General features: G+C 62.5%; 43 protein-coding genes and 1 pseudogene. 21 read left to right on the plus strand and 23 right to left on the minus strand.

What is annotated here, in order from left to right; genetic code table 11:
* Positions 1 to 1,998: restriction endonuclease subunit R (locus Q0330_RS00570; RefSeq protein WP_299472912.1), on the plus strand; the 1,998-nt coding region annotated here is incomplete at its 5' end.
* A gap of 24 nt (positions 1,999 to 2,022) precedes the next feature.
* On the plus strand, positions 2,023 to 5,550 hold the full coding sequence (locus Q0330_RS00575) for an SIR2 family protein (RefSeq protein WP_299472914.1): 3,528 nt from the start codon (positions 2,023 to 2,025) through the stop codon (positions 5,548 to 5,550).
* A gap of 71 nt (positions 5,551 to 5,621) precedes the next feature.
* Here Q0330_RS00575 and Q0330_RS00580 read toward each other — a convergent pair whose 3' ends face one another.
* Positions 5,622 to 5,873, minus strand: a complete 252-nt coding sequence (locus Q0330_RS00580; protein WP_299472916.1) for a helix-turn-helix transcriptional regulator — start codon at positions 5,871 to 5,873, stop codon at positions 5,622 to 5,624.
* Positions 5,874 to 6,000: 127 nt separating this feature from the next.
* On the opposite strand from Q0330_RS00580, the gene Q0330_RS00585 reads away from it, so the two are divergent.
* From Q0330_RS00585 to Q0330_RS00625, 9 genes are all read left to right on the plus strand, one after another.
* A complete protein-coding gene (locus tag Q0330_RS00585; RefSeq protein WP_299472918.1) occupies positions 6,001 to 6,270 on the plus strand; it encodes a hypothetical protein in 270 nt (89 codons plus the stop codon).
* Positions 6,258 to 6,671, plus strand: a complete 414-nt coding sequence (locus tag Q0330_RS00590; protein WP_299472920.1) for a hypothetical protein — start codon at positions 6,258 to 6,260, stop codon at positions 6,669 to 6,671. Before Q0330_RS00585 ends, Q0330_RS00590 begins: the two co-directional genes overlap by 13 nt.
* Positions 6,668 to 6,826, plus strand: coding sequence for a hypothetical protein (locus Q0330_RS00595; RefSeq protein ID WP_250042147.1), 159 nt, complete (start codon positions 6,668 to 6,670; stop codon positions 6,824 to 6,826). Before Q0330_RS00590 ends, Q0330_RS00595 begins: the two co-directional genes overlap by 4 nt.
* A complete protein-coding gene (locus Q0330_RS00600; RefSeq protein WP_299472925.1) occupies positions 6,823 to 7,650 on the plus strand; it encodes a hypothetical protein in 828 nt (275 codons plus the stop codon). The genes Q0330_RS00595 and Q0330_RS00600 overlap by 4 nt, the downstream gene beginning before the upstream one ends.
* Positions 7,651 to 7,654: 4 nt before the next feature.
* Positions 7,655 to 7,951: a hypothetical protein gene (locus Q0330_RS00605; protein ID WP_299472927.1), complete on the plus strand. Its 297-nt coding sequence runs from the start codon at positions 7,655 to 7,657 to the stop codon at positions 7,949 to 7,951.
* Between the two features lie 10 nt (positions 7,952 to 7,961).
* The gene (locus Q0330_RS00610; protein WP_299472929.1) at positions 7,962 to 8,141 is read left to right on the plus strand and encodes a hypothetical protein; all 180 of its coding nucleotides are present in this window, start codon (positions 7,962 to 7,964) and stop codon (positions 8,139 to 8,141) included.
* A gap of 183 nt (positions 8,142 to 8,324) precedes the next feature.
* Complete coding sequence (locus Q0330_RS00615; protein WP_299472931.1) at positions 8,325 to 8,891, plus strand: metallophosphoesterase; 567 nt, start codon at positions 8,325 to 8,327, stop codon at positions 8,889 to 8,891.
* 1 nt (position 8,892) lies between these two features.
* Complete coding sequence (locus Q0330_RS00620) at positions 8,893 to 9,120, plus strand: hypothetical protein (RefSeq protein WP_299472933.1); 228 nt, start codon at positions 8,893 to 8,895, stop codon at positions 9,118 to 9,120.
* Complete coding sequence (locus Q0330_RS00625) at positions 9,051 to 9,929, plus strand: metallophosphoesterase (RefSeq protein WP_299472935.1); 879 nt, start codon at positions 9,051 to 9,053, stop codon at positions 9,927 to 9,929. Before Q0330_RS00620 ends, Q0330_RS00625 begins: the two co-directional genes overlap by 70 nt.
* A gap of 171 nt (positions 9,930 to 10,100) precedes the next feature.
* Here the strand turns inward: Q0330_RS00625 and Q0330_RS00630 are convergent, their stop codons facing one another.
* The 5 genes from Q0330_RS00630 to Q0330_RS00650 form a co-directional block, all read right to left on the minus strand.
* Positions 10,101 to 11,540 carry an ATP-binding protein gene (locus Q0330_RS00630; RefSeq protein WP_299472937.1) on the minus strand — a complete coding sequence of 480 codons (1,440 nt, stop codon included), beginning with the start codon at positions 11,538 to 11,540 and terminating at the stop codon, positions 10,101 to 10,103.
* 131 nt (positions 11,541 to 11,671) lie between these two features.
* Entirely contained in the window at positions 11,672 to 12,328 is a 657-nt protein-coding gene (locus Q0330_RS00635; protein WP_299472939.1) for a hypothetical protein, read from the minus strand.
* Positions 12,325 to 13,731 (minus strand): plasmid recombination protein, encoded by a 1,407-nt coding sequence (locus tag Q0330_RS00640; RefSeq protein WP_299472941.1) that lies wholly within the window; start codon positions 13,729 to 13,731, stop codon positions 12,325 to 12,327. The genes Q0330_RS00635 and Q0330_RS00640 overlap by 4 nt, the downstream gene beginning before the upstream one ends.
* Positions 13,732 to 13,960: 229 nt before the next feature.
* A complete protein-coding gene (locus tag Q0330_RS00645) occupies positions 13,961 to 14,833 on the minus strand; it encodes a hypothetical protein (RefSeq protein WP_299472943.1) in 873 nt (290 codons plus the stop codon).
* 433 nt (positions 14,834 to 15,266) lie between these two features.
* The gene (locus tag Q0330_RS00650; protein WP_299472945.1) at positions 15,267 to 16,856 is read right to left on the minus strand and encodes a VCBS domain-containing protein; all 1,590 of its coding nucleotides are present in this window, start codon (positions 16,854 to 16,856) and stop codon (positions 15,267 to 15,269) included.
* A 415-nt stretch (positions 16,857 to 17,271) separates the two neighbouring features.
* Between Q0330_RS00650 and Q0330_RS00655 the strand changes: the two genes are divergently transcribed.
* Positions 17,272 to 18,054 carry a division plane positioning ATPase MipZ gene (locus Q0330_RS00655; RefSeq protein ID WP_299472947.1) on the plus strand — a complete coding sequence of 261 codons (783 nt, stop codon included), beginning with the start codon at positions 17,272 to 17,274 and terminating at the stop codon, positions 18,052 to 18,054.
* Positions 18,055 to 18,069: 15 nt separating this feature from the next.
* Here the strand turns inward: Q0330_RS00655 and purD are convergent, their stop codons facing one another.
* Complete coding sequence (gene purD / locus Q0330_RS00660; protein WP_299472949.1) at positions 18,070 to 19,332, minus strand: phosphoribosylamine--glycine ligase; 1,263 nt, start codon at positions 19,330 to 19,332, stop codon at positions 18,070 to 18,072.
* Positions 19,333 to 19,399: 67 nt separating this feature from the next.
* On the opposite strand from purD, the gene Q0330_RS00665 reads away from it, so the two are divergent.
* A complete protein-coding gene (locus Q0330_RS00665) occupies positions 19,400 to 20,098 on the plus strand; it encodes a hypothetical protein (protein ID WP_299472951.1) in 699 nt (232 codons plus the stop codon).
* A 64-nt stretch (positions 20,099 to 20,162) separates the two neighbouring features.
* Complete coding sequence (gene xseA, locus Q0330_RS00670) at positions 20,163 to 21,701, plus strand: exodeoxyribonuclease VII large subunit (RefSeq protein WP_299472953.1); 1,539 nt, start codon at positions 20,163 to 20,165, stop codon at positions 21,699 to 21,701.
* Here the strand turns inward: xseA and ccoS are convergent.
* The 8 genes from ccoS to ccoN form a co-directional block, all read right to left on the minus strand.
* Positions 21,683 to 21,862 (minus strand): cbb3-type cytochrome oxidase assembly protein CcoS, encoded by a 180-nt coding sequence (gene ccoS, locus Q0330_RS00675; protein ID WP_299472955.1) that lies wholly within the window; start codon positions 21,860 to 21,862, stop codon positions 21,683 to 21,685. The genes xseA and ccoS overlap by 19 nt on opposite strands.
* Complete coding sequence (locus Q0330_RS00680; RefSeq protein ID WP_299472957.1) at positions 21,862 to 24,063, minus strand: heavy metal translocating P-type ATPase; 2,202 nt, start codon at positions 24,061 to 24,063, stop codon at positions 21,862 to 21,864. Before Q0330_RS00680 ends, ccoS begins: the two co-directional genes overlap by 1 nt.
* A 1-nt stretch (position 24,064) precedes the next feature.
* The gene (locus Q0330_RS00685; protein ID WP_299472959.1) at positions 24,065 to 24,625 is read right to left on the minus strand and encodes a FixH family protein; all 561 of its coding nucleotides are present in this window, start codon (positions 24,623 to 24,625) and stop codon (positions 24,065 to 24,067) included.
* 4 nt (positions 24,626 to 24,629) lie between these two features.
* A complete protein-coding gene (gene ccoG, locus Q0330_RS00690; RefSeq protein WP_299472961.1) occupies positions 24,630 to 26,087 on the minus strand; it encodes a cytochrome c oxidase accessory protein CcoG in 1,458 nt (485 codons plus the stop codon).
* Between the two features lie 265 nt (positions 26,088 to 26,352).
* Positions 26,353 to 27,360 carry a cytochrome-c oxidase, cbb3-type subunit III gene (gene ccoP / locus Q0330_RS00695; RefSeq protein ID WP_299472963.1) on the minus strand — a complete coding sequence of 336 codons (1,008 nt, stop codon included), beginning with the start codon at positions 27,358 to 27,360 and terminating at the stop codon, positions 26,353 to 26,355.
* Positions 27,360 to 27,551 carry a cbb3-type cytochrome c oxidase subunit 3 gene (locus Q0330_RS00700; protein WP_299472965.1) on the minus strand — a complete coding sequence of 64 codons (192 nt, stop codon included), beginning with the start codon at positions 27,549 to 27,551 and terminating at the stop codon, positions 27,360 to 27,362. The genes ccoP and Q0330_RS00700 overlap by 1 nt, the downstream gene beginning before the upstream one ends.
* Before the next feature lie 9 nt (positions 27,552 to 27,560).
* Entirely contained in the window at positions 27,561 to 28,286 is a 726-nt protein-coding gene (gene ccoO, locus Q0330_RS00705) for a cytochrome-c oxidase, cbb3-type subunit II (protein WP_299472967.1), read from the minus strand.
* An 11-nt stretch (positions 28,287 to 28,297) separates the two neighbouring features.
* Positions 28,298 to 29,902: a cytochrome-c oxidase, cbb3-type subunit I gene (gene ccoN, locus Q0330_RS00710; protein WP_299472969.1), complete on the minus strand. Its 1,605-nt coding sequence runs from the start codon at positions 29,900 to 29,902 to the stop codon at positions 28,298 to 28,300.
* 234 nt (positions 29,903 to 30,136) lie between these two features.
* On the opposite strand from ccoN, the gene Q0330_RS00715 reads away from it, so the two are divergent.
* Positions 30,137 to 30,973, plus strand: a complete 837-nt coding sequence (locus Q0330_RS00715) for a universal stress protein (protein ID WP_299472971.1) — start codon at positions 30,137 to 30,139, stop codon at positions 30,971 to 30,973.
* 61 nt (positions 30,974 to 31,034) lie between these two features.
* Here the strand turns inward: Q0330_RS00715 and Q0330_RS00720 are convergent, their stop codons facing one another.
* Positions 31,035 to 31,784: an NAD kinase gene (locus tag Q0330_RS00720; protein WP_299472973.1), complete on the minus strand. Its 750-nt coding sequence runs from the start codon at positions 31,782 to 31,784 to the stop codon at positions 31,035 to 31,037.
* Positions 31,785 to 31,900: 116 nt separating this feature from the next.
* Here Q0330_RS00720 and glyA point away from each other — a divergent pair, with 116 nt between their 5' ends.
* The 3 genes from glyA (at position 31,901) to Q0330_RS00735 (ending at position 35,473) form a co-directional block, all read left to right on the plus strand.
* Entirely contained in the window at positions 31,901 to 33,184 is a 1,284-nt protein-coding gene (glyA, locus tag Q0330_RS00725) for a serine hydroxymethyltransferase (protein WP_299472975.1), read from the plus strand.
* Between the two features lie 67 nt (positions 33,185 to 33,251).
* Positions 33,252 to 34,076, plus strand: a complete 825-nt coding sequence (locus Q0330_RS00730; protein ID WP_299472977.1) for a DUF817 domain-containing protein — start codon at positions 33,252 to 33,254, stop codon at positions 34,074 to 34,076.
* A 32-nt stretch (positions 34,077 to 34,108) separates the two neighbouring features.
* Positions 34,109 to 35,473, plus strand: a complete 1,365-nt coding sequence (locus tag Q0330_RS00735; RefSeq protein ID WP_299472979.1) for an aminotransferase — start codon at positions 34,109 to 34,111, stop codon at positions 35,471 to 35,473.
* Positions 35,474 to 35,476: 3 nt separating this feature from the next.
* Here Q0330_RS00735 and Q0330_RS00740 read toward each other — a convergent pair whose 3' ends face one another.
* A complete protein-coding gene (locus Q0330_RS00740; RefSeq protein WP_299472981.1) occupies positions 35,477 to 37,519 on the minus strand; it encodes a ComEC/Rec2 family competence protein in 2,043 nt (680 codons plus the stop codon).
* Between the two features lie 205 nt (positions 37,520 to 37,724).
* On the opposite strand from Q0330_RS00740, the gene gltX reads away from it, so the two are divergent.
* Positions 37,725 to 39,116 (plus strand): glutamate--tRNA ligase, encoded by a 1,392-nt coding sequence (gene gltX, locus Q0330_RS00745; protein WP_299472983.1) that lies wholly within the window; start codon positions 37,725 to 37,727, stop codon positions 39,114 to 39,116.
* A gap of 54 nt (positions 39,117 to 39,170) precedes the next feature.
* A complete protein-coding gene (gltA, locus tag Q0330_RS00750; RefSeq protein ID WP_299472985.1) occupies positions 39,171 to 40,463 on the plus strand; it encodes a citrate synthase in 1,293 nt (430 codons plus the stop codon).
* A 123-nt stretch (positions 40,464 to 40,586) separates the two neighbouring features.
* Here the strand turns inward: gltA and Q0330_RS00755 are convergent, their stop codons facing one another.
* On the minus strand, positions 40,587 to 41,144 hold the full coding sequence (locus Q0330_RS00755) for a biotin transporter BioY (protein WP_299472986.1): 558 nt from the start codon (positions 41,142 to 41,144) through the stop codon (positions 40,587 to 40,589).
* A 113-nt stretch (positions 41,145 to 41,257) separates the two neighbouring features.
* Here Q0330_RS00755 and Q0330_RS00760 point away from each other — a divergent pair, with 113 nt between their 5' ends.
* Entirely contained in the window at positions 41,258 to 41,920 is a 663-nt protein-coding gene (locus Q0330_RS00760) for an SDR family NAD(P)-dependent oxidoreductase (protein ID WP_299472989.1), read from the plus strand.
* Here the strand turns inward: Q0330_RS00760 and Q0330_RS00765 are convergent, their stop codons facing one another.
* From Q0330_RS00765 to Q0330_RS00785, 5 genes and pseudogenes are all read right to left on the minus strand, one after another.
* Complete coding sequence (locus Q0330_RS00765) at positions 41,921 to 42,268, minus strand: H-type lectin domain-containing protein (protein ID WP_299472991.1); 348 nt, start codon at positions 42,266 to 42,268, stop codon at positions 41,921 to 41,923.
* 93 nt (positions 42,269 to 42,361) lie between these two features.
* Positions 42,362 to 42,817 carry an ATP synthase F1 subunit epsilon gene (gene atpC, locus Q0330_RS00770; RefSeq protein WP_299472993.1) on the minus strand — a complete coding sequence of 152 codons (456 nt, stop codon included), beginning with the start codon at positions 42,815 to 42,817 and terminating at the stop codon, positions 42,362 to 42,364.
* A 9-nt stretch (positions 42,818 to 42,826) separates the two neighbouring features.
* Complete coding sequence (gene atpD / locus Q0330_RS00775; RefSeq protein ID WP_299472995.1) at positions 42,827 to 44,257, minus strand: F0F1 ATP synthase subunit beta; 1,431 nt, start codon at positions 44,255 to 44,257, stop codon at positions 42,827 to 42,829.
* 18 nt (positions 44,258 to 44,275) lie between these two features.
* On the minus strand, positions 44,276 to 45,154 hold the full coding sequence (locus Q0330_RS00780; RefSeq protein ID WP_299472997.1) for a F0F1 ATP synthase subunit gamma: 879 nt from the start codon (positions 45,152 to 45,154) through the stop codon (positions 44,276 to 44,278).
* Between the two features lie 12 nt (positions 45,155 to 45,166).
* Positions 45,167 to 45,861, minus strand: a pseudogene (locus tag Q0330_RS00785) (F0F1 ATP synthase subunit alpha); the annotation flags it as partial.

Genomic DNA, 45,861 nt, shown 5'->3' on the forward strand with positions numbered 1-45,861 from the left:
GACGAGGCGCACAAGGCCGGGTCGAAGCTGAGCCAGGATGTCTATGAGCGGATCAACCCGAGCGCCCTGATCGAATTCACCGCCACGCCCAAGGGCTTCAACAACATCCTTCATTCCGTGACAGCGCAGGAGCTGAAGGATGAAGAGATGATCAAGATGCCCGTGGTGCTGGACGAGGCTGAAACGTGGCAAGGCGCGGTGAACTCGGCCATCCTGAAACGCGCCGAGTTGCAGGAACATGCGGATCGCGACCGAGAGGGCTATATCCGGCCCATCGTGCTGTTCCAAGCGCAGAAGAAGGGTGAAGACGTTACCGTAGACGTGCTGCGCAACCACCTGATCGAGAATGAGAATATCGACCCGGCCAAGATCGCCGTGGCGACCGGCGCGCAACGTGATCTGGACGGGATCGACCTGTTCAAGCCCGATTGCCCGATTGAATACGTGATCACCATCGAGGCGCTGAAGGAAGGCTGGGATTGCTCCTTTGCCTATGTATTCTGTTCGCTGGCCAATATCCGGAGTTCGACCGACGCCGAGCAGTTGTTGGGGCGCGTGTTGCGGATGCCCTATGCGAAGAAGCGTAAGGAACCGGCGCTGAACAAATCCTACGCCAAGCTGGTGTCGAAGCATTTTTCCGAGGCCGCTGTCAGTCTGCGCGATAAGTTGGTCGATATGGGGTTCGAGGAAAGCGAGGCCGAGGCCAATATCGAGGCCGAGCAGCCGGGGCTGGATGATGGCCTCTTCGGGCGGCAGGTGCGCCCGCGCCCCACGATGACGGTCGAGCTGGACGCCTCTGAGGACGAGCGCCGCGACATCAACATCGTAGCACCTGGCAAGATCAAGGTTTCGGCGGGCGATGACGGCAAGACCCGGATCGAATTCACCGGCGTGCCCAAGCCCAAAGACGAAGAGCGCCTTTTCCAGATGGCCCCCGAGCGTCTGCATGGCGTGCTGCGAGAGAAGCTGCAAGAGTTCAAGGCCAAGCACGCCGACGATCTGGCACCCGCCCATCTGGGCGAAGAATTCACCGTGCCGCGCCTGATGGCGCATGTGCAGGGTGAGCTGGTCTTTGGCGATACCGACATCCTGATGGAATATCACGATTGGTCACTGGCCGATCATCCGGCGCGGCTGACCAAGGCCGAGTTCGATATTGTCGAGACGACCAACACCTTCGAGATCGACCTCGACGGCAACCGTCTGTCGATCTCGGCTGCGGACAGTTCCGAACAGCTTTCGCTGGATATCGACGTGGACGACTGGACCCCGAATTCGCTGGTGCGCTGGCTGGATGGGAAGGTTCGCGATCAATGGATCGGGCAGGCGGAATTGCTGGCTTGGTTGAATGATGTCGTCACCCATCAGATCCGCGACCGGGATATCCCCTTGTCGCAACTGATGCGCTGCAAGTTCATCCTGGCACGCAAGCTGAACGAGAAGATCCGGGGCTTCCGCCAGATGGAGCGCGACAAGGTTTACCAGATGAACCTCTTCGGCCCCGAGGCCCGCGTCGTGGTGTCGTTCGATGACGGCATCCGGTTCTTCGACGAGATGTATTTCGACGTTCCCAAGTATCGGGGCATGTACAAGTTCAAGCACCACTTCATGGGGCCGGACGAGGTGCCGACATTCGACAGCAAGGATGGCGGCGAAGAGGTCAAATGTGCCCTCGCGCTCGATGCCTTGCCGGGCCTGAAATACTGGACCCGCAACGTCAGCAGGCATCCGAATTCCTTCTCCCTGCCCACCTCGACCGACAAGTTCTACCCGGACTTCGTGGCCGTCATGGAGGATGGCCGCCTGCTGGTTGTCGAATACAAGGGCAAGCAGTTGTCACCCGAGGAAAGCCGAGACAGCCGCGAGAAAGAGCTGATCGGTCAGCAATGGGCCAAAGCGTCAGAGGGCAAGACAGTTTTCGTCATGGCGACGATGGAACGCGGCGATCCGAAGGAAGTGCGACAGCAGGTGATGGATGCCCTTCAAAGGAAAATGTAGAAAATCAAGTTCTTGGGGCTGGCCATGAAAAGAACAGTCGATTCATCAGCGCTAGAGAGGCTGCGCAAACTTCCGGACTTCCCTGCTTTTGAGGCTTTTGCAAAAGCGCTTTGGCAGGAGGAAGCCGCCGTAATGGTTGGCGCAGGCTTTAGTCGGGTTTGCGCCCGCGAAAACACCAGCCCGGCTCCACCGCTCTGGAGTGACTTCAAATCAGAGATGGCCACTGCTTTGGGTTACAAATCTGGCGATGGACTAGATGCGCTCAGACTGGCTCAGGAATATCAAACGCTTCATGGTGACAGCGGGCTAGATCAACTCATCCGTCGTTTGGTCGTTGATGACCAGTGGGAACCGGGACCACTCCATACGCAGCTATTGGAACTTCCATGGCGCGACGTGCTGACGACAAATTGGGACACTTTGCTCGAACGCACTCAGCCTCAAACACCGGACAGAATTTACAGTTGCGTGCGCACGGTCCAAGAAATTTCCCATCGCGCGAAGCCTCGGATCGTCAAATTGCACGGCTCGCTGCCTGCCCATAAGCCATTCATTTTCACTGAAGATGACTATCGCACCTATCCAGCGCGATTTGCACCATTCGTGAATCTTGCGCAGCAAGTCATGCTTGAACATGACCTTTGCTTAGTCGGTTTCTCCGGTATCGACCCAAACTTTCTGGCATGGAGCGGTTGGGTTCGCGATACGCTAAGCGTATCGGCCCGTCGTATCCGCCTCGTTGGCGTTCTGAAGTTGTCGCCAGTCTCGCGAACCCTACTAGAGGCAAGAAATGTTACGCCGATCGACCTAGAGCCTCTCGTAAGGGATTTGCATCGGGAAGAGCAGCATGAGAAGGCGCTTGAGCTTTTCTTCGCTGCGTTGCTGGCTGCAAAGCCGCCTTCCCCCTTTTCTTGGAATATAGGCTCGGATGCTTTCTCCCAGTCTTCCGTTGCACCGGAGGAAGACCGTCCGACGCGGAGGGATGTCGTAAGGGCTTGGGCTATAGACAAGAAAAATTATCCTGGTTGGCTAGTTGCCCCATTTCGAGAAACGCAACAACTTCGCTATTGCCATCCTACAGTCAAAAAAGCGGCAGAGTCAGCGGAGGATCACTTGCGCTTCGCGATGGAGCGGATCTGGCGCCACCGCACCGCAGCAATTTGGCTCAACGTCCACGACATGGAAGAAGCAGATGCTCACTTCGATGCAGTCAAGGACAGCTTAAAACCAGACGAAAAGGTCGAGCTTTGCTCCGCGATTGCGCGTGAATGGCGGCGATACCGAAAATGGGAAGAGTGGTCGCGTTGGACCAATAGATTGAAGCTGATTGGCAGCAGAGAAGCCAACCTGCATCACGCATTTGAAACTGGGCACCGCGCTCTTCTGGATTGGGATGACGACGCGGTTCTGAAGGCTGCAAATGATCTCAAAGATGATGAACCGCTCTGGATGATGCGTCGTGCAGGACTGTTGGCTACGCTATTTCAGCACCGAGAGGCGGCGGAGCTGTATCAGGCGGCACTGCTCAGCATTCGACGAAAACTATTAGCGGCACCGAAATCTACTTGGCTGATTTCGTTGGAGTCATGGGCCGCCTTTTTTCATCGCGTTTCCTATTCGGCATTGACCGACGACCTTGTTTCATTCCCGGAGGATGAAAGCGATGAAACGCGAATGCGCTACGTTGCCGCAAAAACCGACCCGTGGGACACGATTTCACGCCTGGAGCGGTTATCTTCGGAAAGGATAGACCGGAATCGCGCTGACGCTGAGCAATGGAAGCTATTGTTCAAGTCTGGACGATATCGCCCAGGCGGTACAACCCGTATCGGTGGAGACGAAGAATGTCCGTTCTATAGCCTACTCGAACTAATCGAGCGAACGGGTGCCCCAGAGCAAATCGCCAATTTTAATGTATTTTCGTCACGACTTGAGACAGCATATCGCGCGATCACCAGACACGATGAAGGCGATCTTCTGAACTTCTTTGCGCGGTATCGCGGATCAGAAAAGAAGATGCTTGATTGGGCTATGCCACGGATGCAAGTCGCTCAGCTCAGTGACACAGCGGTTGACCATTTTGTATCTGTGATCCCGCGGCGCATAGATAGACTTGCGAGATTGAAGGATCGTCGCGGGGGAGAAAACCGCCTTGTTTTCCTTCTTGAACTCTTGGCGCGTGTCGTTGTTCGCGCGCCATCAACCAAAGCGATGGGGGTCTTTGAGTGGGTTCTAGGCCTACTTGATTCCACATTGCTTTGGTGGGGTAGCTACTCAGCTTGCGAAGCGGTCTTGGGAGGTGCCCTTGAAGCTATGGAGGGGACAGAGCGCAAAAAGGCGATGGAACTCGCCCTTCACATGAAAACGCCCGGTGAAGCCGGCGCACAGGCCATCGAACGAGATTGGCCCGAAATTTTTGACACCTTTGCCGACCAGGAAGTGCAGAGTCTTGCTGGCTCGGCTGGTAATGCTGCTCGAATCCAAGAACTGATAGGATTGGTCAAAGACGGCGCTGAGCTGGACCGTGGTAGAGCCTTACGGCGTCTTCATTTGCTCAACACCGCCCAAAAGCTGTCAAAAGAGCAATCAGCGTCTCTGGAGGAAGCCATTTGGGGGCGCAGCAATGACGGTGAGTGGCCGTCCGATACCCAATTGCATCCTTGGGTTTTTCTTGAATTGCCTGGAAAAGATCGTGCTAACGCCCTCTTTCTTGAGCGGATTGTCGGCACAGTTTCAAAAGGGCAAGTCTCGCACGAGTTGCTAATGAATCTTCGGGCAGGCATGGAGCGATCAGAGGTTCTGGTTTCGAAGGAGAAAATTGTTGACTGCGTTACAAGCTGCCTTTCGTGGCAGCCCGCAGAAGCACATGAGCAGAGTTCAATTTCCCGTGCATTGTCAGGAGATGAAGGACGTGATCAGGCAACGAGACGGGAGATCGGTGAAGTCTTGGCGCGAAGCCTGCTGCCTCGTTTGGAGACACATGACTTTCCGGACGAAATTTCAGCACAAATACAGTTGCCAGAAAACTCTAATCACATTGAGTCTATGGCAGCGATCTCATTCCAAATAGCAAGGCTCTGGCCAAGCCATAAGTCTAAAGCGATTTCCCAGATTCGTTCCGCGATGGCCAGCAGGGAGCCGGCGCGGGTGTATCCGGCGTTCATTGCAATATCGCAGTTTGTTCAATCCACGGAAAATGAAGGTAGCATCCCCCGCGAGATCATCGAACTCCTGCTCCATGCGGCTGAACAAAGGACTCAGCCTGGCTTGAGTTCTTCTCTCGAATTGTTGTGTGACATGGCCGAGATGAAGCAACTTCAGGCTGATGACCTAGACCGCCTTTCAGTCGCGTTACCGCATGTGCTCAGGGAATATCGTTATGACCAAACGAACCTAGAGGTTCCCTCGATGGCAGAATTACCGAGGGTTCGCAGAAAAGTTCATAAGCTTGCACACCTCCTTGCAGAGCATTGCAACGAATTGAGTGAATTGGTGTCTGAACTCGACCAGGACCCTCTTCCGGAGGTTCGTCGCTGGGACCGGGTTAAGTAGCCAACTGATTACGGAATTGCCAAGGTCTTTTCGCTCCTTGCGTTCAGGAAAAAATGTGCCGACCTCGCGCCTTAATCTGTCTCGCCCTCAGCAAGCACGATACCGCGCAAAATTGCGTTGCCATCGCAGCCGATAGCTCTCACAATCTGAACGAACTCGACGACTTCCACCCTTCGCTCACCATTCTCGTATTTCGCGACGAATGACTGAGGCCGTTCGAGGCGATCTGCCAGCTCGGTCTGCGTCAGCCCCGCATCCAACCGCGCCTGCTTCAATGCCGCCATGAGGGCCAGATGCCCCGGACTGCGTAGGGTTCTTCCCATGGTTTCGAACTCCGAATAAATCCGGAATTCGGATAATCCCGCTTGAGGATTATCCCATTTCGGGTTATTGCTTTGGCGTTTTCACACCAAAGTGCCGAGTAGCCCCATGCCCCAATGCCCCCACTGCATGACCGAGATCCACGAAGAGGCGAGGGTCTGCCCGTCCTGCGGCGCGAAGAAGGGCGTTTTGGGCGCGGGCTTTACCGGGCGCGACCTGAAGGCGCGGGCGGGCATCGTAGCGGCGATTGGTTTGCTGCCGCTCCTCGTCGGGCTTGGCTTTCTTGTCACAGGCGACGTCATTGGCTTCATGCTGTTGGCTGGCCTTGCCGCAATCCCCTTCGCCATCGCAGCCGGGATCTTTGTCGCATCTGAGGGGCGCAAAAAATGGTATCGCTGAACCTTCATGATCCTGACGGCGTGCAGCGCCGTTTGCAGGCCTTTCTCGTCCAGTTCACCGCGCCGCAATGGGTCACGCAGACCCAGACCGACGCGACGATTGAGGATCTGGAACGCGCCGCCGAGGTGCTGGACCTCGTTCTGGACATCCTGCTCGATGCGCAGCTCGGGCTGGTGGCCGATCTGGTTCCTGCCGATGACGAGCAATTTTGGCACAGCCCTCGCCGTCTGCACGCGCCGGAAACGGGGGCGCAATTCGACATCCGTGTGGGCGCGCGCGGCGGCTATGATCTTCGCGTCACGGTGGGCAACACCGTTTTTGCCGATCACGCGATGAGCTTTGAAGCCCTGACCATGGCGCTGCGCAGTTTCGCCGCCCTGCACCGCGAGGCCGCCGCATGAGCGAGCAGAAACATACGTCGTTCTACATTAGCGCCGAGGGCCACAAGGCCCTGCGGCTGGAGGCGATCAAACGCGGCCTGTCGATGAGCCAACTCATCGCCCGTGCACTGGCCGATGCGGGCGTCGATATACCAGCAGAGGATTTGAAGAAATGACGAGTTTACTGGTTGCGGCTATCACCGCCTTCCTGCCTATTGCCGCCCACGCCCAAGACAGCCTGACCGAAACGCTGACGCCGGAGCCGCGCCCTTACCCCTACGCGATCCTCGACATTCAGCCGGGGGCGGAGGCGATGGATGCGGCCAGCATGTTCGGCGAGCGGATGATGCTGATCCTCGTGCCCGAGCAGGTCGCTCTGCGGGTCGAGAATGGCGAGGGGCGCGCCTTTGCGCTGACCTTCGATCAGAAGCTGGTGACGCAGGGCGTGGGGCCGCACACCCGCATGGGCCGCGATCCCTATGCCGAGATCAACGCCACGCTGGCGACCGAGGCCATGGGCGGGCGGGTGCTGCAAATCCGGCGCACGATCCGCGAGCCGAACGAGAACCTGCCCGAACCCGCCGCGCTGATCGCGCAGCTGGAAGAGCGCTATGGTCCGCCTTCGAAGCGGGACGGGAGCAGCGCGACTTGGGCGTGGGGCGAGGATGGCTTCATCCCCAATCTCGACGGCCAGCCGCTGCATGAAATCACCACCGTCAGCCAGTTCGGGTCGCGCAAGACGATCCAGTACCGGCCTTGTTCGACCGGCTTCAGTGCCGATGCCGAGTACCGTTTCCGCCAGCACCGTGAAACCCCGATCATGCCAGGTTGCACGGCGCTTTTAACGGTTGGATTCAATGGCGGCGCGCAGATCTCGACCGTCAGCTTTTCGCTGACCGATTTCGACCTGATCCGTCAGCATGTGGCCGAGGTGGATCGTCAGATACTCGAAGCCTTGACCTCCGACGCGCCGGTCGCGCCCGCCGACATGGACCTGTGATGCAATGACAGACACCACATCTGATATCCAGACCTGCCCATTCTGCTACACGGAGATGGACGCGCGCGCAGATGTTTGCCCCAGTTGCCAGGCGATCAAGGACACGACACCCGAATGGGCCAAGCGCCTGAAAATATACAAGATCGGCGCATTCGCTCTGATCATCGGTCTGGGCCTGATGTTTATCGACGGCAAAGGCATCTGGTGGTGGGGGTCCCCTTTCGTCTTGATCGGAGGCTTCTTCCTGTTCAGGGCGCATAAATTCGATGTCTCCGAAGTGCTTTGGCACCACAAGGAATAGGAAGGCCGCCATGGAAACTCATTGGATCGACAGCCCCGAGCACCAAGCCGACCGCAAGGAACTGGCCGACCTCTGTGGGCGCATCCGTACCCCGACAGAAGACGCACGACTTGCCGAACTGAAGGCACGGGTGCGCGACTGGGCGCGGCTCAATCAGGCAGCCGAGGATTTCGTGAACGGCGCGCCATAGGCGACTGGCCAAAACGGTGCAAATCGGCTAAGAGGCCCGCATGATCACAGTACGCGCACATATCACCCTGATTTAGCGCCCGCGAGACAAGGCGGGCGGCTTCGAGCTGTTCGCCGATTGATGATCCTCCATCACCGCAACACTTCCGACGCCGCCGCCATCTGGCATGACGGAGGCAAGGACATGACCAACTGGTATACGGCAGACACCCATTTCGGGCATGAGAACGTCATCGCGCTGTGCGGGCGGCCCTTCCGCAATGCCGGTCACATGGACACGGTGTTGATCGAGAACCTGTGGTCCAGGGTGCGGCCCGAGGATGATCTCTGGATCATCGGTGATTTTGCCTTTGGGCCGAAAGCCAAAGAGGCCAGCTATCTCGAAGCCATCTTCGGGCAGCTTCCGGGTGCGCGTAAGCACCTGGTGATCGGCAATCACGATCTGGAACCGACTCTGGCCTTGCCGTGGGACAGCATTTCGCAGCTGGTGGAGGTCAAGGATGGCCCCGACTACCAGGCTCATACGCTATGCCACTATCCCATGATCACCTGGAACCGCGCCCGGCGCGGCGCGCTTCAGATCTTCGGGCATGTCCACAATAACTGGAAAGGGTCGCGCAACAGCGTCAACGCGGGCGTCGATGTCTGGGATTTCATGCCGGTTCGCTTTGAGGATATTGCCCGCCGCGCCAAAACCCTGCCCGTGAACAGGCACTGGGCGGATGTCGAGCACAAGGCGAAGGAGTTCTGATATGTCCCGTTCCTACCGAAAAACCCCGATCTGCGGGATGACCACTGCCGCGAGCGACAAGGTATTCAAAAAGGCCGAGCACAAACGCGCCCGCCGCGCCGTGAACGCGCGCGACCTGACGCTGGATGATGCCCCGATGGGCAAAGAGTTTGGCAACCCATGGGGCGCACCCAAAGACGGGAAGCAATGGATCGACGCCAGACGCTTCCCCGAGATCATGAGGAAGTAAGAGAGATGGCGAGGTTTCTGGTCTGGAGTGACCTGCACGACGAATTCTGGGAAGGTTTCGATTTGCCCGACCTGTCCGCGCCAGTGGACGGGGTGCTGATCGCGGGCGACACCCACACAATGGGCCGCCATCTGGATATCCCAGCACGCGCCGCGCGCAAGTATGGCTGCCCGGTCGTGGTGATCTGGGGCAACCACGAATCCTACGGCTCGATCTGGTCGGAACTGTTGGCCGAAGAAGAGCGCCAGCTGGCCGATCTGCATAGCGACGGCCTCGACATTCGCATGCTGCATGGTGCAACCACCAAGATCGCGGGTGTGCGCATCATCGGCGCGCCGCTCTGGACGGATTTGAAGCTCTTCTCGGAACTGAAGGGCCTCGCATGGGGAATGGTCGGGGAATGTCTGATGGATTATCGGCGGATCGGCGTCACGCCCAAGCGCATGTTTTGCGTGCGCACGATGCTGGACCATCATGCGATGGACAAAGCTGCAATTTGGGACGCGCTGCGCCAGCCCTATGCCGGGCCGACCATCGTTATGACACACCACATCCCAGTGCGCCAACTCGTCCACCCCGCCCGCGAAGTCGGCAATGACAACAAGCGTGCCCTCTGTGCCGGATTCGCCAGTGACCTGTGGGCCGAGATCAGGGGCTTCGACATCCACACCTGGATCTGCGGCCACAGCCACGACAACGAGACCTGGACCGGCAAAGGCAAGCACGGCCCGATCCGTTTCGTCATGAACGGGCGCGGATATCCGGGCGAAGAAGTTGCGTTCGATCCGGCTTTCGTGCTGGAGGTCTGAGCATGGCGGCATAGGGCGATAGCGCCATATCGCTATCACTCTATCGCTCTACCGAAGCCGCCGGAAACCCCACAATCGCTCGATACTTGGCGTCTCGCTCATGTGGACTTTCCGGCTCCCGTTGCGAACTGGGAGCGTTCTGGCAAGATAGCCGGGCGACCACCGCATCGTTCAGGGTGCCCGGCCCTCCGCGACATTCTTGCCGACCTGATAGCAGTGCAACGCACAGGGAAAGTGCCGGATAAGCACCCCGTCGATTTCGCTCTCGGCGGTGATCGTCTTCGTTGTCGCCCCTGCCGGCACGCTGTTGGCAAAGTTGCGTTTGGCGAACTCGACAAGCCCGCGCAATTCGCCTGGTTGATCGCTGGCGTAGCGGTCGGACCATTTGATTTCATAGGCCCAAGTCGGCTTGAGGCGCGCCGGATCGACACGGACCAGATCAACTTCCAGATCGGTCCTGCCCTGCTTCCACCGCGCATAGTGCAGGTTTTTCATCAGATCGGAGTGGAACCACTGCGAAAAAATCGCCGTTTCAGCCATCGCACCCATCGCATCGTCACCATCGTCGATGGGCGCAAAGAGGGCCGCGCGCATGGACGGGTTGGTCAGGTAGACCTTGAAGTTTCGCATCCGCTGAAATGTCTTGCCGGTATCATCCACGCGGCGCACACGCACGATCAGGAAGGCTGCTTCCAGATAGTCTAGATACTTCGTGATCGTATTCTTGGCCACGCCTGAGCTTTGGGCCAGACCGTCTAGGCTGATCTCCTGCCCCGTATGGTAGGCTATGGTCGTGAAAAGCCGGTTGAGTTCCTGAATGTCCTGAATGCCGTAGAGGCTGGGGAGGTCGCGCAACAGAACCTTGTCGATGATATCACGGCCAAGGAAACGCTGCACGTCGGCCTGAATCGTGGGATTGAGAACCGCTTCCGGGTACCCCCCGAAATTCAGGTAGTTGATGAACTCCTCGTTCAGCCGCTCGATATCCGGCGTAGAAAATCGTAGGGTCGCACCAAGCGGGGCGGATTTGATCAGATCGGCCTCCATCTCCCGGAACGCAAGAAATTCAGCAAACGTTAAGGGCGGAAGGAAAAAGTCGGTAAAGCGGCCCGCACCCGACTCCTGGCTTTTCAGGCGCAGCGCCGCCGCCGCCGAGCCGGATGCGATGAACCTTGTGTTCGGGTGCTGATCAGTCAGCACCTTGAGGTGGACTTCCCAGTCTTTCAGATACTGGATCTCGTCAAAGACGATGATCCGCCTTGCCTGCGCATCGTGCTCTGTCTCCTCCTCGAACAGGTCAATCAGGCGCGCGAGCGGCATTCCGCTGTAAAGTGGTGTATCGATGGAGACAAACAGCACATGCTGCCTGCTGAACCCCTCGTTTATCGCTTGTTCGATCAACTGGCGCAGCATGACTGTCTTGCCAACACGGCGAGGCCCCATCAGGATTGTTGAGCGGCGCACCGACCAGTCCAGAGCGAGCGTCGAGAAGGGGCCAAAATAAGCGCGCTTCTTCTCGGTCGGACTTTGGTGCATCTTATACGAGGCATCCCACCATGGGTTATCACGGCGGAGGCTCTTTAGAACGTCTGATTTCGCAATCTCAAGCATGTACTCTTAGTATCAAGACGTTGATACTATGTCAACGCAACCACCCATGCCGCTGATAAAACGACGAATTCCTTGTAGCATTAGCGGCACCTACCGACGAATTTAGGCGCTTCTGGCGCTTAACTGCACGCTCAGTCGGCGCGCACGACACGAAACATCCGCCCATTGTAGCGGGCCAGATTCGACAGGCCGGGAGCACTCCAGCGGGTGATCGTTTCACCCTGAGGCACCACGATCACCACGCTGTTGCGGTAGGGGACCAATTCCAGGCCAATTTGTCGTTTCAGCTCGGCGAAGCGTTCAAGATCAGCGCGCGCGGCGTCGCGATCAACCCCCATTTGTGCCAGCTCCGCCCCCATTGCCTCGATATCAGCTGAAAGCGCAGCCTCACGGCTTACCAGACGCTGTGCGAGGGCTTCCAAGGCGGCTTCGCCTTCGGCCCGCGCCTCGGCGATCTGCCGGGCGTTTTCCGAACGGATGCGGCTGGTCTCGGTTCGTGCATCGGACATCATTCGGCTGGCCATGCCCGCGATCAATGTCAGCGCCAGAAGCGCGCCAAGGGCCAGCAGAACGACGCCGAGGGTGACTCTACGACGTAGCCCCACGATCCGTTTACCTTCTGCCTCGATGGCCTTGGCCAGGGTTGCACGAGATGCCTCCAAATCTAAAAGTTCTGATCGCGCCTTGGCCAATCCCTCTGTCAACTTGTTCAGATCATCGGCAACTGCGCCGTGGGCATCCTCCTTTCTCTGCCGAAACTTTGCGAGACGCGCATCCAGTTCATTCATGGTTGCAAACCGCGATCATGATTCAATGCGGCGTTCACCGGCTTCGCCGCTTCTTCCTTGGCGATATCCTTTTCCGGCTGCGAAAGTCGCGAGGCTATGTTCGCCCAAGCGTTATGCAAAACCTGCATCGTGTCTCTGATCAAATCGATCAGGTTGAGGTCCGAGGCCCGTTTGCGCAGATCGTCGTCTTTGATGATCCAGACTTTAGTTTCTTCGGGGTGCGGGCGCACTGATCCATCGAGTACACCGAGAAACAGCTCCAACACGACCCGGCCCGCCTCGCGCGCGGAATCGCGGAGGTTTTGGGTGCGCTCCTTCTCGATCTTGGCAAGCGTGTCACGCAGACGGCGCGCTTCGTCTTCCGTCGCGGTTTGAGCCTGCCGGAGGGATGCCCTGTCCTCTGCAAGAAGCCCTTGTTGACGTGCCTCAAGCGCAGCTTGCTGGCGTTCGATCTCTTGTTTTACGCGTGTCTCAGCGGCACGGGCGGTCTCTTCGGCCTGCTTCCGGATACGTTTGGCCTCCACCCGGTCAAGATCAGCCTCCTCCAGCGCCGCTTCAGCAAGATCCAGCTTTTCGGCGATTTCCTCGACCTTGGCCGCGAGTGATGCTTCCAGCCCATCTTCGGCATCGACCAGAACACCCAAGCGCTCCTCCATGTCGCGGATGACTTTAGCTTCGCGCCGAGCGGCCTCCTTTTCAGCTTTCCATTGCTGGCGGCTTAACCTCCGGCGCTTCGGGCCGGTGCGTGTGAGGCCACAGGGTAAACTGACGTGCTCAAAGTAATCATCCTGAATCTCGCGGGCCTTGGCGCGATAGGCGGCGTTACCCATTCTCAACGCCGCCTTGTCGTCGTGGCCAGCGGCACGCGCCACCTCCATCGCCTCCTCCTTGGAGCGCCAGGCAGGATTCAAGTCGCGCGCCGAACAGTTCGCGTCATCCAAAGGCAAGACGAATGCATGAACATGGGGGTGCTTTTCGTCCCAATGGGCAATGACACTGACAAGCTTTTCACCAAAAGTCGCCTTGAGCCATGCCACGTTATGGTCGCGCCACCGCTCATACTCTGCGCGGGCCTCGGGGGTGGCTTTCACCAGTTCGGTTGGAACCGGGTAAGACGCGACCGCCGTCAGCAGCGTGTGCCGATCCTGCCTAATACCGCGACGCGCCATCCTTCCATCCTTCAGCGTCACCTCGACACTGCCAGCCGTAACCATCTCGTCATGCAGACGTGGCACTTCATCGATTGGAACCCCGAAAATGGTTTCGGGCGGAACGGGATTTTCAACATGCGCACTGAAAGCAGGTGCTCGAGCGGCCTCTTCAAGCACCTGCTCGACTGACTGCCCACCAGGATTTTTCTTGCGAGAGAAGCTCTGCAAATGCACGAATTGGGGACCGGACATCACAGCGCCACAGTTGCGTGGCAAACACAATATTGACCGACTATTATGTTGGCGAGCAACATGTCGGGCAAGGCGCTGCGCCCCTGCACCCAGCCAGCGGCTGCGCCGCCGGTCCCACCGGGACCGAAGCCGCCAGCGGCGGCTGTACACCTGTTCCTCCGCCAGCCTTGTGGTGGACGCTGCGGAACATGTGTGCGTAGAAGGCTCAATGAGCAAGGAAGCTGTTTCATTACAGGCACCCTGCAGCTTGTGCTTCACCAAGCGTGATGAGATTGCGGTCCACTGCGTCTTGCACCTGGGCCTTCGTCAGGTGCTGGCACATCCCGTGGCGCGCCCTGATCCAGCCTGCAATCTGTTCGGCACGTTTGACCGCCGCCGCTTCCGCCTCCGCCCGAGCGAGCCGCAGATCATCAACATGCCGCTGCCACTTTCGGCCCCGCAGCCAGTTGTCGATGAAAGCGACCTTGCTCCTGGTGAATTCCGCGCTCTCTGCCGAATAGGCGCGGGCGGCTGCCACCAGCTCATCCCGGGAAACCTGCCGCAGGATGTCCTTCACGAGTTGGCGGCAAGCCTGTCGGTCCCGCCTGCGGTCCTCAGGGTAAGCCGCCCAGACAATTTCCAGGTCAGCATCCGCCTCCTCCGCGATGGAAGGATATGGTTTAGAATATGGTTCTGATCTGTTCCTATAACATTTGCCCTCAGGGGCCGATGCGCTGCCCTCAGGGGCAAATGCATCATCTGCCGTTTCGGGCTGCTCCATTTGCCGTTCTGGGCAAATCGGTTCGCCCAACGCGTACCAGTTCGCGCGCTTGAACCGATCCTCGGCGAAATTTCCCTTTAGGATCAGCCCTGCCTCGACCAGCTTGTCGAGCGCAGTCCTGATCTGCTTGGCGGTTAGATAGGGGAACTGCTCGTCGAAGGCTGCCAGCGAGTTGTAGGTCCAATAACGGCCATCATGAAAGTTTCGCCGGTTCGCTTCGTTGTGGCGCACCCAGAACACGAGGTTGCGATGGACGACCGCCGCATTAATGCCCACCAACATGGCGATTCCCGGGTCGAAAGCATGAAAAGCAGCATCGGCCTTGATCTCCGAGCGGCTCATCCGAACGCCCCAAAACGGTTGGACAAAACCCGTTTTTTCCAAATGAAATCAATGCGGGGAATACACCCTGTTGGACAAATTATGTCATTGATTTCATTGAATAGTGCCCCCACCCTACGGGCTGCCATTTATCTTTCAAATCCAGATAAATCAGGGCGGTAAGTGCCTCTTCGTCCCTTCTGTGCAAAAAAAGGGGAAAAGCCGGGCCGCCCCGCCTGTCTCGATCCCGGCACAGCTTGAGATCTGCGCTGGCTGGGCCTCTGCCTGCTGTCAGGTCTCGACCGACGACAGATTGGTATCCGTAACGATCCGGGCAGCCGTTTGACTGGCGCAGCCGATCTTTTCATGCGGGCGGCCTCAGGTCGTGTCGCGGTTTGGCCACGCCGGACGCCGCCCCAGGAAGGGGCGGCGTCTTTTGTCTCAATTTACCCGTTCAGGCGACGAGGAACTCGAAATTGTCCATGAGAAGCCAAGAACCGTTCTCCGAAATCTCGAGCCGGTCAATTTCTCCCCAACCCGATGCATCGAACGTCGCAAGTGAAGTCGAGATATCAAACTGTTCTTCATGAACCAAGACATCATCAAGATAGCCCTTCAGCGTCGCCGTAGCCGACAGGCCCCTCAGATCGCCAAGGTCGACCGAAAGGAGCTTGAACGCATCGCCATCGTCTCGGGTTAAGGACAGTGCTTCAGCAGGATAGTTGACGACCGCAGCGAGAGAAGCGAGGGCAGCAATGCCTGGATAAAAGGAATATCTATCCTGGTTGACGATGACAATCTCAATACCATAGTCGATACCCGACACATAGTCCCAGTTGAACCCCATGTATCCGTCCTGAACAACGGTGTAATTCTCCCCAGGATCCAGATCCTCGAAGTCGACCGTCAAATTACCATCAGCGCCATTGACGAAAATATCGATCTGTTCCTGGTCTGATCCGTCCAGCGACGATACGATGAAGGTGTCATACTTCATCTCGCCATCGATGAGGCCCTGCACCGCCGCGCTGTCATTATCCAGCGTATAGGTCCAGTTGCCATCCTCGTCGATGTCCAGCGTGCCATAGGTTCCGGTGAAGCTGTCGGCCTGGATAAAGGCCTCTCCCTCATCGACATCGGCCACGTCCAGCTTGCCGGTCGCGGTCAGGACATCGTCTTCGGTCACGGTGCCATCGGTGTCGCCGGAAATCACCGCCTCGTCATTCACGCCGGTGATGGTGATCGTGGCCGTGGCGGTTTCGGTGTCGCCGTCCGCATCCACCACCTGATATTCGAAGGTTTCGGTCGCCGTCACACCTTCGGGCAGGTAATCGAAATCCGCATTGGCCTCGAACTCGAAGGTGTCGTCCGCCGTCTGGGTCAAGACACCGTTCGCCACATTGCTGACCAGCGTCAGTTCCTTCACCAGATCCGGCACGTCGTCATTGGCCAGAACGTCGATGATGACAGAGCTGTTTTCAGCCACATCCGCGGTGTCGTCCATCAGCGTGACGGCTTCGTCCACCGGGTTGAGGGACACACCGTCGACAGTCACTTCCAGCGCCTCGAAATCATGGGCGAGCAGCTTGAAGGCCGAGAAGGTATAGCCGGGTTGAAGCAGCTTGCCCGCGTAACGATCCAGATGCAGCAGGTAATCGGCGATATCGTTCTGAACGTCGGCCTGGAACCATTCGTCCTTGGTGAATTCCAGCCGCAGCATATCGGTGCCGAACCCGCCGAAATAGCGGTCCAGACTGGTATTCCCGCTATTGGCCGCCATCTCGAAAATGCCGAGATCATTGCCGGCACCCAAGGTGAGTATATCCCAACCGGCGCCGCCCCGGACCTCATCATTGCCCCAGCCGGCATTGATATTGTCATTGCCGGCACCGCCGTCGATGCTGTCGTGACCGGCGAGACCGTAGATCAGGTCATTCGCATCGGTTCCGTTGAGGATGTCACCACCCATCGTCCCGTATTTCATATTGCCCAAAAGCGAACCAAGCAGCATCACGCACTCCCTGAAATTGAGAAATCCCTCCAAAGGGAAGGATAAAGGTTGATCACAAGTTATAAGAGATAAATCTATTGGGTTGAGTCAAACCCAAACGGTTCAGTTTATCATACTTCCTGCTCATTTCACGATTTTTTCACGGTAGCGTTACCTGCCAGAACGATAAATGCAGCCAGATCGCTGCGGCGTCACGCCGGCTGTCGCATTCGGGCGTGGCGCGGTGATGCCGGTCACCTCGGCACGAACATGCCAGCGGTCCGACGGAGCATAGAAAAAATGTCGTGGCGGATTTCGGCGGTCCGGGCATCACAGGTCCAGGATATTTCCCGAGTCCATGTGCCAGACAGGACATCGCCGCTACTTGTCCACAGTTTTTGTGGCTGGCTCGCTTTTCATCACCAGATGTAGCGTCTACTCTCCGCGCCGTTGAGCGTGGAGGCCGAGCGTGGCGCATATCATCGTCGTCGGGAATGAAAAGGGCGGGTCGGGGAAATCCACGACCTCGATGCATGTGGCGACGGCGCTGGCACGGATGGGGCATCGCGTGGCGGCACTGGATCTGGATATCCGCCAACGCAGCTTCGGCCGCTATCTGGAAAACCGTGCCTTCTATATCCAGAAGGAGGGGCTGGACCTGCCGACCCCGACCCTGGGCCAGATCGACGCGAAGAACCCCAACGACACCGATCCGCTGTCGAGCGCGATGGAGGCGCTGGAGGCGGATCACGACTTCATCCTGATCGACTGCCCCGGCTCGCATACGCGGCTGGCGCAGATGGCGCATATGCTGGCCGATACGTTGATCACGCCGCTGAACGACAGTTTCATAGATTTCGACCTGCTGGCCCGCATGTCGCCCGAGGGCAAGGTGCTCGGCCCCTCGATCTATGCCGAGATGGTCTGGGGCGCGCGTCAGGGCCGGCAGGCGGCGGGTGCCGGTCCCATCGACTGGATCGTGCTGCGCAACCGCCTTGGCACCCAGGCCATGCATAACAAGCGCCGCGTCGGCACCGCCCTTGGCCAGTTGTCGAAGCGGATCGGTTTTCGCGTGGCCCCGGGCTTCGCCGAGCGTGTCGTCTTCCGAGAGCTGTTTCCGCGCGGCCTGACCCTGCTGGACCTCAAGGATATCGGGACCGAGCAACTGAACATGTCCAATATCGCCGCAAGGCAGGAATTGCGCGAACTGATCCAGACCCTGAACCTGCCCGGCGTGAAGGTCGATTTCTGACGCGCTGTCAGGCGCTTACAGCGCCCGCCAGCCGATATCGCGACGGTAGAAACCCTCGGGCCAGTCGATCCCGCCCACCAGTTCATAGGCACGGTCGCGGGCCTCGGCCAGGCTCGCCCCCCGGCCCGTCGCCGCCAGCACCCGCCCGCCAGAGGCGACAAGCGCGCCGTCCTTCTCGGCCGTGCCGGCATGGAAGACCATGTGGAAACTGTCCTCGGGCAGCGCCTCCAGCCCCCTGATCCGGCTGCCCTTCGCGTAATCGCCGGGATAGCCTTCGGTCGCCAGAACCACGGTCAGCGCGTGATCCTCGGCCCAGGTGACGGCGGTCTGGTCCAGCCGCCCCTCGGCGCAGGCATGGATCAGGTCGAGCGCCTGCGCGCCGAGCCGGATCATCAGCACCTGGCATTCCGGGTCGCCGAAACGGGCGTTGTATTCCACCAGCCGCGCAGCGCCGTCCCTGATCATCAGCCCGGCATAAAGCACCCCCTGAAACGGCGTGCCGCGCCGCGCCATCTCGGCCACGGTCGGGCGGATGATCTGATCCATGACCTGTTCCTGTAGCACAGGCGTCAGCACCGGCGCGGGCGAATAGGCGCCCATGCCGCCGGTATTCGGGCCGGTATCGCCCTCGCCCACGCGCTTGTGGTCCTGCGCCGTGCCGATGGGCAGGCAGTTCACCCCGTCGGAGAGGACGAAGAAACTGGCCTCCTCGCCCGCCATGAATTCCTCGATCACCACTTCCGCCCCGGCGGCGCCGAAGGCACCGTCGAAGATCATGTCGATGGCGTCCAAAGCCTGATCCAGCGTCTCGGCCACGACCACGCCTTTGCCTGCCGCCAGCCCGTCGGCCTTGACGACGATCGGCGCGCCCTGCGCGGTCACATAGGCCTTGGCCGATGCCGCATCCGAGAACCGCGCCCAGGCGGCGGTCGGCGCGCCGCAGGCATCGCAGACCTCCTTGGTGAAGGCCTTCGAGGCCTCAAGCTGCGCCGCCGCCTGGCTTGGGCCGAAGACCAGCAGACCGGCGGCGCGCAGCGCATCGGCAACGCCGGCGGCCAGCGGTGCCTCGGGGCCGATCACCACCAGGTCGATGGCGTTTTCCTGCGCGAAATCGCAAACCTCCGAGCGCGAGAGGATATCCAGATCCGCACATTCCGCCAGTGCCGCGATGCCGGGATTGCCCGGCGCGACGATCAGGCGGTCGCATTTCGGGTTCTGCCGGATCGCCCAGGCAAGCGCGTGTTCCCGCCCGCCGCTGCCGAGGATGAGGATATTCATGCGCTGACCTTCCGTCTTCTGCCCAACCGCGATAGTGCTGGTCCCGGAACTAGAGACAGGCCCCCCGGTGCGCAATCCCGAACTTTGGCACAGGCTGCAATCGACGCCGATCACCCTGTCGGACGGCGCGGATCTGGGCGTCCTGATTGCGGATCGCTTCGACATCCGCCCCGCCATGGTGGCCGACCTGATGACCGACTATCGGCGTTTCCTTTATCTGGCGGCGATCTCGGATGGGCTGCTTGTCCCGTCGAGTGCGGTGGATCAGGTCTGGGCGCTGCATATGGCCGACCAGCCGGCCTGGGCCGACTATTCGCGCCGGATGTTCGGCGAGGTTCTGGACGGCATCCCGGCCAGGGCGCGACCGGCCCGGAACCCGGCCTATCGGCAGACGCTGAACCTTCTGGAAGCGGAATTTGGCATTACCCCAAAGCCGCCCATCTGGCCGGGAGAGCGCAATTTTGCCGCGCGCGCCGGTCAAAGCGCCGTTGTTGGGATCATCGGTTTCGCGGTCTCGGTCCCGATTGCGCTCAGCGTCAATTTCGGGGTTGGGGCAGCGGCATTTGCCTTCAGCCTCGCCGCGATGGTGTTCGGCGTCTCCGGCGAAAAGCAGTTCGCCCTTACCGCGCGCAACCGCGACAGCGAATATGGCGGCGATTTCAACGCACCCGATGGCAAGGAAGATCGCAGGCCCCCGCCCGATGACAGCCGGCCCGGCTTCACGGATTACCACGAAGGCCCCTCGGACGGGGCCCGCGACGATTAACCATTGCGGCACAGCCCGGCATTCGCCGGTGGCGAAGCGGTGCATTGTGATCTAAATCGGACCCATGGACATGTTCGAAGACGACGCCCCCGACAGTTCCGGCGACAACAATCCGCCGCTTTCCGTCTCCGAAATCTCGGGGGCGGTCAAACGCGTGATCGAGGGCGAATTCGGTCGGGTCCGCGTGCGTGGCGAGATCGGGCGGGTCTCCGTGCCGCGCTCGGGCCATGTCTATTTGGACCTCAAGGACGACCGCGCGGTGATCGCCGCCGTCAGCTGGAAGGGTCAGGCCGCACGGCTGACGCAGGCCCCCGAGGAAGGGCTGGAGGTCATCGCCACCGGCCGGCTGACCACCTTTCCCGGCCAGTCGAAATACCAGCTGATCGTCGAGGAGCTGGAGCCTGCAGGTGCCGGCGCGCTGATGGCGATGCTGGAAAAGCGGCGCAAGGCACTGGCGGCGGAGGGGCTGTTCGACGCGGATCGCAAGAAGCCGCTGCCCTATCTGCCGCGGGTGATCGGCGTCGTCACCTCGCCCTCGGGCGCGGTGATCCGCGACATCCTGCACCGGCTGCGCGACCGCTTTCCGACCCATGTGCTGATCTGGCCGGTGGCCGTGCAGGGCGCGGCCTCGGCGGGCGAGGTCGCGGCGGGGATTCGTGGCTTCAACGCCCTGCCCCCGGACGGGCCGATCCCGCGCCCGGATCTGATCATCGTCGCGCGCGGCGGCGGCAGTCTGGAGGATCTTTGGGGCTTCAACGAGGAAGTGGTCGTCCGCACTGCCGCCGAAAGCGCCATTCCCCTGATCTCGGCAGTTGGGCACGAAACCGACACCACCCTGATCGACTTCGCCGCCGACCGCCGGGCGCCGACCCCGACCGCCGCCGCCGAAATGGCAGTGCCGGTGCGGCGCGAATTGGGACTGCAATTGCAGCAGGCCCGGCTGCGCATGACACAGGCCATGGGCCAGCGGCAGGAACGCATGGCGCAGCGGCTGGTCGATCTGGGCCGCGCGCTCGGCCGGCCGCAGGCGCTGACCGAAGCGGCGCGGCAGCGGCTGGATTATCGCGGCGGCGCGTTGGAGCCGGCGCTGCGCAATCTGACCCATCGCCGACGCGACCAGTTGAACGGGCTGCGCCTGACGCCGGTCATGCTGTCGCGCCTGACCGAGCGCGCCGGCGAAAGGCTTGCCACCACCACGCAGCGCCTGCGCCAATCCGCCGAGGCCCCCAATGCCCGCCGCCGCGACCGCTTCACCGCGCTGTCGCAACGGCTGGACAATGGCCGCGCCCGGGTGCTGGGCGATGCCCGGCGCGACGTGGCGAAGGGGCGCGAACGGCTTCAGCCCCTGACCGACCGCCTGAGCGCCGCCTTCAAGCGCAGCCTCGCCCGGCGCGAGGAAGCGTTGGAGCGGCTGGACCGGATGCGCATCTCGCTTGGCTATACGCAGACGCTGGCGCGCGGCTTTGCCGTGGTGCGCGACGACAAGGGGCATGTGCTGACCTCGGCAGAAGCCGCCGGCAAGTCACGGAAACTGCTGATCGAATTCGGCGACGGTGAATTGCCCGCGCGGCCTGACAGCGACCCTCAAGGATCCTTGTTCTGAACCGGCGGCCGTGGGTGGTCGTCCCATTCATCCGACAGGATGCGTTCTGCATCGCCCTTCGGATCGTCATATTGCCGCGTCTTCAAGGACCACAGGAAGGCCACCAGCCCGCCCCCACCAAGCAGCAGCGAGACCGGGATCAGGATGAACAGGATTTCCATCAGCGCAGCCTCAGCGCGTTCAGCGTCACGCTGATCGAGCTTGCCGACATCGCCAGCGCCGCCATCAGCGGGGTCGCGAAGCCGGCCATGGCGAAGGGAACGGCGACGATATTATAGGCGATGGAGATGGCGAAGTTCTGCTTGATCCGCCGCCGCGCCGTGGCCGACAGCGTCAGCGCATCGGCCACCGGCGCCAGATCCTGCCCCATCAGCACGATATCCGAAGCCACCCGCGCCGCATCAAGCGCCGTGGCCGGCGAGATCGAGACATGCGCCCGCGCCAGCGCTGCCGTGTCGTTCAGCCCGTCGCCGACCATCAGCACCTTCGCGCCCTCACTGGCCAGTGCGGCAATCGCGGCTTCCTTTTCCTGCGGGGTCACGCCGGCACGGAATTCCGCGATCCCGAGCGAAGCTGCCGCGCGCGCCACCGCGCCCTCGGTATCGCCCGAGAGCATCAGCACCCTGCGCCCCTGCCCGCGCAGGGCGGCCACGCAATCCACCGCGCCGGGGCGCAACGCATCGGCGAAATGCAGCACGACCGGCGCCTCTCCGCCGACGGACAGCACGCTGAGCGGGCCGTCAGCCTCGGGCGCGGTTGCCCCGACCCAATCGGGACGGCCCAGCCGGACGGCGCGGCCCTGCCAGTCGGCCTCGACGCCGTAGCCCGGCACCTCGCGAAAGCGATCGAGCACCGCAGGCACGACCCCCTCGGCCTTCAGCGCGGCGGCGAGCGCGCGCGACAGCGGGTGGCCGGAACCGTCGGCAATGGCAAGCGCGACCGGGCGCAGCGCCTCGGGCAGATCGCCGGCGCCGACCAGTTCGGGCCTGCCCATGGTCAGGGTGCCGGTCTTGTCGAAGACAACCGTATCGACCTCGGCCAGGCGTTCCAGCGCGGTGCCTTCCTTGATCAAGAGCCCCTTCTTGAACAGTTTGCCCGATGCCGCCGTGACCACCGCCGGCACGGCAAGGCCAAGCGCGCAGGGACAGGTGATGATCAGCACCGCCGCCGCGATATTCAGCGCCAAGCGCCAGTCGCCGGTCGCGTAAAGCCAGCCCAGCAGGCTGCACAGGGCCAGCAGATGCACCGTCGGCGAGTAGGCCCGCGCGGCGCGTTCGGCCAGCGAGGCATAGCGCCCGCGCGAGGCCTCGGCATTGGCGACCAGATCGGCCAGCCGCGACAGCGAACTGTTGCGCCCCGCCGCGGTGACGCGCAAATCCAGCGGCCCGGTCAGATTGACCTCGCCCGCCGACAGCGCCACCCCCGGCCCGGCCTGCACCGGCAGGCTTTCCCCGGTCAGAAGCGAGCGGTCGATTTCCGACATGCCCGCGATCACCTCGCCATCCGCCGCCACACGGGCGCCGGGGCGGATGCGGATCACGTCGCCGGGGGCCAGATCGGCCACGTTGACCACCGTCTCGGCCCCGTCTTTCAGCAGCACGGCGCGCGGGACTTCCAGTGCGGTCAGTTCCTCGGCGGCGGAACGGGCCACCGCACGGCTGCGATAATCGAGATAGCGCCCGACCAGCAGGAAGAAGCACAGCATCACGGCGGCGTCGAAATAGGCGTGGCTGCCGGAATGCAGCGTCTCGAAAAGCGAGATCGCCGTGGCCAGGATCAGCGCCAGCGAGATCGGCACATCCATGCCCAGACGACCCGCCCTCAGGCTGGTCCAGGCGCTGACGAAGAAGGGCTTGCCGGCAAAGATCACCGTCGGCAGCGCGATCAGGGCCGAAATCCAGTGGAACATGTCCCGCGTCGGGCCTTCGGCCCCCGACCAGACGGCAATGGACAGGATCATGATATTCATCATCGCGAAACCGGCCACGCCGATCCGCATCAGGATATCGCGCCCCTGCCGGTCGGCAGCGCTGGAACTGAGCGCCGAGGCGTCAAGCTCATGCGCCTCGTAGCCGATGCCTTCGAGGATCGGGATGAAGTCTTCGGCGCGATGGCCGGGCGCGTCGATCATGACCCGGCGCAGGGTCAGATTGACCCGCGCGGCACGCACGCCGGGCTGCGCGGTCAGCACCCGCTCGACATCCGAAATGCAGGCCGCGCAATGCGCGGTCGGCAGCGACAGCACCAGATCGCCGCGCGAGATCGCGGCATCGGCGATGCGCCCGGCCAGGGGTGCGGCATCGCAGGCCGGGCAGGCGCTCAGCCTTGGACTATAGCCCTGATCTGCGCTCAGCTCTGCCATCTCAGCCCTTCACCATGCTGCCGGGATAATTGGCCAGGCGTTGCCGGAAAACCGTGCCGTCCGGTGCCTCGGCCTCCAGATGGACGACCCATGCCCCAGGGGCAAGCGCCAGATCCGCGACCCAGAGCCCGCCCGAATAGCGCATCTCGGGGGCGACATCGTCGCGCTTCTGGGTCGGGCGGCTGACGATCACGTTCAGCGTGCGCACCGGCGCCGGCAACCCCTGCGCGTCCGAGATCTTCAGGCTGAGCCGCCCCCCCTCATAGACCGGCTCCGCCTGCCAGCCGAGCGCCTCCTGCGCGGCGCGCTCGCGGTCGAATTCCTGCGAGGCGACATAGGAATTGGCGACCTCCAGCCCCGGGAAACTGCGCACGGCGGTCACCGCCATGACGACATTCACCCCGATGATGATGCCGAAAAGCGCCACGAAGACCGCGATCATCCCGCGCCCCGTCAGCGGTCGCCGACCAGTCAGCAACAGGAAGGGCAGGAAGAAGACCGCCGCCACCGCAATGACAAGCGCCAGGCTGATGAGAAGCGGCGACGGCTCGATCCCGAACATGGGCTCAGTCCTTCCCGTGGAAGACGGTGGCGACGGTGGATTGCTGCCCTGTCCCGTCGCTGACAACAAGGTCCAGATCGGTGGTCTCGATCGCCGCCAGCGGCGAGCCGGTCGCGGCGGTCAGATAGACACGCAGCGTCGCGGTCTGGTCGGCCGGCACCTCGACCGTCGCGGCCTCGACGCCCTCGACACTCAGTTCGACCTGCGGCAATGCGGCGCCGTCATCGCCGATGGCGCTGACCGTAAAGCTGGTCGCCTCGTGCTGCTTGTTGCGCAGGCGCAGCTCGTAGGTGTTGCGGATCGCGCCGTCCGAGAGGGTGACGAAAAGCGGATTGCGCACCGGGGTCACGTTCAGATCGAAGGCCGAGCGCGTCAGCAGCGCCACCAGAAGCCCGACACCGATCAGCGACCAGAGCGAGAAATAGAGCAAGGTGCGCGGGCGCAGCACATGCTTGATCAGCGACTGGCCTTCGCGGCCCACGCGTTCGGCGGATTCGTCCTTCAGCGCCATATAGTCGATCAAGCCATGCGGCTTGCCGATCTTGTCCATGATCTCATTACAGGCGTCGATGCAGAGCGCGCAGGTGATGCATTCCAACTGCTGACCGTCGCGGATGTCGATGCCCATCGGGCAGACGTTGACGCAGGCGAAACAGTCGATGCAATCGCCCTTCTCGCCAACGGGCGTATCGGATTTGGTGGCCTCGCCCTTGTGGATCTTGCCGCGCGGCTCGCCCCGCCATTCGCGATAGGCGACGGTCAGCGTGTCCTCGTCCATCATCGCGCCCTGAATACGGGGCCAGGGGCAGGCATAGACGCAGATCTGCTCTCGGGCGAAACCGCCGAAGATGAAGGTGGTGGCGGTCATGACGGCGATGGTCATATAGGCGACCGGATGGGCCTGCCCGGTCAGAAGCGCACGCAGCAGCGTCGGCGCATCGGTGAAATAGAACACCCAGGCGCCGCCGGTTGCCAGCGCGATCAGCAGCCAGATCACCCATTTCGTCAGCCGCAGGCGGATCTTGTGGGCGTCCCATTTCGAGCGCCAGATGCGGATCTGGTTGTTGCGGTCGCCCTCGATCCAGCGCTCGACATGAACGTAAAGATCGGTCCAGACCGTCTGCGGACAGGTATAGCCGCACCAGACCCGGCCAAGCGCCGAGGTGAACAGGAACAGGCCCAGCCCCGCCATGACCAGCAGCCCGGCCACGAAATAGAATTCATGCGGCCAGATCTCGATCCAGAAGAAGAAGAAGCGCCGGTTGGCCAGATCGACCAGCACCGCCTGATCGGGCATGCCGGCCCCGCGATCCCAGCGAATCCACGGCGTGATGTAGTAAACACCAAGCGCCAGGATCATGATGATCCATTTCAGCCGCCGGAACGGGCCGCTGATCGCCTTCGGAAAAATCGGCTCACGGGCCGCGTAAAGGCTGGGAGGATCGGTATCCGGACTGGACATTTACTGGCTCCTGCTGACTGGTTCCAGAGACTCTATTCTCGCATTGCTGTGGATCAGGCCTTGACCTCCATCAGCTTGCATAGAATTTATATATCTGTTGTTCGGGATTTATCGAAGGGTAGCGAATGTCGCAGCCCGACCGCCCGAAATGTCGAAACGGGGCGCGCTTGCGCCCCGGAATTGGAAGCCGGCCCCTCAGGAAACGCGCGAACAGGACGAGGGGCCGGCGCCATCCCGACGACCGAAGCCGCCGGAATTCGCATTGTCATTCGCCTCCGCCGAGGCTGTGGACGTAATAGGCGACCGCCCGGATGTCGTCTTCCGACAGGCGCGGCGACCAGTTCGGCATGACCCCGAAGCGGGCATCATGGACCGATTGCGTGATCGAGGCCTTGTCGCCGCCATAAAGCCAGACCGCATCGGTCAGGTTCGGCGCACCCTGCATCCGGTCGCCGGTGCCATCCTCCATGTGACAGGCAACGCAGTTGTCCTCGTAGACCACGGCACCTTCGGCGGCGAGCGCCGCGTCATGCTCCTGCCCCGAGATCGCCAGAACGTGGTTCACGACCTGGTCGATCTGCGCATTGTCCAGCATCTCGTCGATGCCGAAGCGCGGCATCTCGGAATAGCGGGCATCGTCGTCGTCGGTATTGCGGATACCATGGGTGACGGTAGTGTGGATTTCTTCCAGCGTACCACCCCAGAGCCAGTCGTTGTCCAGCAGGTTCGGATAGCCCTTGGCCCCGCCCGCGCCCGAGCCGTGGCACTGCGCGCACCAGGTGGCGAAGACAGCGCGGCCTGCGTTCATCGAGTAGTTCACCAGTTCCGGGTCGTCGGCAATCACCGCCAGATCGGTCTCGATCAGCTTCTGCTGGATGCCGGCATTGGCCTCGTCATAGCGCTGGATCTCGGCCGCGACCTCCTTGCGGTAACTGGTGTGCAGGATCCCCTGCGTCGCCCCGTTGAGCAGCGGCCATGCCGGATAGAAGAAGGTATAGGCCAGCCCCCAGACGATGGTGACATAGAAGGTCCACAGCCACCAACGCGGCATCGGGTTGTCATATTCGGTGATCCCGTCCCAGCTATGGCCGGTCGAGGGGACCTCCTCGGTCTTCCTGCCGCGCGACTTGCCGGTGCGCGGACCGGCGCGCCGGGCGGTGGGCTTCGGCTTGGCGGCTTCCTCGGCCTCGGCCGTCGCTTGCGCCGTCACCTGGGCCTCGGACTGGTTTTCGGTCGTGCCAACGGCGGGCTTGTCCTTGTCGTCATCGGCCATCACCGCGACTCCTTCTCGATCTCACGCGGCGCCGGCCGCGACTCATTACGGAAGATGCTTCTGGCGGCATCGTCCTGCATCGCGCGCGCGCCCGGTCGGTAAACGAACAGGATCACGCCGAGGAAGACCGTGAACAGCACCAGCAGGGCCCAGCTGTCCGCGAATTGCCGCATCAGGCTATAGATATCCATGCGCGCCCCCTATCGGTTCGGATCGGGTTCGAAGGTCGAGAAATCGACCATCGTGCCCAGAACCTGAAGATAGGCGATCAGCGCATCCATCTCGGTCACGCCGGGCTGGCGGTCGAAATTGCGCTGCTGCGAGCCCGGATAGCGCTCTTCCATCCCCGAAGCATCGGCATCGGGATCGGCCTGGGCCAGGAAATCCTCGCGCGCGGCGGCGATCATGTCCTCGCTATAGGGCACGCCGACCATGGCATCTGTTTCCAGCCGGTCGACGATATGCTTGCCGTCGATCATCCGGTTTTCCAGGAAGCCATAGGCGGGCATGATCGATTCCGGCACCACCGAACGCGGATCGCGCAGGTGATCGAGATGCCATTCGTCCGAATAGCGCCCGCCGACCCGGGCCAGATCCGGCCCGGTCCGCTTCGACCCCCATTGGAACGGGTGGTCATACATCGATTCCGCCGCCAGCGAGTAATGACCGTAACGCTCGACCTCGTCGCGCATCGGGCGGATCATCTGGCTGTGGCAGACATAGCAGCCCTCGCGGACATAGATGTCGCGCCCGGTCAGTTCCAGCGGCGTGTAGGGACGCATCCCCTCCACATCCTCGATGGTGTTGTCGATATAGAAGAGCGGCGCGATCTCGACGACGCCCCCGACCGTCACCACGAGGAAGGAGAAGACCAACAGCAGGGTGGCGTTCCTTTCGAGGATCTTGTGCTTTTCGAGAATTTTCATCTCTGGTCCCCTTATTCAGCCGGAATGGCAACGGTGGAAGGCTGCGCCTTCGGCTGCCGGGCCACGGTCGCCCACAGGTTATAGGCCATGATCAGCGCGCCGGTCAGGTAAAGCGTGCCACCGAGGAAGCGCACCACGTTCATGGCGTATTTCGCGGCCACGGTATCGGCGAAGGCGTTGACCAGGAAGCCCTGGCTGTCGACCTCGCGCCACATCAGCCCTTCCATGATCCCCGAGACCCACATCGAGGCCGCGTAAAGGACCAGCCCGATGGTGGCGAGCCAGAAGTGCCAGCTGACCAGTTGCAGGCTGTAAAGCTGCGGGCGACCCCACAGACGCGGCACCAGATAATAGAGCGCGCCGAAGGTGATCATGCCGTTCCAGCCAAGCGCGCCGGAATGGACGTGACCGATGGTCCAGTCGGTATAGTGGCTGAGCGAGTTGACCGCCTTGATCGACATCATCGGGCCTTCGAAGGTGGCCATGCCGTAGAAGCCCACCGCGACGACCATCATGCGGATGATCGGGTCGGTGCGCAGCTTGTCCCAGGCGCCCGAGAGCGTCATCAGGCCGTTGATCATGCCGCCCCAGCTGGGCATCCACAGGATGATCGAGAACACCATCCCCAGCGTCGTCGCCCAGTCGGGCAGCGCGGTGTAATGCAGGTGGTGCGGACCGGCCCAGATATAAAGGAAGATCAGCGCCCAGAAGTGGATGATCGACAGCTTGTAGCTATAGACCGGCCGCTCGGCCTGTTTCGGGATGAAATAATACATCATCCCCAGGAAGCCAGCGGTCAGGAAGAAGCCCACCGCGTTGTGGCCATACCACCATTGCGTCATCGCATCCTGCACGCCCGAGAAGAGCTGGACCGATTTCGACCCGAACATGCTGACCGGGATCGCCAGGTTGTTGACGATATGCAGCATGGCGATGGTGACGATGAAGGCCAGGTAGAACCAGTTGGCCACATAGATATGCGGCTCGCGGCGCTTCATGATCGTGCCCAGGAAGACCGCCAGATAGGCGACCCAGACCAGCGTCAGCCACCAGTCCACATACCATTCGGGTTCCGCATATTCCTTCGACTGCGTGGCCCCGAAGATATAGCCCGAAGCGGCCAGCAGGATGAACAGCTGATAGCCCCAGAACACGAACCAGGCCAGATTGCCGCCCCAGAGCCGCGCCGCCGAGGTGCGCTGCACCACATAGAACGAGGTCGCGATCAGCGCGTTACCGCCGAAGGCGAAGATCACCGCCGAGGTGTGCAGCGGCCGCAGCTTGCCGAAATTCGTGAACCCGCCAAGCGTGTCCGAGAAGTTCAGCATCGGCCAGGCCAACTGCGCGGCGATGGTCACGCCGACCAGGAAACCCACGACGCCCCAGAACACCGTTGCGATGACGCCTGCGCGCACCACCCCGTCCTGATAGCTGCCCTGATCGACCGCATGGGCCGGCTCGTCGGCATGACGCAGGAAATAGATAAAAAAGCTCGCGGCAAAAAGCATCACGATGGCCATGTTGACCGTATAGGCCAGATCGCGGCCGTAATTGGCTGCAATCGCAGCCAGGACCGTGATCACGCCCAGCACGATCAGCTTGATGTAATCCGACATGGGTTCTGTCCTCTTTCCACGCGCGAACTGTCCCGAATCACCCCCTCACCGGGGCGCCGGGTATTATTCGCACTCTACATGCCTAGGAATAGACAGGAAACTTCGCATTGATCTGGGTCAAATCCGGTTGACGAAATGCCCCTTATGATCGCAGCCTGAGACAAGGGATGCACCCGACAGATTCCCAGCCGGGCAGCCTCCCGATCCGAATCATGCGGCGTGAAAGGACCCGAGATGGGCTACAAGACGATTCTCACCGTCATTACCAGCGAGGACCAGCAGGTTCAGCTTGACGCGGCCATCGACGTCACCCGGCGCGAAGACGCCCATCTGGAGGTCTTCTGCCTCGGCGTCGATCACAGCCAGGCCGGCTATTACTATGCCGGCGCCTCGGCCTATGTCTTTCAGGAGACCATCGACCGCGCCATGGCATCCGCACAGGATCTGGAAACCAAGGTCCGCGACCGGCTTTCTGCCGAGGACATCCGCTGGTCGGTCGACAGTGCCGTGGCCCAGGTCGGCGGGCTGACCACGCTGATCGGGATGCGGGCACGTTATTCCGATCTCGTCGTGCTGACCCGCCCCTATGGCGAAACCGCCCCGGCCGATGCCGTCGCCGTGACCGAGGCCGCGCTTTTTGAAGGCTCGGCCCCGGTGCTGATCGTGCCCGATACCGGATTGCCAGCCGATTTCGGCCAGACCGTCATGATCGCCTGGAACCAGTCAGAGGAGGCGATGACCGCCGTGCGGCGCGCCCGTCCGATCCTGGCGGCGGCAAACAAGGTCGAGATCACCGTGGTCGATCCCTCGCCCGACGGGCCGGAAGGTGCCGATCCCGGCGCAGCACTGGCGCAGATGCTGGATCGCCATGGAATCCGGGTCGATGTGGCCGTCCTCGCCCGCACGCAGACGCTGGTCAGCGACATCATCGACCGCCGGGCCGAGGAGATCGGCGCCAATCTCATCGTCATGGGTGCCTATGGCCATTCGCGGTTCCGCGAAGCCATCCTCGGCGGGGCCACCCGCAACATGCTGGCGAAATCGCGCATCCCGGTGTTGATGGCGCGCTGATCCGCCGCGTCAGCAGTCAAGCATTTTAAGGGGTGGGGAAAAGCCCCCACCCCGTCTGATTTCAGACGAATTGCTCTCGCGTCAAACGCTCTTCCAGACCGTGGCCGGGATTGAACAGCAGCCGGTGCCGGATCGAGGGTTCCGAGCGGATCTCGACCGAGCGCACCGAATCGACCCCGCGCGAATCGGCGTCGGCCATGACCGGGCGCTTCTCCGGCTCCAGCACGTCGAAGCGCACCACGGCCGATTGCGGCAGGATGGCGCCACGCCAGCGCCTTGGCCTGAAAGCCGCGATCGCGGTCAGTGCCAGCACATCCGATCCGATCGGCAGGATCGGCCCGTTGGCGCTGTAATTATAGGCGGTCGAACCCGCCGGCGTGGACAGAAGCGCGCCGTCGCAGACCAGCTCGTCCAGCCTGACCCGGCCATTCACGGAAATCCTGAGCTTCGCCGCCTGCGGGCCGGCGCGCAAAAGGCTGACCTCGTTGATCGCCAGCGCCGCATATTCGCGCCCGTCCGCCGTGATCGCGTTCATCGCCAGGGGGTTGATTACCGTCTCCTCGGCGGCCTCGATCAGGTCCGGCAGGTCGTCGACGAGATAATCGTTCATCAGAAAGCCGATGGTGCCGCGATTCATGCCATAGATCGGCAGGCCCTTGTTCTGATGCATCACGCTCAGCATCAGCCCGTCGCCGCCAAGCGCCACGACGACATCGGCCTCGCGCCAGCGGTTCTGGCCATAGCGATCCGCCAGTTCGGCAAGTGCGGCTTGCGCGGTGTCGGTCTCGCTGGCAATGAAATGCATTCTCATGGGCGCCATCATGGCAAGCGCGCCTGCCTTGTCCAGCGGCAAACGCGCCTTGGGGCTTTGCCCGCCCCGAAAAAGCCGTTACATGACGGCCATCCCCCGCCCTGAAGGAGCCGCCCATGACCCGTGATCAGTTCTTCACCGAAACCCTCTCTGCCGCCGATCCCGAGATCAACGCCGCCATCGGTCAGGAACTCGGCCGCCAGCGCGACGAGATCGAGCTGATCGCCTCGGAAAACATCGTCAGCCGCGCGGTTCTGGAAGCGCAGGGCTCGGTGCTGACCAACAAATATGCGGAAGGCTATCCGGGCAAGCGCTATTACGGCGGCTGCCAATATGTCGATATCGTCGAGAACCTGGCCATCGAACGCGCCAAGGAACTGTTCGGCGCCGGCTTCGTCAATGTGCAACCCAACTCCGGCAGCCAGATGAACCAGGCGGTGTTTCTGGCGCTGCTGCAGCCGGGCGACACCTTCATGGGGCTCGACCTGAATTCGGGCGGACACCTGACCCATGGCTCTCCGGTGAATATGTCGGGCAAGTGGTTCAACGTGGTCAGCTATGGCGTGCGCCAGCAGGACCAGCTTCTGGATATAGAAGATATCCGCGCCAAAGCATTGGAACATAAGCCGAAACTGATCGTTGCCGGCGGCACCGCCTATAGCCGGGTCTGGGACTGGGCCGCCTTCCGCGCCATCGCGGACGAGGTCGGCGCCTGGCTGATGGTCGACATGGCCCATATCGCGGGTCTGGTGGCTGGCGGACAGCACCCCTCGCCGCTGCCCCATGCCCATGTCGTCACCACCACCACCCACAAATCCCTGCGCGGCCCGCGCGGCGGCATCATCCTGACCAATGACGCCGATATCGCCAAGAAGGTGAACTCGGCCGTCTTCCCGGGCCTTCAGGGCGGCCCGCTGATGCATGTGATCGCCGCCAAGGCGGTGGCCTTCAAGGAGGCGCTCGACCCGGGCTTCAAGGATTACGCGGCGCAGGTGGTCAAGAACGCCCGCGCCATGGCGGACGAGCTGATGAAGGGCGGCATCGACATCGTGTCGGGCGGCACCGACAACCACCTTTGCCTCGCCGACCTGCGCCCGAAAGGCGTGACCGGCAAGGCCGCCGAGGCAGCCCTTGGCCGGGCGCATGTCACCTGCAACAAGAACGGTGTGCCCTTCGACCCGGAGAAGCCCTTCGTGACCTCGGGCATCCGCCTTGGCGCCCCCGCCGGCACCACGCGCGGCTTCAAGGAGGAGGAATTCCGCCAGATCGCCCGCTGGATCGTCGAGGTCGTCGATGGCCTTGCCGCCAATGGCGAGGAAGGCAATGCCGAAGTCGAGGAAAAGGTGAAGGCCGAGGTTTCGGCCCTTTGCGCCCGCTTCCCGCTTTACGAAGGCATGTAATCTGACCGGCGATCACGGTCAGACCCGCCGGCTTGAACACCGGCTCGGCAACTGGGCCCGCGCCCGGTTGCCGGCGCCGGTTCGCGATCTGGTCATGTTCACGCTGAAAATGGGCTGGTCGGCCCTGTTCGGCGGGCTGCTTCTGATCGCGATCCTTGCGACCAAAGCCGTCTGGCAACCCGACTGGGCGCTCCAGCGCTATGACGCGCTGTTTCTGTTCGCGGTCTCGCTGCAGGTCCTGTTCCTGGCGCTGCGCATGGAAAGCTGGGCCGAGGCGCGGGTGATTCTGCTGTTCCACCTGACCGGCACGGCGATGGAACTGTTCAAGACCGCCGCCGGATCCTGGGCCTATCCCGAACCCGCCTTCTTCCGCATCATGGGCGTGCCGATGTTCTCGGGCTTCATGTATGCCTCGGTCGGCTCGTTCATCGCGCGGGCGATCCGCAACTTCGACATGCGCTATGTGCCCTACCCGCCCTTCGGGCTGACGGTGCTGCTGGCCGTGGCGATCTATGTCAATTTCTTCGCCCATCACTTCCTGCCCGACATCCGCTGGCTGCTTTTTGCCGGCACGGTGCTGGTTTACGGGCGCACCTCGATCTGGTTTCGCGTCAGCCGCTGGTATCGGATGCCGATGGTGCTTTCGGCCTTTCTGGCCAGCCTGTTCCTGTGGATTGCAGAAAATATCGGCACCCGCACCGGCACCTGGCTTTATGCCGGCCAGCACGAGGCGCAACTGGTCAGCTTCGCCAAGATCGGGTCCTGGTATCTGCTGCTCTATGTCAGCTTCGTCACCGTGACCCTGGCCGCGCCCGGCGCGGTCATCGGCGCGCGCCGGCCTGAGATCCGCGACGCAGCGAACCCCATTGCCGAGCCGCAGCGGCAGGGATAGCCTGCCGCCAAACCTTCCTTCAGGAGAAGATCATGGCTCAACCGCAAAGCTGGGAAAAACGCGCCGAGGAATACAGTTTCTACGGCTTCACCGACCTGCCGAGCGTGCATGAACGCGGCACCGTCGTCGTCACCCATGGCGAAGGCCCCTATATCGTCGACACCCATGGCAAACGCTATCTCGATGCGAATTCCGGCCTGTGGAATATGGTCGCGGGCTTCGATCATCAGGGGCTGATCGGTGCGGCCAAGGCGCAATATGACCGCTTCCCCGGCTATCACGCCTTTTTCGGCCGGATGTCCGATCAGACGGTGATGCTGTCGGAAAAGCTGATCGAGGTTTCGCCGTTCCAGCGCGGCAAGGTCTTTTACACGAATTCCGGCTCGGAAGCCAATGATACCATGGTGAAAATGCTGTGGTTCCTGGGCCGCGCCGAGGGCCAGCCGCAGCGCCGCAAGATCCTGACGCGCAAGAATGCCTATCACGGCGTGACCGCGGTTTCCGCCTCGATGACCGGTAAGCCCTATAACGAGGTCTTCGGCCTGCCGCTCGACGGGTTCATCCACCTGACCTGCCCGCATTACTGGCGCGAGGGGCGCCCCGGCGAGACCGAGGAACAGTTCACCGCCCGCCTCGCGCAGGAGCTGGAGGACGTGATCGCCCGCGAAGGCGCCGAAACCATCGCCGGCTTCTTTGCCGAACCCGTCATGGGCGCGGGCGGCGTCATCCCGCCTTCGAAGGGCTATTTCCAAGCCATGCAGAAGGTGCTGAAAAAGCACGGTATTCCACTGATCTCGGACGAGGTGATCTGCGGCTTCGGGCGCACCGGCAATACCTGGGGCTGCCAGACCTACGATTTCATGCCCGACGCGATCATCTCGTCGAAGAACATCACCGCCGGGCTGTTCCCGATGGGTGCGGTGATTCTCGGGCCGGAACTGTCGGACCGGCTGGACGCCGCCGCCGAGGCGATCGAGGAATTCCCGCATGGCTTTACCGCCTCGGGCCATCCGGTCGGCTGCGCCATCGCGCTGAAGGCCATCGACGTGGTCATGAACGAGGGGCTGGCCGACAACGTCAAGCGCCTGTCGCCCCGCATGGAAGCCGGGCTGCGCGGGATCATGGAGCGCTCGAAGAATATCGGCGAGTTGCGCGGCGTCGGTTACATGTGGGCGCTGGAGGCTTGCCTCGACCCGGCGACCAAGACGCCTTTCGATGGCAAGCTGTCGGTGTCGGAGCGGATCGCCAATACCTGCACCGATATGGGCCTGATCTGCCGCCCGCTCGGCCAGTCCATCGTGCTCTGCCCGCCCTTCATCCTGACCGAGGCGCAGATGGACGAGATGTTCGAAAAGCTTGAAACCGCGCTGAACAAGGTCTTCGCCGAAGTCGCATAAGCCCTATGGCGCCCATGGGCGCTTGCCGGTGATCTCGGCTGAGGTCACCGGCGCCTTCATTTGCCCAGACAGGGCAATCGCGCCGGTCTGCCGCAGCCGGCCCAGGTCATAAAGACGGCAGGCCGTGAACTCCCCCTCGATCTGTTGATCCGAGACGATGATGCGCCCGTCCCGGCAGGCCGTCAGGGCCGCCTCGGCCGCGCCCTTGCCGGTCAGGTGCAGGATCTCGGTTGCCTTGAGACGGAACACCCGCTGCTTCACCGGCCCCGACCAGCCCGGACGGGCAGCCGCCCCGGCCTGATCGGCACCGTCGCCGTCCTTTTCCAGCCATTCACCCACCGTAAAGGCCCCGCCCCGGTCCTTGGACAGCGCCCGCCCGACCGGGGTCATCACCCCCAAAGCATCGCCCTGCCCCGAGATCAGCACAGCCGGACGCGTCGCCCCGGCCCAAAGCCCCGCCGCTGTCGCCATCATCGCCAACCCCGCAATCACCCGTCTGTTGCGCCAGACCGGACCCTGCCAGCAAAGCAGCACCAGCAGCGCCCCCGCCCCCATCAGCGGCAGCACCGATGGCCTCGGCAGGACGACATGGCTGACCGCGCCGTCGAGCCCCGCGACCCATGCGCCCACGGCCAGCATCCAGCGCGTCCCCAGCCCCATCAGCCAAAGCGCCGGCCCCGCCAGCCCGAAGGGCGCAAGCAGCGCCGCCAGCGGTCCCATCGGCATGATCAGCACCCCGGTCACCGGCACCACCAGCAGGTTCGCCAGCAGGCCGTAATGCGCCATCCGGCTGAAATGCGCCGCCGCAATGGGCGAGGTCGCCAGCCCCGCCACGACCGAGGTCAGGATCAGCAGCACCAGCGGCCGCAGAAGCCAGGGCAGATGCGCCGCCAGCTTCTGCCAGGGCGGATAGATCACGATCAGCGCCACGGTGGCGGCAAAGCTCATCTGGAAACCGGGGGTCAGCAGCGCCTCGGGCGCGAGCGCCAGAATCGCCATGGCCGCCAGTGCCACGGTCCTGAGCGACAGCGCACGTCGGTCGGCCAGGATCGCGCCCAGCATGACCGCGACCATCAGGAAAGCCCGTTCCGTGGCCACGCCGCCGCCCGAGAGCCACAGATAGCCCGCCGCCGCCAGAATCGCGATCACGGCGGCCAGCTTATGCGCCGCAATGTCATGCCCGCGCCCGCTGAATCCCTGAAAGCCCACCGCCAGCAGCCGCGCCGCCGCATAGACGAAGCCCGCCAGCATCCCCATATGCAGCCCGGAGATCGAGATGATGTGAAACAGGTTCGAATCGCGCATCATCTGGTTGGTAGCCTCGGAAATGCCGCTGCGATCCCCGGTCATCAGCGCCGCCGCAACCGCGCCCGCCTGCCCGCCGATCCGGGCCTGCATCGCCTCAGACAGGTCCATCCGCAGCCGGTGCAGGCGCAGCGCGCCCCCCGGCGCGGGCGGGACCGCGACCATGACCGGCGCGCGCGTATGGCCGATGGCGCCGAGGCTTTCGAACCAGGCGACCCGGCGGAAATCGAAGCCGCCCGGCTCGGCTGGGCCCGGCGGCGGGCCGAGATGGCCGGTCAGCATGACACGGGTGCCGGGCGCGGGCGCCTCGGTCACGCCGTCCGGCAGCGAAATCCGGACCCTGCGCGGCATCCGCGCGGGTGCCACACGCTCCAGCCGGGGCTGATCCAGCGTCAGGCGGATGCGGTCGCGGGCGGAACGGTCGATCTCGATCACCCGCCCCTCGATGGCGCCGTAATAGCGAAAGCCCAGAACCGGGGCGTCGACACGCCAGGCCCGTAATCCGCACAGGCCGAAGCCAAGGGCCGTGAAGATCGCGGCAAAACCCATAAGCCGCAGCGCATCTGCGCGCCGGGTCCCGCCCCCGATCCGCCAGAGCGCGAGGCCCGCAAGCAGCACCAGCCCCGCCAGCGCATAGGCCAGCCGCCCCGGCTGCGCCGGCAGCAGGAACCACAGCCCGATCCCGCCCGCCATGTGGCAAGGCATCCATGGCATCAGCCCGGCGCGTTCGGTGGCGCGCATCTGCGGCCGGCGCGCGGGTCTGGCAGGCAGGGTCCGCGCCCTGCCCGGCCAGCCGGGGCGCACGCCCGGCTCCGATACCGTGACCGCCGATGCCATTGTTCTTTGCCGGCCCCTTCGCTATCCCTCGCAGCGACACTAGATCCAGACTCGTTGAGAAATGGTTAATGCCCGCAGGGGCAATCGTCTCCATTCGAAAGGCCCCGACATGACCGACGCCGCCCCGCCCGTTGTTACCCGCTTTGCGCCCTCTCCGACCGGCTATCTGCATATCGGCGGCGCCCGCACGGCGCTGTTCAACTGGCTTTACGCCCGCGGTCGCGGCGGAAAATTCCTGCTGCGGATCGAAGATACCGACCGCGCGCGTTCGACGCCCGAGGCGACGGCGGCGATCCTCGACGGGCTGAACTGGCTCGGTCTCGACTGGGATGGCGAGCCGGTCAGCCAGTTTGAGCGCGCCGGGCGTCATGCCGAGGTCGCCCGCGAGATGCTGGCCTCGGGCCATGCCTATCGCTGCTATGCTACGCCCGAAGACATCGCCGCCTGGCGCGAGGCCAATCCGAACCGCCCCTTCCAATCGCCCTGGCGCGACAATGAGACGCCGCAGGACGGCCCCTATGCGGTCCGGCTGCGCGCCCCGCGCGAGGGCGAGACGGTGATCGCGGATGCGGTGCAGGGCGATGTCACCTTCCGCAACGACCAGCTCGACGATATGGTGCTGCTGCGCAGCGACGGCACCCCCACCTATATGCATGCGGTGGTGGTCGACGATCACGATATGGGGGTTACCCATGTCATTCGCGGCGACGATCACCTGACCAATGCCGCCCGTCAGGCCCAGGTCTATGACGCCATGGGCTGGGCGCGTCCGGTCTTCGCCCATATCCCGCTGATCCATGGCACCGATGGCAAGAAACTGTCCAAGCGTCACGGCGCCGTCGGCCTGCACGAATACGCGGCCCTGGGCTACCCGCCCGAGGCGATGCGCAACTACCTCGCCCGGCTTGGCTGGGCCCATGGCGATGACGAGCTTTTCACCGACGATCAGGCCAGGGAATGGTTCGATCTCAATGGGATAGGACGGGCACCGGCGCGGCTGGACTTCAAGAAGCTGGAACATGTTTCGGGCTGGCATATCGCCCGGACGGAGGACGAAAGGCTGCTGGCCGAATTGCAGGATTTCCGCAAGGCGACAGGCCAGCCGGCCCTGAACCCGACCCAGATCGCCCGGCTGGAACCGATTCTGCCGGTGCTGAAGGAAAAGGCCAAAACCCTGCCAGCATTGCTGGAGCAAGGGCATTTCGCGCTGATCGAACGGCCGGTTCAAGCGGACGAAAAAGCGGCCGGAAATCTCGATTCGGTATCCCGTGGTATGCTGTCGGAATTGACTGCCGCGCTGCAGCATGATAGCTGGACGCGAGAAGAGCTGGAGCTCGCAGCCAAAACCGTCGCGGATCGCCACGGGATTGGCCTCGGCAAGATCGCGGCGCCGCTGCGTGCCGCATTGGCCGGGAAGACCTCGACCCCCAGCGTGTTCGACATGATGCTCGCACTCGGGCCTGCGGAGACCCTGGCGCGACTGCAAGATCAAGTGGGCTGACCCCCACCCCCACGCCCGGCGCAAGCGCGTCGGCCACAGCGAAGGAAACAGGGAATGGCTGACAATAAACCCGCAATCCTGTCCGTTTACGGCAAGGAAATCGAGCTTCCGGTACTCACCCCGACCGCAGGGCCGGATGTGCTCGATATCCGCAAGCTTTACGGTCAGGGCGATGTCTTCACCTATGACCCCGGCTTCACCTCGACCGCATCCTGCGATTCCGCCATCACCTTCATCGACGGCGACAAGGGAGAGCTGTGGTATCGCGGCTACCCGATCGAGCAACTGGCCGAGGAATCGCATTACCTCGAAGTCTGCTATCTGCTGCTGCACGGCGAATTGCCGAACAAGGAGCAGATGATCGATTTCGAGACCCGCATCACCCGCCACACCATGGTGCATGAACAGATGCACTATTTCTTCCGCGGCTTCCGTCGGGACAGCCACCCGATGGCGACCATGGTCGGCGTCGTCGGTGCGATGTCGGCCTTCTATCACGATTCGACCGATATCGCCGACCCGATGCAGCGCGAGATCGCCTCGATGCGGCTGATCGCGAAAGTCCCCACGATCGCGGCCATGGCCTATAAATACTCGATCGGCCAGCCCTTCGTCTATCCGCGCAACGATCTCGATTATGCGTCGAACTTCCTGCATATGTGCTTTGCCGTGCCGGCCGAGGAATACAAGGTCGACCCGGCACTGGCGCGCGCGATGGACCGGATCTTCACCCTTCATGCCGATCACGAACAGAACGCCTCGACCTCGACCGTGCGTCTGGCCGGTTCTTCGGGCGCGAACCCGTTTGCCTGTATCGCCGCCGGAATCGCCTGCCTCTGGGGGCCGGCCCATGGCGGCGCCAACCAGGCGGCGCTGGAGATGCTGCAGGAAATCGGCTCGGTCGACCGGATCCCGGAATATATCGCCCGAGCCAAGGACAAGAACGATCCGTTCAAGCTGATGGGCTTCGGTCACCGCGTCTATAAGAACTTCGACCCGCGCGCCAAGGTCATGAAGCAATCCGCCGACGAGGTTCTGGACCTGCTGGGTGTGCATAACAACCCGACGCTGCAGGTCGCCAAGGAGCTGGAGCGGATCGCGCTGCAGGACGAGTATTTCATCGAGAAGAAGCTCTATCCGAACGTCGATTTCTATTCCGGCATCATCCTGTCGGCCATGGGCTTCCCGACCTCGATGTTCACGCCGATCTTCGCGCTGTCGCGCACCGTCGGCTGGATCTCGCAGTGGAAGGAAATGCTGTCGGACCCGCAGAACAAGATCGGTCGCCCGCGCCAGCTTTATATCGGCTCGGACAAGCGCGATTATGTGCAGGTCGACGACCGCTGAGGCGCAAGCCAGGAAGATATACGAAAGGCCCCGGATCGTCTCCGGGGCCTTTTCATTTGCGCATGACTGGCAGGCAAAGAAAAACGCCGCCCCGAAGGGCGGCGTTTCGAGAAACTGCGGGGATCAGCGACGATCCAGGAACGACCAGCCGCCCTTGATGGCCATGGCGGCGATCACGGCCTTGACCACGGCGCCGACCAGGAAGGGCACCATGCCGGCCATGGCGGCAGCCTGCCAGCCCATGCCGGTGACCAGTTTCAGCATCCCGACACCCGGCACGAACAGCAGCAGCGCCGGCACGAAGGCGGCCATAAACAGCTTGCCGAAGCCACGGTCAAAGCCGCGCTCGACCAGCCAGCCGGTCAGCCAGGCCATGCCGACAAAGCCGAACAGGAAGCCAGAGGTCGGCCCCATCAGATAAGCCAGTCCGGCACCGCCATTCGAAAAGACCGGCAGCCCCATCGCACCTTCGGCCAGATAGGCCAGCACGGTCGCGGCGCCAAGACGCGAACCATAGGCCAGGCCGATCATCGACACGGCCAGGGTCTGCAAGGTCATCGGAACCGGATACATCGGCACCGAAACCTGCGCCGACATCGCCAGCAGGATCGAACCTGCCAGAACCAGCATCGTATTGGCCAGGACCGAACGCGTCGGAAGTGCCGCCTGAGTGAGAGTCATGAGACTGCCTCTTGTTGGAAATATCATCGCCGGCGATTTTGCCGCATCTGCGAAGAAAGTCAATTCATCAGCCCCGCTTGCGCTTGTCCCTGCCCTATGCCAGAGCATCCGCCATGGATCAGGATAGCCAAAAAATCGTTCTGGTGACCGGCGCGTCTCGCGGCCTCGGCGCCGCTCTGGCCGAGGCGCTTGGCGCGCAGGGCCATCACATCATCGCCGTGGCGCGCACCACCGGCGCGCTGGAGGAGCTGGACGACCGTATCCGCGCCAGGGGCGGTGCCGCCGCAACGCTGGCGCCGATGGATGTGAACGAAGCCGAAGCGATGATGCAGCTTGCCGGTGCCATTGCCGAACGCTGGGGCGGGCTGGACCTGTGGATACACACCGCCATCTATGCCGCGCCGCTGTCGCCGGCGGGTCACGTCGACGCCAAGGACTGGACGAAATCCTTCGCCACCAACGCGACCGCGACCCAGAACCTGATCGGCTTGATGGAACCGCTGCTGCGCGCCCGCAAGGGCGTGGCCGTGATCCCCGACGACCCGCGCGCCGGGCAGCGCTTCTTCGGCGGCTATGGGGCCAGCAAAGCCGCGCAGATGGCGCTTGTTGAAAGCTGGAAGGGGGAATCGGAAAAGCTTGGGCCGCGTGTGCTGACGCCGCAGCCCGCACCGATGCCGACCGCCATCCGCGCCCGCTTCTTCCCGGGCGAGGATCGCGCGCCGCTCAGCCCCTGCGCCGATGAGGCCGCGAAGATCCTGGCGCTGATCGACGGCTGATCACAGATCGAAATCCTGTTCGAATTCGACCGGACCGATGGACAGCCAATCGGTCCGAACCCGGGCGATATGGGTATTGCCCCATGTCGCGAAGACGATGACAAACCCCTCGGGAGTGATCTCCTCGGCACGAATGTCGACCCGCTGGTTCTCACCACGTTCAATATCCCACATCGTCAATCCGACATGGACCATAGGTTTGCCAGAGTATTTTTGTGAAAAGCGGACCTGCTGACGGTACTCACGCGGCCCCGAACCAGTCCACATGGCCCCGCCATGCTCAAAATCCGAGAAGAGCAGTTCCGATCCCTGATCGATGCCAACAGCATGATGTGTCAGTCGTTTCATTCTGCCCTCCGCAGGAAAGAATTAAGTCGGATCGACCGAAAGGAAAAGCCCCGGAGGATACCGGGGCTTTGATTTTCTTTCGTTAAGAGGAGCTTAGTGCGGAACGCTGGAAGAATTCGGGTCCAACCCGATATGGGTGCCAAGCGCCTCCATGTCGGCCAGCAGCTTGACCGCTGCGGCGACCGCGCTTTCGGCCACGCCCTGCGCAGCGTCGCGGGCCTCGGCAGCCTTCTTCTTGCGATGCGCCGAACGCATCATCTCGTTGAAGACCTCCTGGGTCATCTCGTCGCGCTTCAGACCGATCTCGGCCAGCAGCGAGATGGAGCCGTTGTTGATCTCGGCGAAACCGCCCGAGATCGCGAACTGATGCTCGGCCCCCTTGTCATCGACCACCGTGACCAGGCCGGGGCGCAGGTTGACGATGGCCGGCGCATGGCCCGGCATCGCCGACAGGTCCCCATCCGCGCCCGGCAGGCGCACCTCGCGCACGGGAACGGACATCAGGTTCCGTTCCGGCGCGACGAGGTCGAACTGCATGGTATCGGCCATATCGCCCCCTTACGCCGCTTCCGCGGCCAGTTTCGCAGCCTTGGCTTTCACGTCCTCGATGCCGCCGACCATATAGAAGGCCGCTTCCGGCAGGTGGTCGTATTCGCCATCGACCACCGCCTTGAACGAGGTGATGGTGTCTTCCAGCGGCACCTGAACGCCGTCCGAGCCGGTGAAGACCTTGGCCACGTCGAAGGGCTGGCTGAGGAAACGCTGGATCTTCCGGGCGCGGGCCACGGTCAGCTTGTCCTCTTCCGAGAGTTCGTCCATGCCGAGAATGGCGATGATGTCCTGCAGCGACTTGTATTTCTGCAGGATCCCCTGAACCTCGCGGGCGGTGTTGTAATGCTCTTCGCCGACAACGGCCGGGTCGAGGATCCGGCTGGTCGAGTCGAGCGGGTCCACCGCCGGGTAGATCCCGAGTTCCGAGATGGCGCGCGACAGAACCGTCGTCGCGTCGAGGTGGGCGAAGGTCGTGGCCGGGGCCGGGTCGGTAAGGTCGTCGGCCGGAACGTAGACGGCCTGGATCGAGGTGATCGAGCCGTTCTTGGTCGAGGTGATGCGTTCCTGCATCGCGCCCATGTCGGTCGCCAGCGTCGGCTGGTAACCCACGGCGGACGGGATACGACCCAGCAGCGCCGACACTTCCGAACCCGCCTGGGTGAAGCGGAAAATGTTGTCGACGAAGAACAGAACGTCGGTGCCGGTGGCATCGCGGAACTGTTCGGCCAGCGTCAGGCCGGTCAGGGCGACACGCATCCGCGCGCCCGGAGGCTCGTTCATCTGGCCGTAAACCAGAGCCACCTGCGATTCCGCCAGATTGTCCGGCTTGATGACGCCCGATTCCACCATCTCGTGGTAAAGGTCGTTGCCCTCACGGGTCCGCTCGCCGACGCCGGCGAAGACCGAGTAACCCGAGTGCACCTTGGCGATGTTGTTGATCAGTTCCATGATCAGAACCGTCTTGCCGACGCCGGCGCCGCCGAAGAGGCCGATCTTGCCGCCCTTGGCGTAGGGTGCCAGCAGGTCGATGACCTTGATGCCGGTGACGAGGATTTCCGAGCTGGTCGCCTGCGACGCGAAGTCCGGGGCCGGCTGGTGGATGGCGCGGGTCTCGGTGACGTTCAGGGGCTCGCCCTCGTCCACCGGCTCGCCGACGACGTTCAGGATCCGGCCAAGCGTCACATCGCCCACCGGCACCTGGATCGGCTGACCCAGATCGACGACTTCCGCGCCGCGGACCAGACCTTCGGAAGCGTCCATGGCGATGGTGCGGACGGTGTTCTCGCCCAGATGCTGCGCGACTTCCAGCACCAGACGCTTGCCATTGTTGGTGGTCTCAAGCGCGTTCAGGATCGCCGGCAGATGTCCATCGAACTGCACGTCCACAACGGCGCCGATGACCTGGGTGATCTTACCTTTTGCTTTGGCCTCTGCCATGTTTCTACCCCTTTACGGTCAGAGCGCCTCGGCGCCCGAAATGATTTCGATGAGTTCCTTGGTGATCGCGGCCTGGCGAGAGCGGTTATACTCGGTCGTCAGACGGTCGATCATGTCGCCCGCGTTGCGCGTGGCGTTGTCCATGGCGGTCATGCGCGCGCCCTGCTCGGACGCGGCGTTTTCCAGAAGCGCGGTGAAGACCTGCGTGGCCACCGCGCGCGGCAGCAGCTCGGCCAGGATCACATCTTCGCCGGGTTCGTAATCGTATTCGGCCGAGACGCCATCGGCGGCCTCGCCCTCCTCGATCAGGGCGGGAATGACCTGACGCGCGGTCGGCACCTGGCTGATCACCGATTCGAAGCGGTTATAGAACAGCGTCGCCACGTCGAAATCGCCGGCTTCGAAGCGTTCCAGCACATCGTCGGCAATGTCGCGGGCATGTTCATAGCCAAGGCGCTTCACCTCGGACATGTCGACATGCTTCACGAAGAGCTTGCTGAAATCGCGCTTCAGCTGCTCGCGGCCCTTCTTGCCGACGGTCAGGATGGCGACTTCCTTGCCCTGTCCGCGCAGGCGGTCGGCATGTTGACGCGCCAGCTTGACGATGGAGGAATTGAAGCCCCCCGCAAGCCCGCGTTCCGAGGTCAGCACGACCAGCAGATGACGCTTGTCGTCCCCCGTCCCGGCCAGCAGGCGCGGGGCGCTGTCGGAACCCGAGGCTTTTTCCGCCAGCCCCGCCATGACCGCGTTCATGCGGTCGGCATAGGGGCGCGCGGATTGGGCGGCTTCCTCGGCCCGCCGCAGCTTGGCTGCGGCGACCATCTGCATCGCCTTGGTGATCTTCCGCGTCGACTTGACGCTGTTGATCCGGTTTTTCAGATCCTTGAGGCTGGGCATCTATCCCTCCTCTCAGGCGCGGGTTTTGTTGTAAGCGTCCAGAGCAGCCTTGATCGCATCTTCCAGATCGCCCGAGACCTTGCGGTCGTTCTTGGTCATGTCGTCCAGAAGATCGGCTTTCTGATTGCGCAGGAACTGGATCAGCCCCTGTTCCCAGGCCACCACGTCGCGCACCGGCACGTTATCGACGTAACCATGCGTCCCGGCATAGATCACGATGACGATTTCCGCGTTGGTCAGCGGCTGGTATTGCGGCTGCTTCATCAGCTCGGTCAGGCGGGCGCCACGGTTCAGAAGCTTCTGGGTCGCGGCGTCGAGGTCGGAGCCGAACTGGGCGAATGCCGCCATTTCGCGATACTGCGCCAGTTCCAGCTTGACCGGGCCGGCGACCGATTTCATCGCCTTGGTCTGCGCGGCCGAGCCGACGCGGCTGACCGACAGACCGGTGTTCACGGCCGGGCGGATGCCCTGGAAGAACAGGTCGGTTTCCAGGAAGATCTGGCCGTCGGTGATCGAGATCACGTTGGTCGGGATATAGGCCGACACGTCGCCGGCCTGGGTTTCGATGATCGGCAGCGCCGTCAGCGAACCGCCGCCATAGTTCTCGTTCAGCTTGGCCGAACGCTCCAGCAGGCGCGAATGCAGGTAGAACACGTCGCCCGGATAGGCTTCACGCCCCGGCGGACGGCGCAGCAGCAGCGACATCT

Origin of the sequence: uncultured Paracoccus sp., from assembly GCF_937873615.1 — a bacterium.
In the GTDB taxonomy this organism is placed as follows: domain Bacteria; phylum Pseudomonadota; class Alphaproteobacteria; order Rhodobacterales; family Rhodobacteraceae; genus Paracoccus.

Excerpts from the sequence above, each read along its gene's own strand:
- Q0330_RS00615 (WP_299472931.1), top strand. The coding sequence starts at position 8,325 with ATGACCAACTGGTATACGGCAGACACCCATTTCGGGCATGAGAACGTC.
- gltX (WP_299472983.1), top strand. The coding sequence starts at position 37,725 with ATGACCGACGCCGCCCCGCCCGTTGTTACCCGCTTTGCGCCCTCTCCG.
- Q0330_RS00680 (WP_299472957.1), bottom strand. The coding sequence starts at position 24,063 with ATGGCAGAGCTGAGCGCAGATCAGGGCTATAGTCCAAGGCTGAGCGCC.
- Q0330_RS00620 (WP_299472933.1), top strand. The coding sequence starts at position 8,893 with ATGTCCCGTTCCTACCGAAAAACCCCGATCTGCGGGATGACCACTGCC.
- Q0330_RS00580 (WP_299472916.1), bottom strand. The coding sequence starts at position 5,873 with ATGGGAAGAACCCTACGCAGTCCGGGGCATCTGGCCCTCATGGCGGCA.
- Q0330_RS00625 (WP_299472935.1), top strand. The coding sequence starts at position 9,051 with ATGGGGCGCACCCAAAGACGGGAAGCAATGGATCGACGCCAGACGCTT.
- Q0330_RS00575 (WP_299472914.1), top strand. The coding sequence starts at position 2,023 with ATGAAAAGAACAGTCGATTCATCAGCGCTAGAGAGGCTGCGCAAACTT.
- Q0330_RS00720 (WP_299472973.1), bottom strand. The coding sequence starts at position 31,784 with ATGAGAATGCATTTCATTGCCAGCGAGACCGACACCGCGCAAGCCGCA.
- atpC (WP_299472993.1), bottom strand. The coding sequence starts at position 42,817 with ATGGCCGATACCATGCAGTTCGACCTCGTCGCGCCGGAACGGAACCTG.
- Q0330_RS00645 (WP_299472943.1), bottom strand. The coding sequence starts at position 14,833 with ATGAGCCGCTCGGAGATCAAGGCCGATGCTGCTTTTCATGCTTTCGAC.
- Q0330_RS00755 (WP_299472986.1), bottom strand. The coding sequence starts at position 41,144 with ATGACTCTCACTCAGGCGGCACTTCCGACGCGTTCGGTCCTGGCCAAT.
- Q0330_RS00610 (WP_299472929.1), top strand. The coding sequence starts at position 7,962 with ATGGAAACTCATTGGATCGACAGCCCCGAGCACCAAGCCGACCGCAAG.
- Q0330_RS00635 (WP_299472939.1), bottom strand. The coding sequence starts at position 12,328 with ATGAATGAACTGGATGCGCGTCTCGCAAAGTTTCGGCAGAGAAAGGAG.
- glyA (WP_299472975.1), top strand. The coding sequence starts at position 31,901 with ATGACCCGTGATCAGTTCTTCACCGAAACCCTCTCTGCCGCCGATCCC.
- Q0330_RS00780 (WP_299472997.1), bottom strand. The coding sequence starts at position 45,154 with ATGCCCAGCCTCAAGGATCTGAAAAACCGGATCAACAGCGTCAAGTCG.
- Q0330_RS00700 (WP_299472965.1), bottom strand. The coding sequence starts at position 27,551 with ATGGATATCTATAGCCTGATGCGGCAATTCGCGGACAGCTGGGCCCTG.
- ccoS (WP_299472955.1), bottom strand. The coding sequence starts at position 21,862 with ATGGAAATCCTGTTCATCCTGATCCCGGTCTCGCTGCTGCTTGGTGGG.
- Q0330_RS00605 (WP_299472927.1), top strand. The coding sequence starts at position 7,655 with ATGACAGACACCACATCTGATATCCAGACCTGCCCATTCTGCTACACG.
- Q0330_RS00740 (WP_299472981.1), bottom strand. The coding sequence starts at position 37,519 with ATGCGCGCCACCGAACGCGCCGGGCTGATGCCATGGATGCCTTGCCAC.
- Q0330_RS00590 (WP_299472920.1), top strand. The coding sequence starts at position 6,258 with ATGGTATCGCTGAACCTTCATGATCCTGACGGCGTGCAGCGCCGTTTG.
- gltA (WP_299472985.1), top strand. The coding sequence starts at position 39,171 with ATGGCTGACAATAAACCCGCAATCCTGTCCGTTTACGGCAAGGAAATC.
- Q0330_RS00595 (WP_250042147.1), top strand. The coding sequence starts at position 6,668 with ATGAGCGAGCAGAAACATACGTCGTTCTACATTAGCGCCGAGGGCCAC.
- Q0330_RS00585 (WP_299472918.1), top strand. The coding sequence starts at position 6,001 with ATGACCGAGATCCACGAAGAGGCGAGGGTCTGCCCGTCCTGCGGCGCG.
- Q0330_RS00760 (WP_299472989.1), top strand. The coding sequence starts at position 41,258 with ATGGATCAGGATAGCCAAAAAATCGTTCTGGTGACCGGCGCGTCTCGC.
- purD (WP_299472949.1), bottom strand. The coding sequence starts at position 19,332 with ATGAATATCCTCATCCTCGGCAGCGGCGGGCGGGAACACGCGCTTGCC.
- Q0330_RS00600 (WP_299472925.1), top strand. The coding sequence starts at position 6,823 with ATGACGAGTTTACTGGTTGCGGCTATCACCGCCTTCCTGCCTATTGCC.
- Q0330_RS00715 (WP_299472971.1), top strand. The coding sequence starts at position 30,137 with ATGGGCTACAAGACGATTCTCACCGTCATTACCAGCGAGGACCAGCAG.
- Q0330_RS00630 (WP_299472937.1), bottom strand. The coding sequence starts at position 11,540 with ATGCTTGAGATTGCGAAATCAGACGTTCTAAAGAGCCTCCGCCGTGAT.
- ccoO (WP_299472967.1), bottom strand. The coding sequence starts at position 28,286 with ATGAAAATTCTCGAAAAGCACAAGATCCTCGAAAGGAACGCCACCCTG.
- Q0330_RS00640 (WP_299472941.1), bottom strand. The coding sequence starts at position 13,731 with ATGTCCGGTCCCCAATTCGTGCATTTGCAGAGCTTCTCTCGCAAGAAA.
- Q0330_RS00735 (WP_299472979.1), top strand. The coding sequence starts at position 34,109 with ATGGCTCAACCGCAAAGCTGGGAAAAACGCGCCGAGGAATACAGTTTC.
- atpD (WP_299472995.1), bottom strand. The coding sequence starts at position 44,257 with ATGGCAGAGGCCAAAGCAAAAGGTAAGATCACCCAGGTCATCGGCGCC.
- ccoP (WP_299472963.1), bottom strand. The coding sequence starts at position 27,360 with ATGGCCGATGACGACAAGGACAAGCCCGCCGTTGGCACGACCGAAAAC.
- Q0330_RS00765 (WP_299472991.1), bottom strand. The coding sequence starts at position 42,268 with ATGAAACGACTGACACATCATGCTGTTGGCATCGATCAGGGATCGGAA.
- ccoG (WP_299472961.1), bottom strand. The coding sequence starts at position 26,087 with ATGTCCAGTCCGGATACCGATCCTCCCAGCCTTTACGCGGCCCGTGAG.
- Q0330_RS00685 (WP_299472959.1), bottom strand. The coding sequence starts at position 24,625 with ATGTTCGGGATCGAGCCGTCGCCGCTTCTCATCAGCCTGGCGCTTGTC.
- xseA (WP_299472953.1), top strand. The coding sequence starts at position 20,163 with ATGGACATGTTCGAAGACGACGCCCCCGACAGTTCCGGCGACAACAAT.
- ccoN (WP_299472969.1), bottom strand. The coding sequence starts at position 29,902 with ATGTCGGATTACATCAAGCTGATCGTGCTGGGCGTGATCACGGTCCTG.